The organism is Pseudomonas sp. RIT623 (assembly GCF_004519305.1).
GTDB lineage: Bacteria > Pseudomonadota > Gammaproteobacteria > Pseudomonadales > Pseudomonadaceae > Aquipseudomonas.
In genome coordinates, this window is the sequence record NZ_SOZA01000009.1 from 1 (window position 1) to 56046 (window position 56046).

Consider the following 56046-nt stretch of genomic DNA (forward strand, 5'->3'; position numbering starts at 1 on the left):
CCATGTGTCCGGTCTCTACAGATCCTTCAAAAAGGGACCCGCCGCAAGGGCGGAAAGGTGACTATGCGTCGACATCGCCAATGAATGCGCATACAACTCGCAAAACAACCAACAACCTCAACTATCCCGCCGCAAATCCTCAGGAATCGGCAAATCCTTGTTCAACGGATCAGGCGCCTTACCCCTCCCCGCCCGATACTGCCGAATCTGGAACACATAAGCCAACACCTGCGCCACCGCCAGGTAAAGCCCCGCCGGAATCTCCTGCTCAAGCTCGGTGGAATAGTAGATCGCCCGCGCCAGGGCAGGCGACTCGAGAATCTGTACCTTGTGCTCCACCCCGATCTCGCGAATCTTCAAAGCCATGAAATCCGTGCCCTTGGCCAGCAGCAACGGCGCCGAACCACCCTTCTCGGGGTCGTACTGCAAGGCCACCGCATAGTGGGTCGGGTTGGTGATGATCACGTCCGCATCCGGCACCGCCGCCATCATCCGCCGCTGCGACATCTCACGCTGCAACTGCCGGATCCGCTGCTTGACCTCAGGCTTGCCCTCGCTGTCCTTGTATTCGTCCTTCACTTCCTGCTTGGTCATCTTCATTTTCTTGTTCGTCTGGAACAGCTGGTACGGCACGTCGATCGCCGCGATCAGCAACAACCCAGCCGCCATCCACAAGGCACTCCAACCCACCACCTGGACAGCATGGATGATCGCCTGCTCCATGGGCTCGTTGGCGATTGCCAGCAACGCCTCGCGGTCGCTGGCCAGTACCAGCAACGCCACCATCAAGATCATGATGAACTTGGCCACCGCCTTGAGCAGCTCGGTCAGCGCATTCATCGAGAACATCCGCTTGATCCCCGACAGCGGGTTCATGCGACTGAACTTCGGCTGCAGCAGACTCCCGGAGAACAGGAAGCCACCCAAGGCAATGGGCGCGACGAAAGAGATGACGAACAACAGGATCAGGATCGGCTGCACCGACCAGATCGCCATCTTGCCCGAGGCCAGCAGGAACGCCCCCATGCTCCGCTCATCGACGATCACCTCGCGGGTCAGGCTGAAATTCATGCGCATCAACGTCATCAGCGTCTCGGCCAGGTAGCCGCCGAAGGCCAATAGCCCACCCGCCCCCGCCAAGGTCACCGCGACGGTATTGAGCTCCTTGGACCGGGCAACCTCACCTTTCTCGCGCGAGTCGCGCTTGCGCTTCTCGGTGGGTTCCTCTGTCTTGTCCTGACCGCTCTCGCTTTCTGCCATGCTCAGCGTGCCCGTGCCAGTTCACGCAGCCACTGCAGCGCTTCGCTGGCCAGTGCCTGGTAGTGGGAAAGGATATCGGCCAGGCCAACCCAGAAAATGCCCATGCCCAGCACCAGGGTCAGCGGGAAGCCAATGGAGAAGATGTTCAACTGCGGCGCGGCCCGGGTCATCACGCCGAAGGCGATGTTGACCACCAGCAGCGCGGCGATGGCCGGCAGGATCAGCAGCAACGCCGCCCCCAGCACCCAGCTCAGGCGCCCGGCCATTTCCCAGAAGTGACCCACCACCAAGGCATTGCCCACCGGCAAGGTGGTGAAGCTCTCGGTCAACACCTCGAACACCACCAGGTGGCCGTTCATCAGCAAAAACAGCACGCTGACCAACATGGTCATGAACTGGCTGATTACCGTGACGTTGACACCATTGGCCGGGTCGACCATGGAGGCGAACGCCATGCCCATCTGCACGGCGATGATCTGTCCGGCGATGACGAACGCCTGGAACAGCAACTGGAGGGAGAAACCGAACAACGCACCAACGATGACCTGCTCGGCGCACAGCAACATGCCGCGCAGGCTCAGCGGGTCGACTTCAGGCAACGGCGGCAGGCCCGGCACGATCACCACGGTGATCGCCACGGCGGCATACAGGCGCACCCGCGCCGGCAACATCTTGGTGCCGAAGATCGGCATGGTCATCAACACCGCCATCACCCGGAACAACGGCAGGATGAAGGTGGCGACCCAGGTACCGATCTGTGTGTCGGTCAGCTCCAGCATGGCGGCATCAACCGATCAGCTGCGGAATGCTGGTGTACAGGCCGATGAAGTACTCCATGAACTTCTGCACCAGCCAGGGCCCGGCGACGATCAGGGTGATCAGCATCACCAGCAGGCGCGGCAGGAAGCTCAGGGTCTGTTCGTTGATCTGCGTGGCCGCCTGGAACATCGCCACCACCAGGCCGATAAGCAGGCTCGGCACAACCAGCACGGCCACCATCAAGGTAGTCAGCCACAAGGCGTCGCGGAACAGGTCGACGGCGACTTCAGGTGTCATGCGAAGCTCTCCTTGACGGCGTCAGACACCGCCGAAACTGCCGGCCAGGGTACCCATGATCAGCGCCCAGCCATCGACCAGGACGAACAGCATGATCTTGAACGGCAACGAGATGATCAACGGCGACAGCATCATCATACCCATGGCCATCAGCACACTGGCGACCACCATGTCGATGATCAGGAACGGGATGAAGATCATGAAGCCGATCTGGAACGCGGTCTTGAGCTCCGAAGTGACGAACGCTGGCACCAGGATGGTCAGCGGCACCTGCTCGGGTCCGGCGATGTCGGTGCGCTTGGACAGGCGCATGAACATGTCCAGGTCGCTTTGCCGGGTCTGCGTCAGCATGAACTCCTTCAGCGGCCCCTGAGCTTTGTCGATGGCCTGCTGGGCGGTCATCTGCTCAGCCAGGTATGGCTGCAGCGCGTCCTTGTTCACCCGCTCGAACACCGGCGCCATGATGAACATGGTCAGGAACAGCGCCATGCCGGTGAGCACCTGGTTCGACGGCGTCTGCTGCAGGCCCAGGGCCTGACGCAGGATGGAGAAGACGATGATGATGCGGGTGAAGCTGGTCATCAGGATGACGAACGCCGGAATGAAGCTCAGCGCCGTCATGATCAGCAAGATCTGCAGGCTGACCGAATATTCCTGCTGCCCGTCCGCGCCATTGGACAAGGTGATGGCCGGAATCGACAGCGGGTCGGCGGCCAGGGCCAATGGCGCAGCCAGCAGCAGCGCCAGGGTCAACAACATGCGCAGTGCGCCGCTCATCACTTCTTGTCCTTCTGGTCCTTGCCCATCAGCTCGAGCAGCCGCTGGGCGAATTCCGGCGCGGCCTGGCGGGCGCCGGCGGGCACGTCGACAGGCTCGGCCAGCACATGCAAGGCCTCGATACTACCTGGGGTGTGGCCGATGAGGATCTGCTCCTTGCCCACCTGCACCAGCAGCAAGCGATCACGCGGGCCAATGGCGCGGCTGCCGACGATCTCGATCACCTGGGCGCCACGCTGCACCGAGCTTTGCATGCGTCGCAGCAGCCAGGCCAGGAAGAAGATCAGGCCGACCACCAGCAACAGGCCGAAGACCATCTGCGCCAGTTGCCCGCCCAGCCCGCCAGGCGCGGGCGCCGCGGTCGGCACGGCAGCGACTTCGGCGGCGATCACCACCTCGCTGGACAGCAGCGTAACCAGGGCCGTGAAGGCCCGCACCATGCCCTTCACTCAGCGCAGCTTCTTGATACGTTCGCTGGGGCTGATCACGTCGGTCAGGCGAATGCCGAACTTCTCGTTGACCACCACCACTTCGCCGTGGGCGATCAAGGTTCCGTTGACCAGCACGTCCAGCGGCTCGCCGGCCAGGCGATCGAGCTCGATCACCGACCCCTGGTTGAGCTGCAGCAGGTTGCGGATGCTGATCTCGGTGCTGCCCACTTCCATGGAGATGCTCACCGGGATGTCCAGGATCACGTCCAGGTTCGGGCCTTCGAGGCTGACGTTCTCGTTGGGCTTGGGCGAGCTGGCGAACTCTTCCATCGGCAGGCGGCCGGTACCCGAGGCGTCGGCAGCCAGCAGCGCGTCGATGTCGGACTGACCGGCATCACCGGTCTCTTCCAGGGCCGCGGCCCACTCATCGGCCAGGGCCTGTTCCTCGGGAGAAGTGATCTCGTTTTCGTTAGCCATGATTTCCTCGACAGGCATTCAATACGTTAGAGCGACCGGCACGCCGTCAGCGGCGTTCGATCGGGTCGATGATCTGCAGCGACAAGGTGCCCTTGTGCGAACCCAGCCGCGCCTTGAACGACGGCACGCCATTGGCGCGCAGCACCAGGTGCTCGGGGAGCTCCACCGGGATCACGTCGCCCGGCTGCATGTGCAGGATGTCACGCAGCTTGAGCTGGCGCCGGGCAACCGTGGCCGAGACCGGCACGTTGACGTCCAGCACGTCCTCGCGCAGGGCCTTGACCCAACGCTCGTCCTGGTCGTCCAGGTCGGACTGGAAGCCCGCATCGAGCATTTCACGCACCGGTTCGATCATCGAGTAGGGCATGGTCACGTGCAGGTCGCCGCCGCCGCCGTCCAGCTCGATATGGAAGGTCGAAACCACCACCGCCTCGCTGGGCCCGACGATGTTGGCCATGGCCGGGTTGACCTCGGAGTTGATGTACTCGAAGTTGACCGGCATGATCGCCTGCCAGGCTTCCTTGAGGTCGACGAAGCACTGGTCCAGGACCATGCGCACCACGCGCAGCTCGGTCGGGGTGAACTCACGGCCCTCGATCTTGGCATGACGCCCGTCGCCACCGAAGAAGTTATCCACCAGCTTGAACACCAGCTTGGCATCGAGGATGAACAGCGACGTGCCGCGCAGCGGCTTGATCTTGACCAGGTTCAGGCTGGTCGGCACATACAGCGAATGCACGTACTCGCCGAACTTCATCACCTGCACGCCGCCCACCGCCACGTCGGCGGAGCGCCGCAGCAGGTTGAACATGCTGATGCGCGTATAACGGGCGAACCGCTCGTTGATCATTTCCAGGGTCGGCATGCGCCCCCGGACGATACGATCCTGACTGGTCAGGTCGTAGCTCTTGATGCTGCCGGGTTCGGCGGCACTTTCGGTTTGTACCAGCCCATCGTCCACCCCATGCAACAGGGCGTCGATCTCATCCTGGGACAGCAGGTCCTGCACGGCCATCTATGTGCTCCTACTGCAATACGAAATTGGTGAACAGCAGTTGGTCGACGACCGGCCTGCCGACTTCTTTCTGTGCCACTTCCTGCACCACCGCGGTGGCTTTCTGACGCAGCATCTCTTGGCCGACCGGGCTGCTGGCGAGAGTATCGAAGCCCTGGCCGGAGAACATCATCACCAGGTTGTTGCGGATCACCGGCATGTGCACTTTCAGCGCGTCGAGGTCAGCCTGGCTGCGCCCCTGCATGGTGATGCTCACCTGCATGTAGCGCTGACGGCCATTCTGGTTGAAGTTGACCACGAAGGCCGGTGCCAGGGGCTCGTAGATCGCCGCCGCCTTGACGTTGCTCTGGGCCGCATCTGCCGCGGGCGCCGACTCGCTCTTATGCATGAAGAACCAGGTTGCGCCCACCGACAGACCGACCGCCAGGAGCAGGGCCAGCACCAGCAGCAGGATCAGCTTGAGTTTGCCTTTAGTGGCGGGGTCTTTCACTGCGTCGCTCTTCGCCATGCCAATAATCCGTCGTCCATCGCGGTTTCAAAGAAGGATGACGTGGCTTGAGCAAGTGTTATGCCAGATTTGTCAGAAGCTTACTGCGCGCCCCTGCAGGAGCGGCCTGGTGTCGCGCAAGGCCGCTCCTGCAGGGGCGTGGGCACAAAGACGTGGAACATCAGGCGTAGTAGTCGACCGCGCTGTCGCCTACCACCATCTGTTGCTCTACCGGGCCCGCAGCACCGGCCACTTCGCCGCCCTCGGCACCCGCCTCGGCACGCCGCGCGGCGACGCCCGACAGGTTGCTCGAACCACCCTGCTGCGCCTGCTGTTGCTGCTGGCCGCGAGACTGGTCGGCGACGCTGACATCCGGCTGGGCCAGGCCCTGCTGGGTGAATAACTCGCGCAGACGATGCACCTGGCTGTCGAGCGCATCACGCACACCGGCGTGACCGCTGACGAAGTGAATCTGCGTCGACTGGTCCGCCGCGACATTGACGCGAATGTCCAGGCGCCCCAGCTCAGCAGGCTCAAGCTGGATGTCCGCCGACTTGAGATTCTGGCTGGACAGGTACATCACCCGGTTGACCAGACCCTCGGTCCAGGCCCCCTGGTTCATCGCCAACGGCTGCTGCAGCGGGCTCGGGTTGACCGGTGCGGCGTTGGCGACCTTGGCGGTCACCGCCTGGCTGAGGTTGGCCAGGCGATTGGCGAAGTCATCGACCCGCGTATCGCTGCTGGCTCCCTTGATATCCTTGAGACCGTCGTCGAGCAGGCCGGCGAACGCCTTGTCGCCGTGCTCGGCATGCCCCGCCTCTGCTTCGCCCTTGCCAGCGAGATTCGCCAAGGTATTGACGGCAACGTTGGTCGGGTCGGCGGGTTGCTGACTAGGCTCACTACGCGGGCTTACCGCATGGGCCGAGGTCGTGCCCTTGGCCTGGGCGTCCTGTTCGAGCGCCAGGCGCAGGGTCGGCATGTCGGCCAGCGGGTCGGCATCAGGGTCGAACGCGGTCTTCGCCGCCTCATCCACCGCACCGAGCGCTACCGGCGCAGGTGCCGGCTGCAGCGGTAGCTGCACCGCCGCCTGCAATACCGGCGCCACCGCCTCGGCCTGGGCCTGGAGCAACTGCGCCCCCGGTTGGGCATCGGTTACCTGCCCGGCCACCAGGCTGGCGTCGAGCGGCGCGGTTGCTTCGCCGTCGTCGCTGTCGCTGGCGGGTAGCGGCTTGATAGTGGATGGCAAGCGCTTGCCGTCATCGGCAACCGTCGGCGCACTGCTGCCGCCCGGCTTGCCGTCGGCGGCAGGCTCCGCCGCGTCACGTTTCTTGCCTGGCGCGGCCTTGTCGTCACGCCCCGGCACACTGTCACGCCCCTGATTGGCCATGACCTTGTCGAAGCCGGCCCCCTGCTCGGGCGCCGCCTGCTGCGGCTTGTCCGCAGCGCCGACAGCCGGGCGAGGGGCCTTGCTCAGCAGGCCGGCTTGCAACAATGGATTGGGTGCGACAGGCATTGAAAGGTCTCCGCGCCAGAAACTGAAAAATCACATCTGGAGGAGGGAAAGCAAGACTCGCGCCAAGTTTTCGCTATTGCGCGGAAATTCGTTGTCGCTCGTCACGATAGAAGCGCTGCACCTCAAGGTATTCCTTATCGATGCGATTGATCAGGTCCTCGATGCCGTACAGTGGCTGCTGGCGCACACGCTCTTCAAGCTGCTGGCACAGAGCAGCCAACCCCATGGCACCCATATTGCTGCTGCTACCTTTGAAACTGTGTGCCGCCATCCCGAGCTCACTCGCATCCTTGGCCTCATGCAACTGGCTCAGACGCCGCTCGGAATCCTCCAGAAAGGTTTCCAGCAACTGCGGGTAGCCATCTTCCATGACCTCCTGAAGGTCACTCAGCACCTTGTGATCGATATTCACGTCCACTTGCTCACTCCCTGATCAAGCCTGATTACACCGGAGCCCGCACCCATTCACCATTCAAATTCCACCTGCGCCACCCGCCCACCCTCCAACCAGCGGGCCTGGCTCCCCAGGCGTCGCACCAGGCTCAGCCCTCGACCGCTGAAACCGCGGTCAGCCGGACTATCGGCCAGCACCTGCGCCACATCGAATCCGCTGCCACTGTCCCGGACTTCAATCATCAGACGCCCTCCGCCCCCCTGCGGTTCCACCCGCAAGTCAATGCTGACGAAGCCTGCGAGCGGCCCCGCCAAGCGCTCGGCGCGCTGGCGATAGTACTCCGCGAACCCCTGCGCGTCTCGCTTGAGCCGTGAATTCAGCCCTAGCACACCGTGCTCGAGGGCATTGGAGTACAACTCGCTGAGCACATTGTGCAATCGGCCGCTGCTGGGCCGCAGGCCATGGATCTCCTGCAGCAGTTGCACCAGGTAAGGCACGGGGTTGAAACGCCGCAAACTCTCGCCACGCAACTCGAAACGCAGCGACCAGTCCAGCGGGCTGGAACGCCCGCTGTCGGAGTAGACCACCGCCGGCGCGACCACCTGCCCAGGCCCGAGCATGCGAATATCGCACAGGCTGATGTCATCGCGCGCCTGGCCGCCGAAACACGCCAACGCCTGCATGACCTCGTCGAACAGGCAGGCCGGCTCGCGATTGCTCGCCAACACCTCACGCAAGCGCTGGACGCCGAACAGCCGCTCCCGGGCATCCGCGCTATCGACCACGCCATCGGACAACAGGAACAACCGCTCGCCAGCCGCCAGCGGCATGACCTCGGTGCTGTCGTCGAACTGCTCGGCACTCAGGATGCCCAGCGGCAGATGCCGCGAAGGCAGCACCGCCAGCACCTCACCCGCGGCGGACAAGCGGTAGCCATCGGGCATGCCGCCATTCCAAACCTCGACCGTGGCGCGCTGGAAACTCAAGTTGAGCAACAGCGCGCAACAGAACATGTCCACGGGCAGGATGCGCTTGAGCTTGGCATTCATCTCGCGCAATGTCTCGACCAGGCCGTAGCCCTTGGCGGTCATGCCGTAGAACACCTCGGCCAGCGGCATGGCGCCCACCGCGGCAGGCAGGCCGTGGCCGGTGAAGTCGCCGAGCAGCACATGCATGTCGCCAGACGGCGTGAACGCAGCCAGCAGCAGGTCGCCATTGAACAGCGCATAAGGCGATTGCAGGTAGCGGATGTTCGAGGCATTCAGGCAACCGGCATGGGCGACCTTGTCGAACACCGCCTTGGCCACCCGCTGCTCGTTGAGCAGGTGATGGTGGTGCCGGGTAATCTGGTCGCGCTGCTCGAGCACCGTGGCCTGCAGCCGGCGCAAGCGGTCCATGGCGCGGATCTTGGCGCCGAGGATCACCGCGCTGTAGGGCTTGGCCATGAAGTCATCGCCCCCGGCCTCGAGACAACGCACCAGCGCCTGCTCCTCGTTGAGCGAGGTGAGAAAGATGATCGGCACCAGCGCCTCGCCGGCCAACGCCTTGATCCGCCGCGCCGCCTCGAAACCGTCCATCACCGGCATCAGGGCGTCCAACAACACCAGTTGCGGACGCCGCTCGGCAAACAGCGCAACCGCCTGCTCGCCGTTTTCCGCGGTGAGCACCTCATGGCCTTGACGGCGGACGATCTGCGCAAGCAACAGGCGATCAGCGGCACCGTCCTCGGCCACCAGCACGGTCAACGCCTGTTCGGCAGGCATGATGACACTCAACTGATGTCGAACAGTTTTTCGAAATTGGAAATGGCCAGGATCTTGCGCACATCCGGGCTGGCGTGGACCACGCGGATATCCGGCTCCTCGCCGCCGACATGGTCGCGCAGCAGCAACAACATCCCCAGCGCCGAGCTGTCGAGATAGGTCGCTTCCTTGAGGTCGACCACCACCGAGTCCGGGCGCGGGCGCTGGCGCTCGTAGGCGTCCCGGAACTCCTGATGCTTGCCGAAATCGAAACGACCCTTGACCTTGATCGTCAGTTTTTTCCCGTCCTGTGAGAAATCAGTTTCGACTGCCATACGAGCGATTCCTTCGATAATGGCGAATGCAACTCCTGAAGGTTTAGCAGCCAGCCAAGCACCCCGCAAGCCGTAGCAGCCAGCCTTGCTGGCGAACCGGGCAACACCGTGCCTGGCACCGGCTGCGCCGGTGTTCGCGGCTAAGTCCGCTCCCACAGGGATCGCGCCAGATCGAGAAATATCAGCAAGGCAGTTGCGCCGACAAAGGGCGCCGCTAGATATGCCCTTGGCGCGGCAAGCGCTGGGACAGTTCGTCGAGCAGTTTCTGCTCACGCTTGTCCTCGGCCCGGCGCGCCTCGTCCATATACCGCTGCACCAGCTTGCGCAACCCTTCGACCCGGGCATAGGTCTGCTGCCAGGTATTGCGCGCGTTATTGAGGTTGGTCTGATGCCAGGCCATGCTTTGACGCTGCTGGGTCATCGCTGTTTCCAGCTGCCCGAGGAAGCGCTGGTAGTTGACCAGCCAGTTACCGTCGACCCCTTGCGAGCCTCGGTTGATCCACTGCTGCTGGTAGGCCTCGCGAAAACTCTCGAGCTCGGCCAGCTTGGCCTGGGCATCACCGAGCAACTTCTGGAAATGCCCCAGGCGCTGGGCAGCCTTGCGCTCAGCCTCCTCGGCCATCTCCACCACCGGCGCCAGGCGCGCGGCTCGGCTGGGCTGGGCCATGGCCTATCAGCCCGCCGGCGGCGCGAACACCGCGGCCAGTTCTTCACGGCTCTGCGCCATGCCGACGTTTTCATCCAGGCGCTGACGCAGGAAGTCCACCAGCTTGGGCTGCAGGGCGATGGCCAGGTCGGTTTCCGGATCGCCACCCGCCACATAGGCACCGACGCTGATCAGGTCGCGGCTCTGCGACAGGCGCGACCACAACTGCTTGAACTTCTGCGCCTGGCGCAGATGGTCCGGATCGACCACCTGGGGCATGACCCGGCTGATCGAGGCCTCGATGTCGATGGCGGGGTAATGCCCTTCCTCGGCCAAGCGCCGAGACAGCACGAAGTGACCGTCGAGCACACCCCGCGCCGAGTCGGCGATCGGGTCCTGCTGATCGTCGCCTTCGGACAGCACCGTGTAGAAGGCCGTGATCGAACCGCCCCCCGGCTCGCCGTTGCCGGCACGCTCCACCAGCTTGGGCAGCTTGGCGAACACCGAAGGCGGGTAACCACGGGTGGCCGGCGGCTCGCCGATGGCCAGGGCAATCTCGCGCTGGGCCTGGGCGAAACGGGTCAGCGAATCCATCAGCAACAGGACATTTTTGCCCTTGTCGCGGAAATACTCGGCAATTCGCGTACAGTACATGGCCGCGCGCAACCGCATCAGCGGCGCGTCGTCCGCGGGCGAAGCCACCACCACCGAACGCTTGAGCCCCTCCTCGCCAAGGATGTGCTCGATGAACTCCTTGACCTCGCGGCCCCGTTCACCGATCAGCCCAACCACGATGATCTCAGCCTCGGTAAAGCGGGTCATCATGCCCAGCAGCACCGATTTACCGACACCGGTACCGGCGAACAGGCCCAGGCGCTGGCCACGGCCAACGGTGAGCAGGCCGTTGATGCTGCGGATGCCCACGTCCAGCGGCTGGCTGATCGGGTCGCGATTGAGCGGGTTGATGATTGGCCCATCCATCGGCACCCAATCCTCGGCCTTCATGCCGCCCTTGCCGTCCAGCGCGCGCCCGGCGCCATCGAGCACCCGGCCAAGCATGCTCATGCCCATGGGCAGGCGACCGCTGTCGTCCAGCGGCACCACTCGCGCACCCGGCGCCAGGCCGACGATACTGCCGACCGGCATGAGGAACACCTTGCTACCGGCAAAGCCCATAACCTCGGCCTCGACCTGCACCGGATGGTAGCTGTCGTCGTTGATCACCAGGCAGCGGCTACCCACCGCCGCGCGCAAGCCTTCGGCCTCGAGGGTAAGGCCGACCATGCGCAGCAGGCGACCTTCGACGATCGGCTGCTCGGGCAGCTTCACCGCGTCGGCGTAGCCGTCCAGGCGCTTGCCGAAACTGGTGCGATCAAGGCGCATCGGCTTGATCCTGGGCGGCGTGAAGTTCGACCGAGATGTCCGGCGCCGCCGGGTGCAGCGCCTGGTCATGGGATTGGTCGAACAATTGCGCGATGGCCTTGTCGATCCGCGTTTCCATGGTCGCGTCAATGCGGCTATGGGCGGTTTCGATGCGACAGCCACCTGGCAGCAGCGCCTCGTCCTCGAGCAGCTTCCAGTTTTCCTCGTGACGCTCGCGCAGGGCCTTGGCCAGCTCGAAGTCCTGGGGGTTGAGGTGGATGCGGATATTGTCGGCACCCATCGGCAGCAGTTTCAGCGCTTCACGCAGGACATGGGTGATCTGGCTGGAGTCGCCGCGCAGCTCGCGGCCGATGACCTGGCGAGTCATGCCCGCCACCAGTTGCACCAGCGCCTTTTCGATCTGGGTGTCCTGTTCGGCGATCGGCTCGAGCAAGTGGCCCATGACCTGCTCGAGGCTGGCCAATTGGGCCGCCAAGGCCACTTCGGCCTCCTGGCGAACCTTCAGCTGGGTGCTGTGGAAGCCCTCCCGCTCACCGGTGGCGAAGCCTTCGTTGTAGGCCTCCTGGCGGATGGCCTCGAGCTCCTCGAGGGTCAGTGGCTGGACTTCATCCAGCGGCACCTCTTCGACTTCGTCCTCGATGACTTCCGGCTCGGGCTCAGGCTCAGGTTCTGGCTGCGGATCGAAGCTGGGCAACGCCCACACGTCGACGCCCTCGAGGTCGCGGGCGCGGATCAGGTCGCTAGGATGTTCGGTGGTGGACATGTTTTCAGGTACTCAAAAGCCATCTGCAAGCAACGCGCCCCCTGTAGGAGCGGCCTTGTGTCGCGAAAGGGCTGCAAAGCAGCCCCGGCAATTTTGCGCTGGCATCAAGATCGCGGGGCTGCTGCGCAGCCCTTTCGCGACACAAGGCCGCTCCCACAGCGTCACCAGTCGCAGGCTCAGATCATTTCCTCGGCGCCCTTGCCGCCAAGCACGATCTCGCCGGCCTCGGCCATGCGGCGGGCGATGGTGAGGATTTCCTTCTGCGCCGTTTCCACGTCGCTGACCCGCACCGGCCCCTTGGCCTCCAGGTCGTCGCGCAGCAGCTCGGACGCACGCTTGGACATGTTCTTGAAGATCTTGTCCTTGACCCGCTCGTCGGCCCCCTTGAGCGACACCACCAGCACGTCCGAGGACACCTCGCGCAACAGCGCCTGGATACCACGGTCGTCGACATCGGCCAGGTTGTTGAAGACGAACATCAGGTCTTCGATCTGCTCCGACAGGTCGCTGTCGATCTCGCGGATCGCGTCCATCAGCGCACCTTCCACGGAGCTATCGAGGAAGTTCATGATGTCCGCGGCGCGCTTGATACCACCCAAGGTGGTACGCGCGGCGTTGGAGTTGCCCGAGAACTGCTTCTCGAGGATCTGGTTCAGTTCCTTGAGCGCCGCCGGCTGCACGGTGTTGAGCGACGACACGCGCAAGACGATGTCCAGGCGCACCTTGTGGTCGAAATTACTCAGCACCTCGCCGGCCTGGTCGGGGTCGAGATAGGCGACCACGATGGCCTGGATCTGCGGGTGCTCGTAGCGGATGACGTCGGCCACGGCGCGCGGCTCCATCCACTTGAGGCTGTCCAGGCCGCTGGTGTTGCCACCGAGCAGGATACGGTCGATCAGGCCGTTGGCCTTGTCCTCGCCCAACGCCTGGTTGAGCATCTTGCGGATGTAGCCGTCGGAGCCGACGCCCAGGCTGGTCTGGTCGCCGACGATCTCGACGAACTCGCTCATCACCTGTTCGACCTGCTCGCGATGGACGTTGCCCATCTGCGCCATGGCCACACCGACCCGCTGCACTTCCTTGGGCCCCATGTGGCGCAGCACCTGCGCGGCATCGGTCTCGCCGAGCGAGAGCAGGAGGATGGCCGCCTTGTCGACGCGGCTCAGCTTGGCGGTAATGGCTCGATTGTCACTCATCGGCGTTGATCCACTCTTTCACGACCTGGGCCACGCGGCCCGGGTCTTCGGCCACCAGGCCCTTGATTGCGTTGAGCTGTGCCTCGTAACCCTCGCTCGGGCTTGGCAACAGAATGCTTGTCGGGCCACCCAGGCTGACGCGGTCGTTGGCCAGTTCGCCATCCAGACCGATCATGCCGCCCAGCTCCATGTCGCTATCCGTGGCCGCCTGCTTGCCGCCACCTGTGATGTTGTTGAGCACCGGACGCAGCACGCCGAACACCAGTACCAGGATGAACAGCACGCCCAGCACCTGCTTGACGATGTCCCAGAACCACGGCTGCGAGTAGAACGGAATGTCGCCCAGCTCGTCGCCACGGTCGGCGGCGAACGGCACGTTGATCACGGTCACGCTGTCGCCGCGGCTGGCATCGAAGCCCACCGCGTCCTGCACCAGGCGGGTGAAGCGCGCCAGGTCCTCGGCACCCCATGGGGTGCGGGTGGCTTCGCCGCTGGCGGCGTCCAGCTTGACCTGGTCGTCCACCACCACTGCCACCGACAGGCGGGTCAGGCGACCCTGCTGCTGGCGAGTGTGGCTGATGGAGCGGTCCAGCTCGAAGTTCTTGGTGCTTTGCTGGCGCTTGTCGCTCGGGTACGGAGCCAGCATTGGCTGGCCGGTGGCCGGGTCCATGATCTGCTGGCCGTTGGCATCCACCAGCGGCTGACCAGGCTGGATGGCGCCGGCCGGGGTGGCGCTGGCCTTGGCATTTTCGGGCGCGGAGGCGCCGGCCGGCGGCTGGTTGCTCAGCGCGCCCGGCACACCCTGCGGACCCTGGCTGCTGGCACGCTGTTCGTTGACCGACTGCTCGCTGCGCAGGGCCGGTTGGTCCGGGTTGAACTGCTCGGAGGTGGACTCGACGGCGCTGAAGTCGACATCGGCCGACACCTCGGCCTTATAGCGGTCGTTGCCCAGCACCGGTTGCAGGATGTTGTGCACGCGCTGGGTGAGCAGGCCTTCCATGCGGCGGCTATAGTCGAACTGCTTGCCGGCCATGGTCAGGGCGGTGTCCTGCAACTGGTCGGAGAGCAGATTGCCTTTCTGGTCGACCACGGTCACCTGGGACTTGTCCAGTTCCGGCACGCTGGTCGCCACCAGGTTGACGATGGCCATCACCTGGCCAGCCTCCAGGGCGCGACCCGGATACAGTTCGACCAGCACCGAGGCGCTGGGCTTGCGTTCGTCACGGACGAACACCGAGCTTTTCGGAATCGCCAGGTGCACGCGGGCGGCCTTGACATTGTTCAGGCTCGAAACGGTGCGTGCCAGCTCGCCTTCCAGGCCACGGCGGTAGCGGGTGGCTTCCATGAACTGGCTGGTACCCAGTCCCTGGTCCTTGTCGAGCAGCTCGAAGCCGACGTTGCCGTCGCTGGGGGCCACGCCGGCGGCGGCGAGTTTCAGGCGCGCACGGGAGAGGTCGTCGGCCTTGACCAGCAGCGCGCCGGAGTTGGGCTCCACGCGGTAGGGAATGTCGGCCGAGGCCAGGGTATCGATCACCTGCTTGGTGTCCATGCCCGCCAGGCTGCCGTACAGCGGCCGGTAGTCCGGCTGCTGCGACCAGAGCACCACGGCAAAGCCGATGGCCACGCTCGCGGCCAGGCCGACCAGCAGGCCAACCTGACGCAGCATGGGCATCTGCGAGATGTTTTCCAGGAACGCCATGCCGAACAGCGGCGGCTTGGCGACTGGCGGGCCACTTTTGGCGGGGGCGTTATCGACGACTGCTTCGGCCATGACTCACTCTCGCCCTTATACCGGCATCTGCATGATGTCCTGGTACGCCTGTACCAGCTTGTTGCGCACCTGGGTCAGGGCCTGGAACGACACGGAGGCTTTCTGCGAGGCAATCATCACATCGGTCAGGTCGACACCGCTCTTGCCGATCTCGAAGGCATTGGCCAGTTGGGTGGACGCCTGCTGCGTCTCATGCACCTTGCCAATGGCCTGGCCGAGCATGTCGGCAAAACTGCTCTGCCCTGGCGCCAACTCGGGCGCGGCAGCCACCTTGGGCAGGGACATGGCATCGGCCTGCATGGCACGCATGTCCAACATCAGACGATTGAATTCAACACCTTGGGTCATGGACTTCTCTCTCCGGCGGCCGCATTTTTTTGACACTCATGCAGCGAATGAGCTGGAACTAGCAAGAGGAGTGCCAGCCAGCCCAGGGACTATTCAAAACAGTGGCTCAACCGAACAGGCTGGCCTCGACATCGAAGCCGGCGTCACGCATCTGCGCCAGCTTGTAGCGCAGCGTGCGCGGGCTGATCCCCAGGCGCTCAGCGGCTTCCTTGCGACGCCCGCGCTCGGCGCGCAGGGTGTCGATGATCATCTGGAACTCGTGGCGGCGCATGTCGCCTTCCAAGCCGCCTATCTCTGCCCCCGCCCCGCCAGCCGTATCGACGCATAATGGCTCAATAGTGGCCATTTTCGCCGACGACAATGGAATGGCGCCGGCCAGACAGAAATCCGCCGCCTCGATGACGCCACCCTGCTGCAGGATCAGCGCCCGCTGCAGGGCGTTGTCCAGTTCACGCACGTTGCCCGGCCAGGAGTAGGCTTGCAGGCAGGCACGCGCGTGCGCAGACAGCGTTACCCGGGCATGGCGCATCTTCGCCACATGCCGTGCCAGCAGGCGCTCGGCCAGCGGCAGGATATCGGCAGGCCGCTCGCGCAATGCCCGCCAGGCCATGGGGAACACCGACAGGCGATAGTAGAGGTCTTCGCGGAAACGCCCCGCCGCGACCTCGCCAGCCAAGTCGCGGTTGGTGGTGGCCAGCACCCGGATATCCAGCGCGATCGGCTTGCGCCCGCCGACCCGTTCGACCTCGCGCTCCTGTAACACACGCAGCAACTTGGCCTGCAAGCCCAGCGGCATTTCGGAAATCTCGTCCAGCAGCAAGGTGCCGCCATCGGCCTGCTCGAACTTACCCGCCTGGGCGGCAATGGCCCCGGTGAACGCGCCCTTCTCGTGGCCGAACAACGTGGCCTCGAGCATGTTGTCGGGAATCGCCGCGCAGTTGATCGCGACGAAGGCCTGCCCGGCCCGCGGCGACTGCTGGTGGATATAACGGGCGAGCACCTCCTTGCCCGTGCCCGACTCACCGGAAATCAACACCGTGGAATCGCTACGCGCAACACGCACGGCCAATTCCAGCAATTGCCGGCTGGCCGGCTCGCAGGCCACCGGCCCCTCCTCTTCCGCCGCGCCCACGGCATGCCGCGCCACCAGGCTGAGCAGGGCCTTGGGCTCGAATGGCTTGACCAGGTAATCGGCGGCGCCTTGGCGCATGGCGTCGACCGCCCGCTCCACCGCGGCGTGGGCAGTCATCAGCAATACTGGCAGCTGCGGCTGCTGGCGACGCAATTGCGCGAGCAACTGATGACCGTCCATGCCCGGCATGTTCACATCGCTGACCACCAGGCCGAACGCCTCTTCATCCACCACACGCAACGCCTCTTCGGCGCTGCCAACGGCACGGTGGGCGAACCCGCCGATCTCCAGGGTATCGGCCAGGGCCTGACGCAACACGCGATCATCCTCGACCAGCAGCACCTTGATACTCATCACCCCCTCTCCTCACGCGCCTCGAACAGCGGCAGCACCACCGTCACACAGGTACCGCGCCCAACCTTCGAACGCAGGCGCAACTCGCCACGATGGGCGCGGACCACGGCCTGGACCACCGCCAGGCCCAAGCCGGTGCCAGTGGCCTTGGTGGTCAGGAACGGCTCGCCCAGACGCTCCAGCAACTGCGCATCGATGCCGCTGCCGGCATCGCTGACACACAGCTGCAAGCCACCCTCGCGGCGCATCAGGTGCACCTTCAGCCGCGCCGGCTCGACGCTGGCCTGCAAGGCGTTCTCGATCAGGTTGAGCATGGCGCCGACCAAGGTATCGCGATTGCACAACACCTCACCCAGGTGGCTATCGCACTGCCAACGCACCGCATGCCCCTGCACATGGGCTTGCGCCGCCTGCTGCAAGGCCTGGAACAACGCCTTGGGGCTGACCCGGTCGTTGAGCGGCAGCTCGCCGCGGGCGAACACCAGCATGTCGCGCACCTGGTGCTCCAGTTCGTGCAGGCGCTCCTTGAGGTTACCGGCGAAACGCAGGCGGGTTTCCCCGGGCAGGTCCTGCGCAGGGTCCGCCAGGTGGCTGGCATAGAGCATCGCGGCCGACAGCGGCGTGCGGATCTGGTGGGCCAGCGAAGCCACCATGCGCCCCAGCGACGACAGGCGCTGATGGCGCGCCAATTGATCCTGTAGACGACGGGTTTCGGTCAGGTCGTTGAGCAGCACCAACTGCCCGGGCTCGGCATCCAGCGAGCGCGTGGCGATCGACAGGCGCCGACCGTCACGCAGGGAGACCTCATGGCCATCGTCCTCGCGCGGCGCGAAGCTGCGAGCGATCACTTGCCGCCAGAGCTGCCCCAGCAACGGCTCGCCAAGCAACTCGCAAGCGGCTGGATTGGCCTCGCGCACGTAACCGTCGCCATCGATCACGATCACCCCGCCGGGCAACAGGTCGAGCAGGTTTTGCAGACGATTGGCCAGGCGCTCCTTCTCATCCAGCTCGGCCATGCGCTGACCACTGACCACCGCCAACTCACCCTTGAGTTCACTGACCCGGGCCTCGAGCAGGTTGTAGGACTGACTCAGCTGGCTGGAAACCTGGTCGAACAGGGCGAATGCCTGTTCAAGGCCCTGCCGGCTTTCCTGTTCGAGCGGGGTGTGCCCGCGCGGATCGGGGGCTGGGGAACGGTGGGCGGCCTGGGGCATCGTGCTCTCTCGCATGGCTGACCGTCATAAAAACGGTATGTTGCCTGCGGTGTAGCAATAGCCGTGCCGGAGATGGGGATAAAGGAAGGTTGGCGGGCGGGTTGTTGATCAGGCTCAAGGGGCTGGCCATAAGCCTGACCCGACCTGATTTCTGTGTGAGCGGCCCCTGATTACAGCGCTGAGCCGATGCCGCCAGGGCCGCTGCGCGCCCCTTTCGCGACACAAGGCCGCTCCTACAAGGTACGCGCAAACCTGCCCAGCCGGCAGCCCATCACTCGTCGGCCTGTTCCTCGCCGCCTTGGCGGCTCATGCCGTACTTGCGCATCTTCTCCACCAGCGTGGTGCGGCGAATGCGCAGGCGCTCGGCGGCACGGGCGACGATGCCGTTGGCATCGTCCAGCGCCTGCTGGATCAGCCCCTGCTCCAGGCTGCCAAGGTAGTCCTTGAGGTCCAACCCTTCGGGCGGCAGCATGGCATGGTTGGCGAAGTTCGGCGCGTGGCCATTGATCGCCACGCGCTCCTCGAGATCGGAACGCAGGCTGTCGACCAACTGCTCGTCCTCGTCATCCACATAGCGGAACTTCTTCGGCAGTTCCGCCACGCCAATCACCCCGTACGGATGCATGATCGCCATGCGCTCCACCAGGTTGGCCAGCTCGCGCACATTGCCCGGCCAACCGTGACGGCACAGCGACATGATCGAGGCAGAGTTGAAGCGAATCGAACCGCGCTTCTCGTGCTCCATGCGCGAGATCAGCTCGTTCATCAGCAGAGGGATGTCTTCCACCCGCTCACGCAACGGCGCCATCTCGATGGGGAACACGTTCAACCGGTAATACAAGTCTTCGCGGAAGGTACCGTCCTCGATCATGCTCTCGAGGTTCTTGTGGGTCGCGGCGATGATGCGCACGTCGATGCTCTGGGTCTTGTTGCTGCCCACGCGCTCGAAAGTACGCTCCTGCAACACCCGCAGCAGCTTGACCTGCATCGGCAACGGCATGTCGCCGATCTCGTCGAGGAACAGGGTGCCGCCGTTGGCCAGCTCGAAGCGTCCGGCACGGCTGGTGATCGCCCCGGTGAAGGCGCCCTTCTCGTGACCGAACAGCTCGCTCTCGAGCAGTTCCGCCGGGATCGCCCCGCAATTGACCGGCACGAACGGCGCCTCGCGACGCTTGGAGTGGTAGTGCAGGTTGCGCGCTACCACCTCCTTGCCAGTGCCGGACTCACCGAGGATCAACACGCTGGCGTCGGTGTCGGCCACCTGCTGCATCATCTGCCGCACGTGCTGGATGGCACGGCTGGTGCCCACCAGGCTGCGGAACAGATTCGGCTCGCGCTGACGACCGCGCTCGCGGGCCTGGTCGTACATCTCGCGATAGACCTGGGCACGGTGCAGCGAATCGAGCAACTGGCTGTAGCTGGGCGGCATCTCCAGGTTGGAGAGCACACGACGGCGCAGGTCCTCGGGGAACTCTGCGGAAGAAATTTCACCCAAAAGCAGCACCGGAAGGAACTCATCCCAGCCAGCCACTGTCTTAAGGAGCCCCAGCACACTGGCTGGCGCATTTACGGTCCCGATCAGGACACACAGCACTTCACGACTGGAAGACAAACCTTCGACCACCTGCTGCCAGTCCTGGCTGGAGCAAGAAAGGTTTTCTTCGCCGAGAAAATTCAGGACCACCGCCAGATCGCGGCGGCGTTCGCTGTCGTCATCGATCAGGAGAATCTTGGTTTCACGCCACATGCAATAGCAACTTCCCTAGTCATATCGGCGCCCGAAGGCGTGCACGACATCATTCCGACTGAATGGTCAGTGTTCGGACGTCTGAATTTCGAAAACAGCCACTAGTAAAGTCAAAAAGACCGTAACAGTCAAATTTATGGCGCATCTTACTCAGTTCGGTGCATCTTAACTGAATAAATGGTAAACCTTCGAAGCATTCTTTGCTTGCTTGATCTGGGTCATCTCATCGGCGATTGCCTGGCGCTCGCCGATGGTGGCATCGAGCAGGTCGCGGTAGACCTCCAGCAGCCCCTCCAGACGCTCCTTGACCAGCGCTTCGTCGAGGCTTGGCGCACTGAGCATGTCGTCGATGCAGGTGCGGCAACTCTCGTCGAGCGTGCGAATGGCCTCCCAGTCACGGGCAGCCAGGGCATCGCGCAAGGCGTCCTGGGTTTCTTCGAAACGTTGCAGCGCGCTGCTCATGGTTGACTCCTCAGCCGGCCGGCTGTGCATCGGCAATGGCATCCCAACCGCTCTTGACGGTGATCAGCAGTTGCGCGACCTCGTCGATGATCGCCGGGTCGTTGTCGATGTTAGCCTGCATCAGGCGGTTGGTCATGTAGGCGTACAGGCTCGACAACTGCTCGATATAGGCAGGGTCCGCGCTCTTCTGCGCATCGAGGCCGTCGCTCAGGCCAATGATGATATCGATCGCCTTGCCCAGCATCAGGCCTTTCTCGGCGATGTCGCCACGGGCCAGCGCACCTTTGGCCTGGGCCATGCGATCGAGCCCACCCTCCATCAGCATCTGCACCAGGCGATGGGGCGTGGCTTCGGAAATCTGGGCATGGGAATTGACCTTCTGGTACTGACGAAGGGCTCTCATGGGATTCATCTTGCGACCTCGTGACGGGCAAAAACGACTGGTTCGATAGTCTTTGTATCGGGCCGGCGAAGAAAAACTTTACCGACCGCCGAGCTGAAGCCGGGCATCATGCCCGGACTTCAGCCGACGTTCACGGATTATTTATCGTTCTTGGCGTTGTTCAACGCGTTGAGCGTCCCCAGCACGTTCTGCTGCTGCTGACGCAGCTGCGAGACCAGGGTATCCATGTGGTTGTACTTATCCTGCAAGCTGACCCGCAGGGCTTCCATGCGTGTATCGAGGGTGTCCTGCTCGGTCTTGAGCTTGGTCAGGCTTTCAGACAGCGTCTTGGAACGCTCAGCGAGGGTACCGGTGCTGGCCTTGGCATAAGGCTCGGTGACCTTCTGCAGGCGAGCGAGCATGCCGTCCTTGCCATTGAAGATACTGGTCAGGTCAGCGGCATTGGTGGCCGCGGCCTTGTCCCACTTCTTGTCGTCCAGGCTCAGTAACCCACCATCCTGTGACGAGGTGACGCCAAACGCGGCCAGCGACTTCATCGTGCCGTTGCCGGACAGCGCGTTCATCTCTTCACGGATCGACGATACCAAGGCACGCATGGAGGCATCCCCGGTAAGCGCTGCCGGCGTCATGGTACCATCGGCGTTCTTGGTCACCCGGGTTTCCGCATTGACCACTTTCATCAGTGCGTTATAGCTGTCAATAAAGCCCTTCAGGCCCGACTTCAGCGCAGTGGTGCTGGTGGTCAACGACAGCGTGGTCTTGACCAAGGCTTCGCCTTCCTTTTCCTTGGGAGAGACACCCACCAGCTTGATATTCAGACCGCTCACCGCGTCACTGATATCGTTGGTCTTGGACTCCATGGCAATGCCATCAAGCGTGTACTTGGCGTTCTCAGGCTTATCCACAACGGTGTAGCCAGTATCAAGACCGGAATTGCCCGACAGGGTGATATCGGAGCCAACGCCCATCTTGTTGGAGGTGATCACCAGGCGCGAACCCGAGGCATCGGTCAACACGTTGGCGCTCAAGCCGGCGGTCCCGAACTGACTGTTGATCGCCTCGCGCACCTGTTGCAACGTGGCGCCCGGCGGGATGCTGACGTCGTGATCCTTGCCATTCTGGGTGATCGTCAGCTTGGTGGCGGTGGTCCCGGGGTTGACCACGCTGTTCGCGCCATTGGAGTAAACCTTGGTGGACACCTTGGATGCAGACGCCAACTTTTCCACCTGCAGACTGAACGAGCCATTGGCCGCGCCCGCGCCAGCGGTAATGGTGGCAACCTTCTCATCCGAAGACTTCAATGCCAAACCGCCGAAGCTGTTGTCGTTGGTCATGCTGGTCAACGCGCCACGGAAGGCATCCAGGGCCGCCTGGATCTTGCCGATCGAGGACAATGTGGTGGTTGCCTTCAGTGTCTGGGTATTGATCTGTGCCTGCTTCGGCGCCTTTTGCGCGTCCACCAGGGACTTCACAATCGCCTGGGTATCGATGCCCGAACCGATACCGCTGATTGTTGAACCTGCCATCATTGCTCTCCTTGTACGGTGGCTGCCGGATCCTTGGCGGGAAAATCCCTCGAAAGATCGGCAGCAACAAAAATCATGCCAGCCCGTCGAACAGCAGGCTACTGGCTTCACTGAGGCTTTGCGCCAGCTTCAGCGCGGTTTCCGACGGGAGTTGGCGGATCACGTCACCCGATTCGGTGGCGATCACCTTGACCACGACCCGGCCGGTGGAATCATCGATGGAAAAATCCAGCTTGCGCTGGCTCGACTGGACGAAATCACGAATTTCGCCAACCGCCTTTTCCAGATCCTCGCGGGTATGCGGCTTGTCGTCCGCGGCCGCTGCCTCCTGCACCTTGACAGGCGCCAGTGGCTCCTTGACAGCGGTCACCGCCTGGGGTTGCAGCGAAGGATACACCTGGTTGAGCTTGACACTCATGTCCATGTTTCGAACTCCTCATGTCAAAAAGGCGAAAGGGCACGTAAACGCGCCCTTCCACCTCTTACTCAGACGCCTGAATTACTGAAGCAGTTTCAGGACCGAGGAAGGCAGCTGGTTAGCCTGCGACAGGATCGCAGTCGAAGCCTGCTGCAGGGTCTGCTGCTTGGTCAGCTCTGCAGTTTCCGAAGCGAAGTCCACGTCCTGCACGGTGGAGCGGGCAGCGGTGGAGTTCTTCTGGATGTTCTGCAGGTTGTCGACAGTGGTGGCCAGACGGTTCTGGGTAGCACCCAGGCCCGAACGGACGCTGTCGATCGAACCAATGGCCTTGTCGATAACGGCCAGGGCGTTTTGGGCCTTGGTAGCGTCGGTGACGTCGGTGTTGGAGATGGTGGTTTTAGACGAAGTGGCCGCAGTGGTACCAGCAGCAGCAAACAGACTGTCAACACCAGCACCGTTCAGAGCGTAGCCCTTGGCGGAGTCCAGCGACACAGCACCAGTGGCGATGATGTCGGTGGTAGCCAAAGCGGTACCAGCAGCAGCGTAGGCACCTGCGCCATCACGAGTATTGACCTTGATACCAGCCTGAGCACCGGCATCGCTGGCGCTGAACTTGATGTTCTCACCGGTATCGGACTTGATCGACAGGGCGCCGTTCGACTCGTCGTAGTTGACGCTGATACCCAGCTTGGCGGCGTTGGACTTCAGCTGGTCAGCCAGACCGGCAGTATCGGTGGCGCCAACGATCTTGACCGACTGGCCACCGACGTCCAGGGTGAAGTTAGCCGACTTGGTGGCAGCACCAGCGATGGCGGTGGCGTCCACTTCCAGCTTGACTTCGGTGCTGGCGGTAGCGGTCAGGCCACCGATTGCGCCGTTCATGTTGGCAGCGATCTTCTTGGCCGAATCACCAGCAGCGACGGCTACGTCTTTGGTCTGGCCGTTACCGGTAACGGTGATGGTGCCAGCCTTGACGCCAGTGTCGTTAGGGGTGATAGCAACGCTCTTGATCTGCTGGGAACCGATGTTGCTGGCAGCAACGTTTTCCAGAGTCAGGTTGATGGTTTCGTTGGCGTTGGCGCCGACCTGGATGGCCTTGGTGCCGTAGGAACCGTCCAGCAGCTTCTGGCCACCGAAGGTGGTGGTAGCGGAAATACGGTTCAGCTCGGCGGTCAGAGCCTGGTATTCGTCGTTGTTCGACTTACGGTCGTCGGGGCTCAGGGAGCCAGTGGCCGAGGACAGAGCCAGGGTACGCATTTTTTGCAGGATGTCGGTCGAAGCCTGCATCGCGCCTTCGGCGGTCTGGGCGATCGAGATACCGTCGTTGGCGTTCTTGACTGCTTGGCCCAGGCCGTTGATCTGGCTGGTCAGGCGGTTGGCGATCTGCAGGCCGGCAGCGTCGTCTTTGGCGCTGTTGATGCGCAGGCCGGAAGACAGGCGCTGCATCGAAGTGGTCTGGGCGGTGCTGGCCTTGTTCAGGTTAACCTGAGTAGTAACCGAGGCAATGTTGGTGTTTACAGTTAAAGCCATGACGAAATCCTCGTTGGATGGGTACTGCGGCTTCCGGCCCTGGCATCCGCCGGGTATGGCCTAGAGAACCTTCGTAATGGTTATCGTCGTTTGCGGGGGTTGCTTGAGGGCATTTTCAAAAAAAAAATGCCATCACCCCGCCACCCCTACAAAATCAGGGGGTTAAGGTACCGATAGACGATCAACGGGCAAAAAAAAGCGCCTGGCGGGATACGCCAGGCGCTGCTTCGAGCAAGCGCTGATTCAGCCCCGGTAAAGGATCGCCGAACCCCACGACAGACCGACACCGAAGCCACTGATGGCCACGCGCTTCCAGGTACTGTCGAGCATGTGCTTCTGCAACAGCAACGGCACGCTGGAGGACACGGTATTGCCGGTTTCGAGCATATCCTTGACGAACTTCTCCGGGTGCTGCTCTTCAAAGCGGCGCGCCACGGCATCGACGATGGCCGCACTGCCCTGGTGAATGCAGAACGCGTCGATATCCGCCGACTGCAGGCCACTGGCCTCGAGCAGCTCATGCAGGTGCGCCGGCACCTTGACCAGGGCGAAGTTGAACACCTGGCGGCCATTCATGAAGAAGGTGCCATCGCTGACCTTCAAATGCTCGGCACCCGAGCCGTCGGTGCCGAAACGCGCCTCGCCCAACTGCCACACGGCATTTTCACCCATCCAGGTGGCGGTGGCGGCATCGCCGAACAGCATGGTGGTATTGCGATCTTCCGGATCGACGATCTTCGAATAGGGATCGGCGGTGATCAGCAGGCCGTTCTTCAGCCCCGCCGCCTGCATGAAGCCCTTGATCGCGTACAAACCATAGACATAGCCGGAGCAGCCCAGCGACACGTCGAAGGCGGCGACACGGGTCGAGAGGCCCAGCTTGTCCTGCACGATCGCCGCGGTGTGCGGCAACCCTTCCTCGTCACCGTTCTGGGTGACCACGATCAGCACATCGATCGCCTGCGGATCCAGCTCCGGGTTGTTGGCGAACAACGCGCGGGCGGCCTCGACGCAGAGGTCGGAGGTTTCCTGCTCATCGGCCTTGCGCGGCAGGAACGAGGCACCGATCTTGCCGAACATGAACGCTTCGTCCTTGCCGAACTTCGCACCCTGGACGTAGTTGTCCAGGCCAGCGGTAGGCACGTAACTCGCAATGCTTTTGATGCCAATCATTCTGGCTTCCCAATGAAAACAGCCAAAGACCACCACTCGATGAATTGAGGGCGCCAATACCGGGTCGAAACCACTGCAGCCCGAGACAGGCCGAAACCAGACTGTCGCTCGCACACCGGTAACAAAATGCTGCAGCAGCTGCCGCATAGAATACAGGGAAGATGCGCGTTTTGACTCATTGGTCACACTCATTTATCGGCAAAAGCGCCCCAGCGCCGCGCCACAGACACGAAAAAGCCCCGGCAGCACACAGCTGACCGGGGCTTTTTTAGCGCAGGCGCGATCAGAGCTTGTTGAACAAGCTCAGCTGCGAGATCCGCGAGAACGCCAGTTGCGAGGCCTCGAGCATGGCTTGCTGCAAGGTCAGCATGATCGATGCTTCGGCCATGTCGGTGTTACCGATGGCATCCTGGGTGACCTTGTTGGCCGTGCTCAGGCTGGTGTTTTCCTGACGCTGGATATCCAGCGAGTTGCCACGGGCGCCGATCGAGCCCCGGGTGATATCGACCTGTTCGCGCGCACTGGCCAGGTTGGCCACCGCCGAGGCGACGGCGTTCTTGATGGCGAGGTTGTTGCCCGCGGTGCCGGGCGGCGCGTCCAGCGCCGAGCGCAGCTGGCTGATGGTCTCCAGCACGCTCTGGTTCTGGTGGTTGTTGGCGTTGATGGCGAACTGATCACCCGCCTGCGGCGCGCCGGACACCTGGTAGGTCACGCCAGCGACCGTCAACGACGGCGCGGTGAACGTACCGCTGGCCACCGGCTTGCTGTCGGCGGTCAAGGGCTGGGCGTAGAACTCGTAGGTGTTGGCCCCGGTGAACTTGATCACCGCGCCATTGCTCGGGAAGGTGCTGCGGTAAGCCGCCTGGTCGGTCACGGCGCTGCCGGTCACCTGGGCGCTGGACGGGTTGCCGGCACCGCGCACGCTGGTCAGCGAATCGGGGCGCGCCTGCACGCTGAATTCACGGCCAGCGACGATGGCATCGGCGTCCTCGCCCTCTTTGAGCGACACATTGACTTCGAACTCGACGCCGCGCAGGGCGATGCGGTTGCCACCCTCTGTCTTGCTGTCGAAGGTGCCGTTGGTGGGGGTCTCGGCGGTGATATCGTTGCCCAGGGCATCGGTCACCTTGTACTGGGTGGCACTGGTGAAGGTGATCTTGTACGGCTGGCCTGCGGTGAAGCTGTCGTTGAAGCTATTGTTCGAGGTCAGCAGGCCCGGCGACAGCGCGACCTTGCCATCGTCGACCGGCGGCGCCACCAGGGTGGACTCGGTACGGCTCTTGTTCTTGGCCGAATCGAAAATACTGAAACCGGTGTCGTTGGTCGCCAGGCTCAGGGTGTCGGACACCTGCAGGCTCAGCTGGGTCTGGTCGCCCTGGTAGCTGTAGGTGCCGTCGGCATTGCGCACATAGGGCGGCGACGAGGTCTTGGTGCCACCGAACATGTAGTCGCCGTTGGCGTCGCGGGAATTGAGCAGGCCGAAAATGTTGGCCTCGATCTCTTTCAGCTCGCCACTGATGGACACGCGGTCGGCATCGGTCACGCCAGCCCCGCCAGCGCGCAGGGCCAGTTCACTGGCACGCTGCATGGCTTCGTTGATGGTGGCCAGCACGCTCTCTTCCTGCAGCAGCGAGTTGTTCACCGTGGTCATGTTGCCATCGTACTGCTTGAGCAACGCCTGCTGCTGCTGCAGCAACAGCAGGCGCGCGGCACCGACCGGATCGTCGGCGGCGGTCTGGATACGCACGCCGCTGTCGATCTGAGTCTTGCTCTTCATCAGGTCGGCGAAGTTCTTGGTGTAGCTACTGGCGCTCGCCTCATAGAACTGAGCGGTGGAAATACGCACGATGGCTACTCCTTACAAAGCGTTGATCAGGATGCTGAAGGTTTCTTGCGCCGCCTTGATGATCTGCGACGACGCGGTGTAGTAATGCTGGAACTTGATGAGGTTGGCCGCCTCATCGTCCAGGTTGACACCGGAAACCCCGTTGCGGCTTTCCTTGGCCGAGTCGAGCACGGCCTTGGTCGCAACGGTATCGATTTTGGCCTGGTTGGCCTTGGCGCCGACGCGCTCGACCAGCGAGGCATAGGCCGAGGTAAAGCTGGAGCCGGTACCGGAGTTCAGGCCCACCGTGGACTTGGTCTGCAACCCGAGCAGCGCCTGGGCGTTGCGGTTGTCGGACTTGCCGTCGGCATTGAAGCCGAAGGTAAAGCTGTCGTTGGTCGCCGGGCTGCCGCCAACAGTGGTCTCGACGCTGAAGGTCCGCGGATTGCCGCTGCCATCAAGGATCGGCGCTCCCGCGGCATCGCGCATCGGCACATTGATGGTCAGCTTGTTGTCCTGGCCCGGCACGATGGTACCGGTGCCGATGGCCACACCCTTGGAGTCGTACAGGGTGTAGCCCTGGGTGCCGCCGCTGGCGCCCTGGAACACCATGCGCACTGGCATCGAGTGCTTGATCGAGTCCTGGATCAGCGCGGTATCGGCACCGCCGTAGATATCCAGCTTGGCCCCCAGGTTCGGCTGGGTGATGGTGCCACTGCCGGTGTTGCCGCTACCGACCACGCCATTGATCGGCCCGGCGAAAGCCAACTTATTGGCATCGGTCAGCACGGTATTGATCGAGCCTGCCGCCGAACGGGTCGGGCTGACCTTGAAGCTGTCGCCAGCAGCCAGAGCGCCCCCTTGGAGCTTGAGGGTGAAGCCGTCGATCACCGGCGGTGGCGTGGTGGTCAGGTCGAAGCTGCCCATGTCGGTGCCGTCGGAGCGACGCACGCTGTACTGGTTGGGGCCGGTGAACTTGACTTCGTAGTCGTAGGTGGTGAGCGCACCGCTGTTGGCGATGGTCACGTCCAGGTTACCGGAGCCGGCGCTGTTGTTCGACGAGGCCAGGCTGCGCTGGCTGATTGCCGCGGCGCTGTTGATGCTGGAGAACAGCGCACTGCCGAACTGCCCATTGGCGTCCAGGCCCTGCCCCAACTGGCTGTTGATACTGTCGGCCACCACCAGGGCGACACGCCCCAGCTCGTTCATCGACGGGTTGAGCACGTCGTTGCGATAGCGCAGCAGGCCGCCGATCTGCCCACCACTGACCACCGAAGTGACGTCCGAGGAGAAGTTCGGGTAGTTGATCTGCAGGCTGTACTGGCTCTTGTCGGCGGCACTCGGCACGGCGCTCAGGGTGTTGGCGCGATTACCGGTGACCAGCGACTGGCCATTGCCCATGTACACATCGTAATTGCCGTCGCGCTCCTGCACGGTAACGCCGACCAGCTCGTTGAGCTGGCGCACCGCTTCGCTGCGCGCATCCAGCAGGTTGTTCGGCGAAGCGCCGGACGCCGACAACTGGGTAATCTGCTTGTTGAGATCGGCGATGCTCGAGGTCAACTTGTTGACCTGGCCGGACAGCGTATCCAATTGGCTGTTGATGCTGTCGTTCTGCTTGCTCATCTGGCTGGAGATGGCATTGAAGCGGTTGCTCAAGGTCTGCGCCTGGGTCAGCAGCAGTTGCCGCGACGCCACATCGCTGGGCTTGGCCGACGCGGTCTGCAAGGCCGAGAAGAAGGCGGTCAGTACCGAGCTGATGCCGGTGTCGCTTTCGGCCAGCAACTTGTCGATACCCGTGATCTGATCCTGGAACGCCGCCGCATCGGTATTGAGCGAAGTCGCGGTCTGCAGCTGGTTGTCCAGGTAGGCGTTATAGATGCGACGCACATCCGACAACGTAGTGCCCGTGCCCACGAAACCCGCGCCGATGTTGTGCGACGGCCCCGTAGTCTGGATGGTTTGCTGCCGCGAATAGCCGGAAACCGCCGCGTTGGCGATGTTGTTACCGGTGATGGCCAACGCGGTCTGGCTGGCATTCAGGCCCGACAGCCCGATCGAGATCAGGTTAGACATGGTTCAATCCTTATAGATTCGTGGTAGTGCCAGCCATGGCGTATTCCTGGATCGGCTGCAGTTGCCGGGCAATGCTGATGATCTTGCGGGCGTAGTCCGGGTCGGTGGCGTAGCCAGCCTTCTGCAGCTCTCTTGCAAACTGTTCCGGTTTATCGGCCGAGCCGACCGCATCTTTATAGCGACTGTTGTTCTGCAACAGGCTGACCAGGTCGTGGAAGCTGTCCTGGTACGAATCGTAGGAACGGAACGCCGCCGTCTCCTTGACGAACTGGCCACCGCGGAATTCGCTGGTGATCGCCCTCGCCTCGCCACCCTGCCAGTTGCCGGTGGCCTTGATGCCGAACAGGTTGTGGCTGCTGCTGCCATCGGGGTTGCGCATCACCGACTTGCCCCAACCGGTTTCCAGCGCGGCCTGGGCCACCAGGTAACGCGGGTCGATGCCAATGCGCTTGGCCGCTTGCTCGGCCATAGGCAGCATGGTGGCAACGAACGCGTCGCTGTCGCTGAAGGCCTTGTTCGGCGCCAGCGGCGGCTGGGCCACGGCGCGGCCGAGGATGCGCATGCCCTCGCGCTCACGCGGCGCGGCGAAGCTCTGCGCTGGTTGCCAGTCGCCGCGGGCGACACCGGCCAGCGATGGTCCGCTGCGCTGTGGCAGGGCCGTGTTGCCTGCCGCGGCGGCCGACGGCACGATGCCGGCCAGCAGGCGATCGGTAAGCTTGCCCGGCAGCGCCAGGCGCCGTGAATTGAGCGCCGCCACATCGTTGCGCCCGGCCGCGGCCTGCTCGCCACGCACCGGCTGGGCGACACGACCGCCGCCCCACAGCGCTGGCGCCGGGCCGTCGATACGCGGGAACGGGCTGCTGTTGGGCGCAGCGCCCTTGTTCTTGCTCAACTGGCGCACCAGCACGTCCTGCAGGCCGATACCACCACCTTCGCGGGACATGCTGACCGCCAACTGCTGGTCGTACATGTCGCGGTACTGCTTGGTGGTGTCGCTGTTCATCGGGTTTTCTTCGTCGGCCAGCACATCGCTGGCCTTGCGCGAGGCCTTGAGCATCTCGCTGACGAACAAGGATTCGAACTCCTGGGCCACCTTGCGGATGTTGCCCTCGCTGTCGCGATCACCGTGCTTGAGCGAACTCAGGCGATTGAGGTCGGTGAAGGCACCGCTGTCGGCCGGGCTGGAAATCAGGCTCTTCGGGTTCATCCCAGGCGTCCTCAGATCACGATCAGGTCGGCTTGCAACGCGCCGGCCTGCTTCAGGGCTTCGAGGATCGCCATCAGGTCGCTGGGCGCCGCACCGACCTGGTTCACCGCGCGGACTATCTCATCCAGCGTGGTACCCGGGCCGAACTTGAACATCGGCTTGGCTTCCTGCTCGGCATTCACCCGCGAGCGCGGCACCACCGCGGTCTGGCCGTTGGAGAACGGCCCCGGCTGGCTGACGATCGGGTCTTCGGTGATGGTCACGGTCAGGCTGCCGTGGGTCACCGCCGCCGGCGACACCTTGACGTTCTGGCCGATGACGATGGTACCAGTGCGCGAATTGATGATGACCTTGGCCACTGCCTGGCCCGGATCGATCTCGAGGTTCTCCAGGATCGACAGGTAGTCGACACGCTGGCTCGGGTCCATCGGCGCGGTCACCCGCACCGAACCACCATCGATGGCCTGGGCGACACCCGGGCCGAGCAACTCGTTGACCTTGTCGACGATGCGCTTGGCGGTGGTGAAGTCCGGGCGATTGAGGTTCAGGGTCAGGCTGTTGCCCTGGTTGAAACCACTCGGCACCGCACGCTCGACGGACGCGCCGCCAGGGATCCGCCCGGCCGACGGAACGTTGACGGTGATCTTCGAGCCGTCGCGACCCTCAGCATCGAAACCACCCACCACCAGGTTGCCCTGGGCGATGGCGTAGACGTTGCCGTCGATACCCTTGAGCGGCGTCATCAACAGGCTGCCGCCGCGCAGGCTCTTGGAGTTACCGATGGACGACACGGTGATGTCGACCACCTGGCCCGGCTTGGCGAACGCCGGCAGATCGGCATGCACCGATACCGCGGCGACGTTCTTCAACTGCACGTTGCCCGACCCCGGCGGCACCTTGATGCCGAACTGCGAGAGCATGTTGTTGAAGGTCTGCAGGGTGAATGGCGTCTGGGTGGTCTGGTCACCCGTGCCATTGAGCCCCACGACCAGGCCGTAGCCGATCAATTGGTTGGCGCGCACGCCAGAAATGCTGGCGATATCCTTCAGACGCTCGGCGTGGGCACCGAACGCGCAGGACAGGAGCAAGGTCGCGGCAATCAACCGCCTAGCGTTGAACATGGTCATCCGTACTCAGAAAGGCCAGAGCGGGCTGATGAAGAAACGGTCCAGCCAACCCGGCTGGCTGGCATCGGCGAACGAGCCGGTGCCCGAATAGGTGATGCGCGCGTCGGCCACGCGGGTGGACGGCACGGTGTTGTCGGTGGCGATGTCGTCGGCGCGCACCAGGCCAGCGATGCGTACCAGTTCTTCACCGGTGTTCAAGGTCATCCACTTCTCGCCACGCACGGCGATGATGCCGTTGGGCAGCACCTCGGCCACGGTGACGGTGATCGAACCAGTCAGGGTGTTGCCCTGGGTGGCCTTGCTGTCGCCCTTGGTGCTGCGGTCACCGCTGTAGCCGGCTTCCAGGCTCAAGTCGCCGCCACCCAACGGGTTGTTGGTGTTGGGCACGGTACCGAACAGCGAGGTCAGGCCAAGGTTGGCCTTGCTGTTCTTCTGGATCTGCGAACCTGCGTTCTTGCTCGCCGAGGTGCGCTCGTTGAGGGTGATGGTAATGATGTCGCCGACCCGGAACGCCTTGCGATCGGTATACAGGCCCTGCTCGAAGCCGGCCTGGTAGATCGAGCCGTTGTTGGCCGCCGCCGGCAGCGGGGTGCGCGGCAGCACCGGCGCATAGTACGGGTCGTTGGGCTTGGGCGTCGGCGCGACGCAACCGGCCAACAACACCACCCCCCCCAGGGCGAATACGGACAACGAACGCATCATGACACTTACCTCACGGTGAAACAGGCGCTGCAACAACGAGCGCAGAGTCAACGGCCCACGCCAGGCGGGCCGCCAGGGCTTACAACTGCTGGGTGACGAACGACAGCATCTTGTCGGCGGTGGAGATGACCTTGGAGTTCATCTCGTAGGCGCGCTGGGTGGTGATCATGTTCACCAGTTCCTCGACGGTGCTGACGTTGGAGGCTTCCAGGGTCTGCTGCTCGGTGGTGCCGAAGCCGTTCAGGCCTGGGGTGCCGACCTGCGGCGCGCCGCTGGCGGCGGTCTCCAGGAACAGGTTGCCGCCGATGGCCTGCAGGCCGGCCGGGTTGATGAAATCGGCGGTCTGGATGTTGCCGATGACCTGCGCGGCCGGGTTGCCCACGGTAGTGATCGAGACGGTACCGTCCTTGCCGACGGTGAAGGTCTGCGCATCTGGCGGCACGACGATGGCCGGCTCCAGGGCAAAGCCGTTGGCGGTGACGATCTGACCGTCGGAGTTCAGGTGGAAGGTACCGTCACGGGTGTAGCTCACGGTGCCGTCCGGCTGCAGGATCTGGAAGAAGCCACGGCCGTTGACCGCCATGTCCAGCGGGTTCTCGGTGGTCTGCAGGCTGCCGGCGATGAAGCTCTTCTGGGTGCCGACGATGCGCACACCGGTACCGACCTGCAGGCCCGAAGGCAGTTCGCTGTCCTGGGTCGACTGAGCGCCAGGCTGACGCTTGATCTGGTACAAAAGGTCCTGGAACTCGGCGCGATCACGCTTGAAGCCGGTGGTCGAGACGTTCGCCAGGTTGTTGGAGATGACCGCCAGGTTGGTGTCCTGGGCGGACAGGCCGGTTTTCGCGACCCAAAGAGCTGGAAGCATTTAGTGTTCTCCTCGTGCGCCTGATTTTCGGCACCCGTTCAAATGTGATTAGCCGATTTGCAAGACGCGGGCCATGGCTTCATCGCCTTCCTTGGCCGCGTTCATCATCTTGACGTGCAGTTCGAACTGGCGGGACAACGCCAGCACCGAGGTCATTTCCTCGACGGCGTTGACGTTGCTCGACTCCAGGAAGCCCGAGACCACGCGGACATTTACGTCGGCGTCGGCAGGCTGGCCATTGCTGGTGTGGATCATGCCGTCCAGGCCCTTGGTCAGGCCCTTGATGTCGGGGTTGACCAGCTTGATGCGGTCGACCTCGGCCATCACCCGCGGATCCTCGCCCATGGCGCGGATGCTGATGGTGCCGTCGTCACCCACCTCGACCTGCTGCTCCGGCGGAATGGCGATCGGGCCGCCATTGCCAATCACCGGCATGCCGTTGCCGGCACGCAGCACGCCCAGGGCGTCGATGTTCAGGCTGCCGGTGCGCACGTAGGCCTCGCTGCCATCGGGCGCCTGCACGGCGATGAAGCCCTTGCCGGCCACGGCCACGTCCAAAGGACGGCCGGTCTCGACCAGGGCACCTTCGCTGAAGTCGGTGGCCGGACGCTCGGTCATGGCGAAGGCGCGCGCCGGAAAGCTGTCGCCGAACACCGGCATCGAACGCGCCTGCTCCAGGTCACGCTGGAAGCCATTGGTGGAAACGTTCGCCAGGTTGTTGGCATGGGCCTTCTGCGCCAGCGCGTTCTGGCTGGCGCCGGTCATGGCCACATAAAGCATCTTGTCCACAGCATCTCCTCTACGCGAACCTTGCCGCGCTGTCGTTGGCAAGGATGAAGCAATTATCGAACCAAACTGACAAAGCCCTTTAACACGGGGCTTTCAGCGGCCCGCGCCAAGGCAAGCGTCAGTTTGTCGGCGAATCGTTGCCGCTGGCGGCAACGCCCGCGTCAGTCGGCGCGACACGCACCATTGGTGTAGGGGCCGGAATGACGCTTCCAGCCCTCCCCCGGGTCGTTGGCCGAGCACATGTAGCGCCCGGTCGCCAGGCTCTGCCACTGGTACCAGGGCGCCGGCGCGGCCTGCAGCGACAGCGCCAGCAACAAGGCGCCGGCAGCCACCAGCATCGACTTGTTCATGGCATCAATCTCCTCTGCCAGACGTGAAAAAGCCCCTGCAAGCAGGGGCTCGATCACGCCACGCTCATCAGGTCATCTGGATGATGGTCTGCATGATGGTGCTTTCGGTGGAAATGGTCTTGGCGTTGGCCTGGTAGTTGCTCTGCGCCTTGATCAAGTTGACCAGCTCGCCGGTCAAGTCGACGTTGGAGTCTTCCAGGGAGCTGCCGGCAATGCGGCCCAAGGTGCCGGTGTCTGGCTCACCAATGATCGGCACGCCCGAGGCGTAGGACTCTTTCCAGGCAGTGGCGCCGACCGGGGTCAGGCCTTGCAGGTTGGCGAAGTTGGCGATCACTACCTGGCCGATCACCTTGTTCTGGCCGTTGGTGAAGTTGGCGAACATGTTGCCGCTCTGGTCGACGGTCAGGCCGGCGAGCTCACCGGTGGCGTAGCCATCCTGGTCCTTGGCGGTGGTGGCCGAGGCCGCGTTGAACTGAGTGGTGGCCAGCATGTCCAGGACAACACCACCAGGACGCATGACAGCACCGTTACCAACCCAGGCACCGGCCGCATTCTTCTCGGCAGGCACCCAGTTATCGAGCTTGAAGGTCTTGTCGGCTGCGATGGTCAGACCACCTGTGACAGCACCAACAGGCATGGCCGCCGTATCCAGCTTACCCGCCGACGTAAAGGGCAAAGTGTTTTTCAGTGGCGTAGGCAGGGTCGGGTCGGCCGGGTTACGACCATCGATGGTGGTGTACATGGTCCAGGAGTTGGTGCCGGCATCCTTGACGAAGTACTGGTTCATCTGGTGCTCGTTACCCTGGCTGTCGTACACCGGGGTGTTGAAGGTGTAGTTGTAGCTGTTGACATTGGTCGGGTCGAACGGCGAAACCGAAGGCGCTTTGGCGCTGGAGTTCAGGTTGACGGTCTCGGAAATGCGCCCGGTCGGCTTCGGCGCCAGGTTCGAGGTGTCGATCTTCAGGTCGGTCAGCACGCCCGGGATGACCTTGCCGTTTTCATCCACCGGATAGCCCTGCAGGTTGGCGCCACTGGCGTTGACCACGTAGCCTTCCTTGTCGCTGTAGAAGGCGCCGGCACGGGTATAGATGCGCGAACCGTTGTCGTTCAGGGCAAAGAAGCCGTTGCCATCGATGGCCATGTCCAGCGCCTGGCCAGTACCGTTGATGTTGCCGGGGTTGAACATCTGCGAGACCGCCATGGTCTTCACGCCGCTGCCGACCTGGGTCTTGCCGCCGGCAGTGCCGCGGATCGATTGCGAATATTGGTCGCCGAACTCGGCGCGCGACGATTTGAAACCGGTGGTGGCGACGTTGGCAATGTTGTTGCCGGTAACGTTCAGGGATTTGTTCGCCGCATAGAGACCGCTAAGGCCGATATTGAAAGACATGTACTCGCTCCTTGTGCCGATTCTGCGGCGTTAAATTCCGATGGTGGTGACTTTGGAGATACCGACTTTGCCGATACCGGCCAGGTCGAGCATCATCTCGCTGCCATTCTGGAAGCTGACACTGTTGACCTTGGCCGGCAGCAGCGTGGCCAGCGTCTTGGCCTTGCCGTCGACCTTGGTCTCGGCGCTGAAGGTGTAGGTGCCCGGCTCGACCACCTCGCCCTTGTCGTTCTTGCCGTCCCAGATGAAGTCGGCGGTACCAGCCTTGCGCGCACCCAGGTCAATGGCCTTGACCACGTTGCCATCCTTGTCCTTGATGGTGACCTTGCCCTCGGTGATGTTCGAGGGCACCACGACCTGGCCGTTGAAGCTCTTGGAGGTGTCGACCACTGCCTTGTCGCTTGCCACGATCACCGAGCGACCGACCAGCGAGGTGGCCTGCAGCGCCTGGGACGAACCGATGCCGGTGAGGATGCCGTCAACCGACTCCTTGAGCGACTGGATACCTTCGAGGCTGCTGAATTGCGCCAGCTGCGCGACGAACTCGCCGTTGTCCTGAGGATCGAGCGGGTTCTGGTTCTTCATCTGCGTCACCAGCAACTGCAGGAACGCATCCTTGCCCAGCGCGCTGCCGGCCTGGCCGGTGCTGGAGTCGGTCTTGCTCTTCTGCTTCTGCAGCGACTCCAGGTAACCACTGCCGACTTGTGTATTGGTATTGGTGGTAGTCATTGCGGCTCCCTGCTTACTGACCCAGGGTCAGCACTTTCTGCATCATGTTCTTGGCGGTGTTCATCAGCTCGGCGTTGGTCTGGAACGCACGGCTGGCGGAGATCATGTCGGCCATCTCCTCGACCACGTTGACGTTCGGGTAGTAGACGTAGCCGTCCTTGTTCGCCGCCGGATGGTTCGGCTCGTAACGCGCCTCGAGGTTGCTCTGGTCCTCGATGATGCCCTTGACCTGCACGCCCTGCCCCGCCTCGCCCTGGTCCTCGAACAGCGACTGGCCGGCGCCGGCCTGGGCCTGCTGGAAGGTGGTGGCGAACACCGGGTGACGGGCGCGGTAGGTCTGGTCGATGCTCGACGAGACGGTCTCGGCGTTGGCGATGTTCGAGGCGACGGTGTTCAGGCGCGTGTTCTGCGCGCTCATGCCGCTACCGGCGATATTGAAGACACTGGCAAGGGACATGGTCACTCTCCGCGCAGGGCCGATACCAGCCCTTTGAATTTACTGTTGAGCAGGGTGAAGCTGGCCTGGAAGCCAACGGCGTTTTCCGTGTAGTTCGATTGTTCGATCTGCGCGTCCACGGTGTTCTGGTCGATCGACGGCTGCATCGGCGTGCGGTACTTCAGGGTGTCATCCATCATCGCCAGGCCTTCGGCCTCGATATGGCGATTGTTGGTGCGATCCAGGGCAATGCGGCCTTTCTGCTGCTTGTCGGACTCGGCGGCGAGCACCGACGAGAAGTCCATGTCGCGCGCCTTGTAGTTCGGCGTGTCGGCGTTGGCGATGTTGTTGGCCAGCACCTCGGCACGCTGGGCACGGAAGCCCAGTGCCTTTTCGTGGATGCCAAGCGCCTTGTCGAAGCTGATGCTCATGTCGGGGAACCTTCGAAGGTTGACCAGAGTTTCGTTGACTAACGCTAAAGCAAGGGCTGTGCCAACCAACAAAACCCCCATGAACACGGGGCCGCGCCCAGCAGCTCTACGCCCTCCTGCCAGAAAAGCGGCAAAGTGCTTCCGCCTGATAGCGACCAAGCGGCAATCGGCAGGCGGCAAAAGCGGCAATCCAAAAAATTGACGTCAATCATGCATGCCATATAGCCATCATTGGCGATAGCATTCGCACCCTCGCGCATCCGCTCAAACCAACACTGCATGTCGTCGCACGGATGCGCGCCGCTTTCACAACGTTTTCAAGACCAACCGCGGCAAGATGATCACTACCAGCCTCGACGGCGGCGCCCTCAAAGGCGATCAGCAAACCTACACAGACGATCTCGAGTTCGCCGGACGCTTCACTGGCCGTAGTCGCCAATCTTGGTGCCGGTGATGTGAATGCCGTCGCCGTGATGAATCATGGCGGACCCCAACGGCAGGCAAATCAGGCTTCGATGCCGATGTATTCTCGGCCCACGTACAGTACGCTTTCTGATTACTCGCGCGGTACCGCACAAATGAAAAGGCCGGTATCTCGCGATACCGGCCTTTTTGTCTTCACTTGGCCTGGTAGATGATCCCCGGGCTGCACTGCACCATCTGGTAGTGGTCCGGCAGGCCATTGAGCGCCTCGGACGCCCCCAGGAACAGGTAGCCGCCCGGCTTGAGCGTGCCATGGATACGCATGAGGATGTCCTTCTTGACCTGGGCCGAGAAGTAGATCAGCACGTTGCGACAGAACACGATGTCGAACTTGCCCAGCGGCGCGTAGCTGTCGAGCAGGTTGTACGAGCGAAACTCGACGCGGCTGCGAATCGGCGGCTTGACCGCCCAACGCCCAGGCCCCTTGGTGTCGAAGTAGCGCTGCAGGCGCTCCTGCGACAAGCCGCGGGCGATGGCCAGGCTGTCGTACTCACCGGTCTTGCAGTTGTTGAGCATGGCGCCCGACAGGTCAGTGGCGACGATCTGCGCGCCCATCTTCAACTGGCCCAGATTGGTGCGCTCGAACTCGTCGATGGCCATGGAGATGGAATACGGTTCCTGCCCCGACGAACAGGCCGCCGACCAGATACGCAGACGCTGGCCGGGATTACCCTTGATGAACTCCGGGATCACCTTGTTCTTGAGCACTTCGAACGGATAGGTGTCGCGAAACCACAGCGTCTCGTTAGTGGTCATGGCATCGACCACCTGCTCGCGCAGGCCACCGCGTGGCTGGGTCTGGATACGCTGCACCAGCTCGCCCAGCGACTTGATGCCCTGCTGCTCCATCAGCTTGTTGAGACGGCTAGAGACCAGGTACTGCTTATTCTCGCCCAGCAGGATGCCACAGGCTTTCTCCAGGAAGACCCGGAACTGTTCGAAATCCAAATTACCCGTAGACAATGCTGCCGCCTCTTCTTATATGTCGCGTGCGCCGGAGCCAGGCCCCGGCCGTTTCAATGTGCCGCCTTGATCCGGTCGACCACGCGCTGGGCGAGGTCGTCCGGCTTGAACTTGGCCAGGAAGTCGTCGGCGCCGACCTTCTTGACCATTGCCTGGTTGAATACCCCAGATAGCGAAGTATGCAGGCAGATGTGTAGTTTTTGCATGCGCGGATCGCTGCGGATCTCCGCCGTGAGGGTATAGCCGTCCATTTCCGGCATTTCAATATCGGAAATCATCATGAGGAACTCCTCCTCCGGACGCTTGCCCTCGTCCACCAGCTTGCGCAGGTAATCCAGGGCCTGACGACCGTCATTGAGCGCCACGACCTCGACCCCCACCGTCTGCAGGCAGCGGCTGACCTGCTTGCGCGCCACCGACGAGTCATCGACCGTCAGCACCCGCAACAACACCGCCTTGTCCTGCACCTCGGCATCGATCACCCCTTCGGACACCGACTCGGACGACGGCGCCACTTCGGCCAGCACCTTCTCCACATCGATGATCTCGACCATGCGGTTGTCGACCCGGGTGACCGCGGTCAGGTAGTGATCGCGCCCGGTACCCTTGGGTGGCGGATGGATCTCTTCCCAGTTCATGTTGACGATGCGCTCCACCGAGTGCACCAGGAACCCTTGGGTCTTGGTGTTGTACTCGGTGATGATGACGAAGCTCTTGCGCGTCTCTTCCTGAAGGCCCGGCAAGCCGGTGGCCATCGACAGGTCGAGGATCGGGATGGTCGCCCCGCGAATGTTGGCCACGCCGCGCACCACCGGATGGGACTTGGGCAGCAGGGTCAGATCCGGGCACTGCAGCACCTCGCGGACCTTGAACACATTGATGCCATAGAGCTGGTCGCCATTGAGGCGAAACAGCAGCAGCTCCAGGCGATTCTGCCCCACCAGCTGCGTGCGCTGGTTGACCGAATCCATCACTCCAGCCATGCCGGACTCCTTCAATGATTGCCTAAGTACCAAGTCGGCACGGGCTTTGCTTTTTTGAGCGCCATGTACACGAAAACGACATTTTTCCGACGACTGACGCGCCTGCTGACCGGTTCCCTGGCCGCATTGTGCCTGTTGGTACCCGGCACCCAGGCGCTGGCGGACGCTTTTACCTTGCCTGAACAGCTTATCGGTGTCACTCAAGGGTTTCTTGAATTCACCGTGGAGGATTATCTGGCGACCACCCAGACCCAGGGTCGCTACGAGATCCAGGTGAACAAACTCGATCCGCGCCTGCGCATGCCGCAGTGCAGCCAGCAACTGGACGCCTCGCTGGAGGGTTCCACGCCGCTGGGGCGGGTGACGGTGAGGGTGCGCTGCGACGGCGCGGCGCCCTGGACAGTGTTCGTGCCGGCCCAGGTGCGCCTGCTGCGCGACGTGGTGGTCATGACCCGCCCGCTCAAGCGCGACAGCGTCATCGGCGAAGGCGACGTGGCCCTGCGCGAGCGCGATGTCGGCAGCCTCGGCCAAGGCTACCTGACCCAACTGGACCAGGCCGTGGGCCTGAAATTGCTGCGCCCGACGGTGGTCGACCAGTTGCTCACCCAGCAACATCTGGAGCAGGCCGAGGTGGTGCGCAAGGGCGATCACGTGGTGATCGTCGCCCGCAGCGGCAGCCTCAGCGTACGCATGCCCGGCGAAGCACTGGACAAAGGCGGGCTGCAAACCCAGATCCGGGTGCGCAACCTCAATTCCAAACGAGTGGTCAAGGCCAGGGTGACCGGGCCAGGACAGGTCGAGGTGGCCATGTAGCCCAGGCTGCAGGACGATGACGGAAAGCTGGCGGTAAGGAACCGCGGGCCCTAAACTGTGTCTGAAATCGGGTTGCGCGGGCCGGCTTTGAGGCAGTGATGCATTCCTGTCTAAAGTTTCTTTCGGGTTGGCCGAAAACAAGGCATGCGTCCTAATACCCAGGGGTTCTGATCATGGTCATCGACTTCAGTCGTTTGAATAATTCTCCGTCCATCACGGGCGGCGTTCGCGGCAATGCCGCGCCAGGCACCGCCGAAAAAGCCGGCGAGGCCAGCGAGGCGCCCAAGCACGCCAGCGCCAGCGGAGAAGCGGTACATCTGAGCCCTGAGGCCCAGCAATTGCAGAAGATCAGCGACAAGCTGCGCGATCAGCCAAGCGTCAACAGCGCCCGTGTGGCCGAGTTGAAACAGGCTATCGCCGACGGCAGCTACAAGGTCGATGCCGACCGGGTCGCCAGCAAACTGCTTGATTTCGAAGCCCAGCGCTAACCTTCAGGCGCGCTGACTTCAAGGACGCAACACGCCAAGAGTTAGCCATGCACGACATCACTCTGCTGCAACTGATCGAAAACGACATCGCGCCCACGCAGGAACTGCTCGAGCTTCTGCAAAACGAAGCGATAGCCCTGCACGGCCGCGACATGGGGGTGCTGGAACAGATCCTGGCCCGCAAGCAGTCGTTGATCATCTTGCTCGAGCAGCAGGGTCGGCGCCGCAGCCAACTGCTCGCCAGCCTCGGCCTCAGTGCCGATCGTGCTGGCGCAGAAACCCTGGCGGCCCAGTCGAGCAATGGCCCGGCGATCCTCGCCCGGCTCGACGAACTGAGCCAACTGATGGATGCCTGCCAGCAGGTCAACGCCACCAACGGCCAGATCATCCAGGTGCAGCAGCACGTCACGGCCAACCAGGTCAGAATCCTTCAGGGTGGCGATTCTCCGTCGCTCTACGACAGCCGTGGCGGCACCTCGCCGATGGCCAAGCCCCGGGCGATCAGCCAAGTGTGATTAGTGGTATCAAGGCACGGAACATACTGGCAAAATGCCGTTAATTGCGTGTGTCGTTTTTGCCTGGAGATTGAAAACCCGTGTTCAATGAATCCGATGCTCCCCAGCCACCAAAGGTGCTGAGCACTCCTTTGGAGATTGCGGCCAACCTGCGCCAGCTGCTGGAGAGCCACGACCCGCTGATCATCAGCTTCCACGAACGCAGCCAGCGCTTCCAAAGCTACGTGGTGCATGTCGACCGCGAGGCCGGGGTACTGGCGCTGGACGAGATGATCCCGCGCGACGGCGAAAAATATATCGAGAACGGCGAGCCGTTTCGCATCGAAGGTTTCCATGACGGCGTGCGCATCGCCTGGGAAAGCGACATCCCACTGACCATCAGCGAGATCGACGGCCACCGCTGCTACCGCGGCCCACTGCCCACGGAAGTCACCTACCATCAGCGGCGCAATGCCTTCCGCGCCGCGCTGAAGCTGTCGCAACTGGTCGACGTGACCCTCGACGGCACCCACCTCAAGGGCAACGGCGCCCTGCGCGGTAAGCTGCTGGACATCTCCGCCACCGGCTGCAAGCTGCGCTTCGAAGGCAATGTCGAAGAGCGCCTGCAACTGGGCCAGGTCTATGAGCGCTTCAAGGCTGGCAACCCGCTGGGGCTAGCCGACACCATGGTCGAGCTGCGCCATCTGCATTTCGAGGAGCGCATCAATACCACCTTCGCCGGCGTGCGCTTCCATAATCTCAACGGCCAGGCGCAGCGCAAGATCGAAAGCTTCGTCTACCAGCTACAGCGCGAAGCGCGCCGGTTCGACAAGGACGACTACTAAGCAAAACGCCACCCTCGGGTGGCGTTTTCGCTCATGGGGCAATAGCAGGTGCCGGCCTTGCCGGCGAACCAGCAAGGCTCGCTCCTACAGTTTCGGGAACGCGCCCTGCTCGGCCTCAGCCGCCGTTGCGCAAGCGCCCTTGTCCTCATCCTCGGTATCTTCCGCCGCCACCGGCGCCTGCATCACCTCCTGCACCGTTTGCTCATCGACCCGCGGGTCGAGCGCCGCCGACAGCGGCGAACCCGCCGCCGGCATCGCCACGTGGCCGAGCGGAGCATCCTGGACCTGGTGCAAGCCGGTCACCGCTTTCGGCCGGATTCGCCAGACCAGTACCAACGCGAAGAACAGGAAGAAGGCATACAACATTTGTGCGCCGAACAGCTTCATCAACACACCGGCAGCCAATGGCCCGATGCAGGCGCCAACGCCGTAGGTCACCAACAGCATGGCCGTCAGCGACACCCGCCGTTCGCTCTCCACATGGTCATTGGAGAACGCCACCGCCAACGGATACAGGCAAAACTGCAACAACGAAATGACAAAGCCGATGCCGAACAGCAGCGCCAGCGGCACGCTCGGCAGGATGGCCAAGGGCGCCGACGCCAGCGCCAGGCCACTTGCCACGCTGCGGATCAGCACCGCGCGATCGTAGCGGTCGGAGAGCCAACCCAACGGCCATTGCACCACCAAGCCGGCGAAAATACAGCTGCCCATGAACAAGCCGACCTGCTCGGTGGACAGCCCCTGGTTGGCCGCGTACAGCGGCGCCAGGCCATAGAAGGAGCCGACGATCAAACCCGAACCCAACACCGTGGACAATGACTGCGGCACCCGCTTGATGAAGAACTTCGGCTCCATCGGCGCCGGCCGCAAGGGCGCAGGGTGAATACGCCGGGTCATGGCCACTGGCACCAGGCACAAGGCGAAGCACATGGCCACCAGCATCAGCAGCTCCGGCCCCAACTGCGGGTGCACCACCAGGATCAATTGGCCGAGCACCAGGCCCAGGTAGGACGCGATCATGTAGCCGCTGAACACCGCCCCGCGGTGCTTGGCATCGGCCTGTTCGTTGAGCCAGCTCTCGATGACCATGTATTGGCACATCATGCCCAGGCCAACGATCATCCGCAGCCCGACCCAGGCCGGTAGCCAACTGGTCAAGCCATGGCCGAGCACCGCCGCGCCGACGATGCCGGCACAGGTCGCGTAAGCCCTGATGTGCCCCACCCTGCCAATCAACCGGTGGCCAATCTTGCCGCCCAGGGCCAGGCCGAAATAGTTGGCGGCCATAAGCGCACCGACCCACAAGCTGTCGACATGCTCGGCGGCCAGGCGCAATGCCAGGTAGGTACTGAGCAAGCCTGAACCGATCAACATCATCAAGGCAGCGAAATACAGCGACTGAAACGGCTTCCAGATATTGCGCATACGTCCCGTCGGGCTCCTTCGTCAGGTGGCGTGGGGTGCAGAGCTAGCATAAGAGCAAATCATCCAACGCGCAGGCCCCAAACCGCGAAATGCGCCGCCGACGGCGCGCCCGCTACAGGTAGTGTCGCGCTCAGGCCTGCGCCGCCAGTACGCGCCGCTCCCACGGCGTGATCTCGTCGAGGAAGTCGCTCAGCTCGAGGGTCTTGGTGGCGATGTAGCCTTCGATGAACTCATGGCCGAACAGTTCCCGCGCCAGGGCACTGTGCTTGAGGCGCTGCAGGGCCGCATGCAGGGTGCAGGGCAGGCTCAGGTGCTCAGGCACCTCGAACTCGCCCTGGATGGCCGCGGCCGGCACGATCTGCCGCTCGATGCCATGCAGGCCGGCAGCCAGGCTCGCGGCGATCGCCAGGTAGGGGTTGGCATCGGCGCCCGGCAAGCGGTTCTCCACCCGCCGCGCCACTGGCGCGCTGGCGGGGATACGCAAGCCGGCGGCGCGGTTGTCCTCTGACCAGCAGGCGTTGTTCGGCGAAGCGTATGGATGGCACAAACGCTGGTAGGAATTGACGTTGGGCGCGAACAGCGCGGTGAAGTCGGCCAGGCAAGCCTGCAAGCCACCGATGAAATGGTGGAAGGTATCGGTCGGGGCGCCGTGTTCGTCGCTGAACAGGTTACGCCCGCTGGCGTTGTCGACCAGGCTCTGGTGAATATGCATCGAGCTGCCGGGGGTGCGCGCCAGCGGCTTGGCCATGCACACCACGGTCAGGCCGTGCTTGAGCGCGACCTCCTTGAGCAAGTGCTTGAACAGGAAGGTCTGGTCGGCCAACAGTAGCGGGTCGCCGTGCAGCAGGTTGATCTCGAACTGGCTGACGCCCATCTCGTGCATGAAAGTGTCGCGCGGCAGGCCCAGCGCCGCCATGCAGCGGTACACCTCATGGAAGAACGGGCGCAGGCCGTTGTTGGAGCTGACGCTGAACGCCGAATGGCCCATTTCCCGACGCCCATCCTTGCCCTGCGGAGGCAAGAACGGCTGGGTCGGGTCGGCGTTGGCCGCAAAGACGAAGAACTCCAGTTCGGTGGCCACCACCGGCGCCAGGCCGCGTTCGGCATAGCGGGCGATTACCGCCTTCAACTGGCCGCGACTGGACAACCCCGACGGCCTGCCATCGAGCTCGACCGCGTCGCAAATGGCCAGGGCACGGGGCTCGTCGCTCCAGGGCAGGCGGTGAATCTGCGCCGGGTCAGCCACCAGCGCCAGGTCGCCATCGTCGCTGCCGTAGAACTTCGCCGGCGGATACCCCCCCATGATGCATTGCAGCAATACCCCGCGCGCCATCTGCAAGCGCCGGCCTTCGAGGAAGCCCTCGGCAGTCATCACCTTGCCGCGGGCGACGCCGTTGAGGTCGGGGGTGACGCATTCGATTTCATCGATGCCCTGCAGCTGTTGTGCCTGGTGATGCGGGCCTGCGGTCGTCATGACGCTGTCCTTATTGTTGTGCTGGCATGCCGGAGTGGCGATGAACACAACATAGGCCTGGGGTGTTTAAAATATCAAGCACCTGCCCTTTACCTGTAGGAGCCGGCTTGCCGGCGAACCTCCTTCACTGCTCGCGCAAGGTCATACCATTGGCCGGCAGCGGCAACGCGGTCTTGTAACGCACCTGTTTCAAGGCAAAGCTGGAGCGAATGTTCGCCACCCCCGGCAACCGCGTCAGGTAATCGAGAAACCGCTCCAGCGCCTGGATGCTCGGCAGCAGCACCCGCAGCAGGTAATCCGGGTCGCCCGTCATCAGGTAGCACTCCATCACTTCCGGGCGCTCGGCGATCTCCTCCTCGAAGCGATGCAGCGACTGCTCCACCTGCTTCTCCAGGCTGACATGGATGAACACATTGACGTCCAGCCCCAATGCCTCGGGCGACAACAAGGTGACCTGCTGACGAATCACCCCCAGCTCCTCCATGGCCTTGACCCGGTTGAAGCACGGCGTGGGCGACAGGTTGACCGAGCGTGCCAGCTCCGCGTTGGTGATGCGGGCGTTTTCCTGCAGGCTGTTGAGAATGCCGATATCCGTACGATCCAACTTACGCATGAGACAAATTCACCTGGTTTTTGTGTTTGTGCGGAATGTTTATCTTCCTCGCTCGGCAAAGGCAACGAACTTGAGAGAAAAATTCTCCGGCCATCCCCCTATGATGTAAAAGACGCTGACTTGCCAGTCACGAGCCGGTACTCAGCGGCGACCGCTTCAAAGCTCACAAAAACAACATTCGAGCGAGCGTAAAAAGCAATGAACGAGTACGCCCCCCTGCGTCTGCATGTGCCCGAGCCTACAGGCCGGCCAGGCTGCCAGACCGATTTCTCCTACCTGCGCCTGAACGACGCCGGTTCTGTGCGTAAACCGCCCATCGATGTCGAAGCCGCCGATACCGCGGACCTCTCCTACAGCCTCGTGCGTGTGCTCAACGAACACGGCGACGCCGTTGGCCCCTGGGCCGAGGACATCGATCCGCAGGTGCTGCGCCAGGGCATGCGCGCCATGCTCAAGACGCGCATCTTCGACAGCCGCATGGTGGTCGCCCAGCGCCAGAAGAAGATGTCCTTCTACATGCAGAGCCTGGGCGAGGAAGCCATCGGCAGCGGTCAGGCCCTGGCCCTGAACCGCAGCGACATGTGCTTCCCCACCTACCGCCAGCAGAGCATCCTCATGGCCCGCGACGTGTCGCTGGTGGACATGATCTGCCAGCTGCTGTCCAACACCCGCGACCCGCTCAAGGGCCGCCAGTTGCCGATCATGTACTCGGTGCGCGAAGCCGGCTTCTTCACCATCAGCGGCAACCTCGCCACCCAATTCGTCCAGGCGGTCGGCTGGGCCATGGCCTCGGCGATCAAGGGCGACACGAAAATCGCCTCGGCCTGGATCGGCGATGGCGCCACCGCCGAGTCCGACTTCCACACCGCGCTGACCTTCGCCCACGTGTACCGCGCCCCGGTGATCCTCAACGTGGTCAACAACCAATGGGCGATCTCCACCTTCCAGGCCATCGCCGGGGGCGAGTCGACCACCTTCGCCGGCCGTGGCGTGGGCTGCGGCATCGCCTCGCTGCGGGTTGACGGTAACGATTTCATCGCGGTCTACGCCGCCTCGCGCTGGGCCGCCGAACGCGCCCGCCGCGGCCTTGGCCCGACGCTGATCGAATGGGTCACCTACCGCGCCGGCCCACACTCCACTTCGGACGACCCGTCCAAGTACCGCCCTGCCGACGACTGGAGCCACTTCCCGCTGGGCGACCCGATCGCCCGTCTCAAGCAGCACCTGATCAAGGCCGGCCATTGGTCCGAGGACGAGCACCAGGCGGTCAGCGCCGAGCTCGAGGCCGAGGTGATCAAGGCGCAGAAGGACGCCGAGCAGTTCGGCACCCTGAGCAACGGCCATATCCCCAGCGCCGCCTCGATGTTCGAGGATGTGTACAAGGAAATGCCCGATCACCTGCGCCGTCAGCGCCAGGAACTGGGGGTCTGAGATGAACGATCACAACAACAGCATCCATCTGGAAAACGCCATGTCGACCACCACCATGACCATGATCCAGGCCCTGCGCTCGGCCATGGATGTCATGCTCGAGCGCGATGACAACGTGGTGGTCTATGGCCAGGACGTTGGCTACTTCGGCGGCGTGTTCCGCTGCACCGAAGGCCTGCAGACCAAGTACGGCAAATCTCGCGTGTTCGACGCGCCGATCTCCGAAAGCGGCATCGTCGGCACCGCCGTGGGCATGGGCGCCTACGGCCTGCGCCCGGTGGTCGAGATCCAGTTCGCCGACTACTTCTACCCCGCCTCCGACCAGATCGTCTCGGAGATGGCCCGCCTGCGCTATCGCTCGGCCGGCGAGTTCATCTCGCCGCTGACCCTGCGCATGCCTTGCGGCGGCGGCATCTACGGCGGCCAGACCCACAGCCAGAGCCCCGAGGCGATGTTCACCCAGGTCTGCGGCCTGCGCACCGTGATGCCATCGAACCCCTACGACGCCAAGGGTCTGCTGATCGCCTCGATCGAATGCGACGATCCGGTGATTTTCCTCGAGCCCAAGCGCCTGTACAACGGCCCGTTCGACGGCCATCACGACCGCCCGGTGACGCCGTGGTCCAAGCACCCACACAGCGCGGTGCCGGACGGCTACTACAACGTGCCGCTGGACAAGGCGGCGATCACCCGCCCGGGCAACGACGTCACCGTGCTGACCTATGGCACCACCGTGTATGTATCGCAAGTGGCGGCCGAAGAAAGCGGCGTCGACGCCGAGGTCATCGACCTGCGCAGCCTGTGGCCGCTGGACCTGGAGACCATCGTCGCGTCGGTGAAGAAAACCGGCCGCTGCGTGGTCGTGCACGAAGCCACCCGCACCTGCGGCTTCGGCGCGGAACTGGTATCGCTGGTCCAGGAGCACTGCTTCCATCACCTCGAAGCGCCGATCGAGCGCGTCACCGGCTGGGATACCCCCTACCCCCACGCACAGGAATGGGCGTATTTCCCAGGCCCTTCGCGGGTAGGCGCGGCACTGAAACGGGTCATGGAGGTCTGAATGGGCACGCACGTCATCAAGATGCCGGACATTGGCGAAGGCATCGCGCAGGTCGAGTTGGTGGAATGGTTCGTCAAGGTCGGCGACCTGATCGCCGAGGACCAGGTGGTGGCCGATGTCATGACCGACAAGGCCACCGTGGAAATACCTTCGCCGGTCAGCGGCAAGGTGCTGGCCCTGGGCGGCCAGCCAGGTGAAGTGATGGCGGTCGGCAGCGAGCTGATCCGCATCGAGGTCGAAGGCAGCGGCAACCATGTCGACACGCCTCAGGCCAAGCCGGCCGAGCCTGCACCCGCACCTGCAGCGGTGCAGGCCGCGGCCCGCCCCGAGCCACGCGTCGAGCCCCAGCCGCAGGTTGCCGCAACCCACGCGACCGCGCCCATCGTGCCGCGCGAGGCCCATGACAAGCCACTGGCCTCCCCGGCGGTACGCAAGCGTGCCCTGGATGCCGGTATCGAGCTGCGCTACGTGCACGGTAGCGGCCCGGCTGGGCGCATCCTGCACGAAGACCTCGACGCCTTCATCAGCAAGCCGCAGAGCAGTGCCGGGCAGGCACCCGGAGGCTACGGCAAACGCACCGACAGCGAGCAGGTACCGGTGATCGGCCTGCGTCGCAAGATCGCCCAGCGCATGCAGGACGCCAAACGCCGCGTCGCCCACTTCAGCTACGTCGAGGAAATCGACGTCACCAACCTGGAAGCCCTGCGCCAGCAGCTCAACGCCAAGCATGGTGACAGCCGCGGCAAGCTGACCTTGCTGCCGTTCCTGGTGCGCGCCATGGTCGTCGCCCTGCGCGACTTCCCGCAGATCAACGCCACCTACGACGACGAAGCCCAGGTCATCACCCGCCACGGCGCGGTGCACGTCGGCATCGCCACCCAGGGTGACAACGGCCTGATGGTGCCCGTGCTGCGCCACGCCGAAGCCGGCAGCCTGTGGAGCAACGCCAGTGAGATCGCCCGTGTCGCTCACGCGGCGCGCAACAACAAGGCCAGCCGTGAAGAACTGTCCGGCTCGACCATCACCCTCACCAGCCTCGGCGCCCTTGGCGGCATCGTCAGCACACCGGTGGTCAACACCCCGGAAGTGGCGATCGTCGGCGTCAATCGCATGGTCGAGCGGCCAATGGTGATCGACGGCCAGATCGTCGTGCGCAAGATGATGAACCTGTCCAGCTCTTTCGACCACCGCGTGGTCGATGGCATGGATGCCGCACTGTTCATCCAGGCCGTGCGCGGCCTGCTGGAACAGCCCGCCTGCTTGTTCGTGGAGTGATCATGCAAGAGCTCATCAACACCACCCTGCTGATCATCGGTGGCGGCCCCGGCGGCTATGTGGCCGCCATCCGCGCCGGGCAACTGGGCATCCCCACCGTGCTGGTCGAAGGCCAGGCCCTGGGCGGCACCTGCCTGAACATCGGCTGCATTCCGTCCAAGGCGCTGATCCATGTGGCCGAGCAATTCCACCAGGCCAGCCGCTACACCGAACCTTCGCCGCTGGGCATCAGCGTGTCCTCGCCGCGCCTGGACATCAGCCGCAGCGTCGAGTGGAAGGATGGCATCGTCGACCGCCTGACCAGCGGCGTCGCCGCACTGCTGAAGAAACATGGCGTGAAGGTGATCCACGGTTGGGCGAAGATCCTCGACGGCAAGAGCGTCGAAGTCGATGGCCAACGCATCCAGTGCGAACACCTGCTACTGGCCACTGGTTCCAACAGCGTCGAACTGCCGATGCTGCCGATCGGTGGGCCGATCATCTCATCCACCGAGGCCTTGGCACCCAAGGCACTGCCCCAGCACCTGGTGGTGGTCGGCGGCGGCTACATCGGCCTGGAACTGGGCATCGCCTACCGCAAGCTCGGTGCCAAGGTCAGCGTGGTCGAAGCACGCGAGCGCATCCTGCCGACCTATGATGCCGAGTTGACCGCGCCGGTGGCTGAGTCGATCAAGAAACTGGGCATCGCCTTGTACCTGGGCCATGGCGTCGAAGGCTATGCCGACGGCTGCCTGCTGGCCAGCGATGGCCAGGGCGGTCAACTGCGCCTGGAAGCCGACCAGGTATTGGTTGCCGTGGGCCGCCGTCCACGCACCAAAGGTTTCGGCCTGGAAAGCCTGGACCTGCAGATGAACGGCGCGGCCATTGCCATCGATGAGCGCTGCCAGACCAGCATGCGCAATGTCTGGGCCATAGGCGACGTGGCCGGCGAGCCGATGCTGGCGCACCGGGCCATGGCCCAGGGCGAGATGGTCGCCGAAATCATCGCCGGCAAATCCCGGCGCTTCGAACCCAGCGCCATCGCTGCGGTGTGCTTCACCGACCCGGAGGTCGTGGTCGTCGGCAAGACCCCGGAGCAGGCCAACCAGCAGGGCCTGGACTGCATCGTCGCGCAGTTCCCCTTCGCCGCCAACGGCCGGGCCATGAGCCTGGAATCCAAAACCGGCTTCGTGCGGGTGGTGGCGCGTCGCGACAACCACCTGATCCTTGGCTGGCAGGCCGTGGGGGTGGCGGTGTCCGAGCTGTCCAGCGCCTTCGCCCAATCACTGGAGATGGGCGCGCGCCTGGAAGACATCGCCGGCACCATCCATGCTCACCCGACCCTCGGCGAGGCGGTACAGGAAGCAGCACTACGGGCCCTGGGGCACGCACTGCATATCTGAGTCACTGAAGCGGTAATTTGGCCCGCTGCGCCTCCGGCGCCGCGGGTCCTTTTTTATCATCGTCCAGCGCGTCGCCAGCAAGGCTGGGTCCTACGCTGAGATATGCCACAAACATTGTAGGAGCCGGCCTTGCCGGCGAACACCGGCATAGCCGGTGCCATTCATAGTGTCACTCAGCCATGGCGTTCTTGCCATCGGCCTTGGCCCGGTACAACGCCTGGTCGGCGCGTTCGAGCAAGCGCGCGGCGTCGTCGCCTTCCTGCCATTGCACCACGCCATAGCTCATGGTCAGCTGGCAATCATCAATCGCCACCATCGGCCCCATCGCCTGGCGAATAGCCACGGCCAGCGCACGGGCCTCGTCAAGACCGCCACCCGGCAGCACCACCGCGAACTCATCCCCGCCCCACCGGGCCAGCAGGTCCTGAGGCCGCAGACAGGTGCGGATGCGCTCGGTTACCTCGATCAACGCAGCATCGCCCCGGGCATGACCATGGCGATCATTGATCGGCTTGAAGTCATCCAGGTCCATGGCGATCAACGCCAGCGGCTCACGGAAGCGGGCGGCGCGCTCGCATTCGCGCTGCAGGGTCTTTTCCAGGCAATAGCGGTTGGCGGTGCGGGTCAGCGCATCGCGTTCGGCTAGTTCACGGTTCTCGTCCAACTGCCGCTGCAATTGCTGGTTGACCCACGACAGCTCGCGGGTGCGTTCGGCGACCTGGGTCTCCAGCGACTGGTTGCGTTGCTCCAGGCCCGCCACCAGGCGCTTGCCAGCATCGATATTGCGGTGCGCGCCCAGCATTCGGGCCACCGAACCATCGGCGTTACGGGCAATGATGTGGCCGCTGTCCTCGATCCACAGGTAGCTGCCATCCTGGCAGCGGCAGCGGTATTCGATGCGGTAACGCTCGTTACGCTGGTTGATGTAGGCCTCGAAGTGCGCCATCACCCGTGGATAATCCTGCGGGTGGATCACGCTTTCCCAGCTCAGCACCGAGTTGGCCATGGAGTGGCTGGCGTAACCCAGCATCGCGTACCAGCCCGGGTTACGGTAGACATAACCGCTGTTGGCATCCCAGTCCCAGATACCATCGCTGATCAGGTCGAACAGGGTGTGCAGTTGCTGCTCGGTAAAGCCCGCCGGAACCGGATGGGGTGGCTGACTCATGGACGCTCTCCTTGGTATCCAGCAACTGCGCCCCGATTACGGTGCTGCCGATATTCATGACAATTGCCGCAGGCGGCAAGCCTGCGCCTCTTGCAGGCAAGCATATGCCGAGCGCATAGCGCCAGGAATAGCCCGAAGGGGCTATTTCACGACAGATTACGCCCTGGCACAGCTTTTGCCCCTTTCGCCGGGTCCTACGCAGCAGTCCATGGAGGAAACCATGCTTATCGGCGCAACCGGCCTGAATTGGCAAACCGTGCAACAACCCCAACACAACGGCAACGAACCAGTGACCAACCCCGCCCCTGGGTTCCCGGCCATCACCGCGACCGGCAAGGCCCAGACGCAGCAGCACAGCCAAGGCGGCACATCGCAACAGCACGCCGAGGATAATCGCAAGGAGGCCTTTGCCAAGATGCGGGTCTCGCTGGACAACCCGCAGACCGACACGGCCTCGCAAACTCGCGCAGGCAAGCAGAAGGCATCCGACGCCGCGCAGGAATTTCACGACTACATGGCCAAGTCACCGGCGCAGAAGATCAAGGAAAAGATGCTTCAGGAGTTGGGTCTGACGCCGGAGGAATACGATGCGCTGCCACCTGAGCGGAAAATGCGCATCGACGAGAAGATCGCCCGGCGCGTCCAGGAAGAAGCCGAATTGAAGACCCAAGCCAAGATCGAACAGGAACAGCATCGCGTGCAGGCTGCCAACCTGGTGGGTGACGAGCCAGAGAAAGCCACTGTTCAGGACATCGAGCAGCGATATTCCGCCAACCTTTGAGCATTGACGGCGCGATTGCACTGGGAGGGGAAATGAGAATGGCGTCCCAGGCAGGATTTGAACCTGCAACCTTCCCCTTAGGAGGGGGATGCTCTATCCAATTGAGCTACTGAGACATGCAAGCCGCCAGCGAAGGCTGTACGACGCAACGGCAAGCATGTTAACCAGCATGCCGCCGTTTGTCATGCCTCAATCGGGCAAATTGCATGTCGGTTTTTTCACCTGGCTCGAGCGGATTACCCCCTGCTCGCCCAGCAAGCAGAGCAAGGCGCGCAACGCTTGTGCCAATGTAGCCGAATTGTCGAGCACATGGACGTCGGCATCATAGGCTTGCAGGCTGGTATTGCGGGCCAGTCGCTGCTCGATGTCCTGCAGGCTTTCTCGCCCCCTGGCCAGCAAACGCTCGCGCAAGGCCCCTGGCGATACCGCCAGGCCCACCGCCAGCAGGTCGGGATACCGGCGCCGGGCGGCGGCCAAGTGACCACGAGAACCGTTTATCAGCACCGACTTGCCGGCATCAAGCCAACTGTCGATCTGTATAGGAATGCCATAGCACAAGCCATTGGCCTGCCAATCCAGGGCGAACGCCCCGGCTTCGCGCATGGCCTGGAACTGCGCCTCGCTCACACCGTGGGCGTCTTCGCCCTTGGCCTCGGCCGAGCGGGTGATGACCCTGCGGGCCACTTCCACCCCATACGCGCGCAATGGCTCACGCGCCGCGTCTATCAGGGAATCTTTTCCCGAGCCAGACGGTCCTATGAGCAATATCACACGCGCCCTTGAGATCGCCCCACTGCTTGCGTCATATTGCATAGCCACTATGCTCAATGTGAAGGAAACCAGCAAATTGTAAGCTTTTCCCTTGGATTTTGTTGCCTTTTACCAGATTTTGACGACAAACGTCTGACACTACCGAACACGGATGTATGTGAAACTTTTCAAACCAGTGCTCATTTCTGATAATTGGTACTGGCAAAAAGCCTTTATCCGGCTCACTATTTGTCACAGAATTGACGCCAAGGAAACGGCGACCATGAGGCAAGATGAACATCCAAAATCACATCACGGTTGAACATTTTGTCGTCGCCGCGGTCGTACTTCCACCGTGCGGCCAATTTGAGAACCGCTTCCCCTGAACCAGAACAACCGGTCAATTTATATGCGCCCAATGAAACAGGCTATCTATTCGAGCCGCACCGCTGACAAGTTCGTCGTTCGCCTGCCAGACGGGATGCGTGAGCGCATTGCCGAGGTAGCGCGCAACCATCACCGCAGCATGAACTCCGAGATCATCGCACGCCTGGAACAGAGCCTTATCCAGGAAGGTGCGCTGGGCGACGAGCTGAGCATGCGCCTGGACAGCCCAGAGCTCAGCCTGCATGAACGCGAGCTGCTGCAGCGCTTCCGTCAACTGTCTCACCGCCAGCAGAATGCCCTGGTCGCCCTCATCGCTCACGATGTGGAAATGGCGGCCGACGCCTCCTGACTCAGGCACGCAACAGTCGCACACAAAAAAGCCAGCGCAAGCTGGCTTTTTTGCATCTGGTGATTGCGGGGTTCACGGCGGGGTAACGCACGCTCTTTGTAGGAGCGGCCTTGTGTCGCGAAAGGGCCGCGCAGCGGCCCCAGCGATCTTTGCGTCAACGCTGAAATCCCGGGGCCGCCTTGCGGCCCTTTCGCGACACAAGGCCGCTCCTACAACAGGAACAGCGTAGCCAGGCCGAGGAAGATAAAGAATCCGCCACTGTCGGTCACGGCGGTGATCATCACGCTCGAGCCCATGGCCGGATCGCGCCCCAGGCGCGTCAGGGTCATCGGGATCAACACCCCCATCAAGGCGGCGAGCAGTAGGTTCAAGGTCATCGCCGCGGTCATCACCAGGCCCAATGACCAACTGCCATACAACCAGAACGCCACGACGCCAATCACCCCACCCCAGATCAGGCCATTGAGCAGCGAAACCGCCAGCTCCTTGCGCATCAGGCGACTGGTATTGCCCGGCGATACTTGGTCCAGGGCCATGGCACGGACGATCATGGTGATGGTCTGGTTACCCGAATTGCCACCGATGCCCGCCACGATCGGCATCAGCGCGGCAAGGGCGACCAACTTTTCGATGGAGCCTTCGAACAGGCCGATTACCCGCGACGCCACGAAGGCGGTGATCAGGTTGATGGCCAGCCAGGCCCAACGGTTGCGCAGCGATCGCCAGACCGAGGCGAAGATATCTTCCTCTTCGCGCAGACCAGCCATGTTGAGCACTTCGCTTTCGCTCTCCTCACGAATCAGGTCGACCATCTCGTCGATGGTCAAACGGCCGATGAGGCGGTCGCTCTTGTCCACCACTGGCGCGGAAACCAGGTCGTAACGCTCGAACGCCTGGGCGGCATCGTAGGCATCTTCCTCGGGATGGAAAGTCACCGGGTCATTGGCCATGACCTCCGCGACTTTCTTGTCCGGGTCGTTGACCAGCAACCGCTTGATCGGCAGCACGCCCTTGAGCTTGCCATCGTAGTCGACCACGAACAGCTTGTCGGTATGCCCCGGCAACTCCTTGAGTCGACGCAGGTAGCGCAACACCACTTCGAGGCTGACGTCCTCACGGATGGTCACCATCTCGAAGTCCATCAGTGCACCGACCTGCTCCTCGTCATAGCTCAGGGCCGAACGCACGCGCTCGCGCTGCTGCGCATCGAGGCTTTCCATCAGCTCATGAACAACGTCGCGCGGCAGCTCCGGCGCCAGGTCGGCGAGTTCGTCGGCGTCCATTTCCTTGGCGGCGGCCAGCAACTCGTGATCGTCCATGTCGGCGATCAGGGTCTGGCGAACGGCGTCGGAAACTTCGAGCAGAATGTCGCCATCACGATCCGAGCGCACCAACTGCC

General features: G+C 63.1%; 57 protein-coding genes and 1 tRNA gene (1 of these 58 only partly in view). 10 read left to right on the top strand and 48 right to left on the bottom strand.

Features of this window, described 5'->3' with window-relative positions; all coding sequences use genetic code 11:
• Window positions 1-117: 117 nt before the first annotated feature.
• From flhB to E3U47_RS08860, 41 genes are all read right to left on the bottom strand, one after another.
• The gene (flhB, locus tag E3U47_RS08660) at window positions 118-1260 is read right to left on the bottom strand and encodes a flagellar biosynthesis protein FlhB (protein ID WP_134690814.1); all 1143 of its coding nucleotides are present in this window, start codon (window positions 1258-1260) and stop codon (window positions 118-120) included.
• A 2-nt stretch (window positions 1261-1262) separates the two neighbouring features.
• Window positions 1263-2039 carry a flagellar biosynthetic protein FliR gene (gene fliR / locus E3U47_RS08665; protein WP_134690816.1) on the bottom strand — a complete coding sequence of 259 codons (777 nt, stop codon included), beginning with the start codon at window positions 2037-2039 and terminating at the stop codon, window positions 1263-1265.
• Window positions 2040-2046: 7 nt separating this feature from the next.
• Window positions 2047-2316 carry a flagellar biosynthesis protein FliQ gene (fliQ, locus tag E3U47_RS08670; RefSeq protein WP_023630488.1) on the bottom strand — a complete coding sequence of 90 codons (270 nt, stop codon included), beginning with the start codon at window positions 2314-2316 and terminating at the stop codon, window positions 2047-2049.
• Between the two features lie 21 nt (window positions 2317-2337).
• A complete protein-coding gene (gene fliP / locus E3U47_RS08675) occupies window positions 2338-3093 on the bottom strand; it encodes a flagellar type III secretion system pore protein FliP (RefSeq protein ID WP_134690818.1) in 756 nt (251 codons plus the stop codon).
• A complete protein-coding gene (gene fliO / locus E3U47_RS08680) occupies window positions 3093-3542 on the bottom strand; it encodes a flagellar biosynthetic protein FliO (RefSeq protein WP_372239495.1) in 450 nt (149 codons plus the stop codon). The genes fliP and fliO overlap by 1 nt, the downstream gene beginning before the upstream one ends.
• Window positions 3543-4001 (bottom strand): flagellar motor switch protein FliN, encoded by a 459-nt coding sequence (fliN, locus tag E3U47_RS08685; protein ID WP_134690820.1) that lies wholly within the window; start codon window positions 3999-4001, stop codon window positions 3543-3545.
• A gap of 46 nt (window positions 4002-4047) precedes the next feature.
• A complete protein-coding gene (gene fliM, locus E3U47_RS08690) occupies window positions 4048-5016 on the bottom strand; it encodes a flagellar motor switch protein FliM (RefSeq protein ID WP_134690822.1) in 969 nt (322 codons plus the stop codon).
• Window positions 5017-5026: 10 nt separating this feature from the next.
• Window positions 5027-5524 carry a flagellar basal body-associated protein FliL gene (gene fliL / locus E3U47_RS08695; RefSeq protein WP_134690824.1) on the bottom strand — a complete coding sequence of 166 codons (498 nt, stop codon included), beginning with the start codon at window positions 5522-5524 and terminating at the stop codon, window positions 5027-5029.
• 160 nt (window positions 5525-5684) lie between these two features.
• Entirely contained in the window at window positions 5685-7016 is a 1332-nt protein-coding gene (locus tag E3U47_RS08700) for a flagellar hook-length control protein FliK (protein ID WP_134690826.1), read from the bottom strand.
• A 73-nt stretch (window positions 7017-7089) separates the two neighbouring features.
• Entirely contained in the window at window positions 7090-7386 is a 297-nt protein-coding gene (locus tag E3U47_RS08705; RefSeq protein WP_134691036.1) for an Hpt domain-containing protein, read from the bottom strand.
• Window positions 7387-7481: 95 nt separating this feature from the next.
• Window positions 7482-9173, bottom strand: a complete 1692-nt coding sequence (locus tag E3U47_RS08710) for a fused response regulator/phosphatase (protein ID WP_134690828.1) — start codon at window positions 9171-9173, stop codon at window positions 7482-7484.
• An 8-nt stretch (window positions 9174-9181) separates the two neighbouring features.
• Window positions 9182-9487: an STAS domain-containing protein gene (locus E3U47_RS08715; RefSeq protein ID WP_023631003.1), complete on the bottom strand. Its 306-nt coding sequence runs from the start codon at window positions 9485-9487 to the stop codon at window positions 9182-9184.
• A gap of 214 nt (window positions 9488-9701) precedes the next feature.
• Window positions 9702-10154 (bottom strand): flagellar export protein FliJ, encoded by a 453-nt coding sequence (gene fliJ, locus E3U47_RS08720; RefSeq protein WP_104445087.1) that lies wholly within the window; start codon window positions 10152-10154, stop codon window positions 9702-9704.
• A 6-nt stretch (window positions 10155-10160) separates the two neighbouring features.
• Window positions 10161-11516, bottom strand: coding sequence for a flagellar protein export ATPase FliI (fliI, locus tag E3U47_RS08725; RefSeq protein ID WP_134690830.1), 1356 nt, complete (start codon window positions 11514-11516; stop codon window positions 10161-10163).
• The gene (fliH, locus tag E3U47_RS08730) at window positions 11506-12279 is read right to left on the bottom strand and encodes a flagellar assembly protein FliH (RefSeq protein ID WP_134690832.1); all 774 of its coding nucleotides are present in this window, start codon (window positions 12277-12279) and stop codon (window positions 11506-11508) included. Before fliH ends, fliI begins: the two co-directional genes overlap by 11 nt.
• Before the next feature lie 176 nt (window positions 12280-12455).
• Window positions 12456-13475 carry a flagellar motor switch protein FliG gene (fliG, locus tag E3U47_RS08735; protein WP_028692791.1) on the bottom strand — a complete coding sequence of 340 codons (1020 nt, stop codon included), beginning with the start codon at window positions 13473-13475 and terminating at the stop codon, window positions 12456-12458.
• Complete coding sequence (gene fliF / locus E3U47_RS08740; protein WP_134690834.1) at window positions 13468-15246, bottom strand: flagellar basal-body MS-ring/collar protein FliF; 1779 nt, start codon at window positions 15244-15246, stop codon at window positions 13468-13470. Before fliF ends, fliG begins: the two co-directional genes overlap by 8 nt.
• A 15-nt stretch (window positions 15247-15261) precedes the next feature.
• Complete coding sequence (gene fliE, locus E3U47_RS08745) at window positions 15262-15594, bottom strand: flagellar hook-basal body complex protein FliE (RefSeq protein WP_104445083.1); 333 nt, start codon at window positions 15592-15594, stop codon at window positions 15262-15264.
• 106 nt (window positions 15595-15700) lie between these two features.
• Window positions 15701-17080: a sigma-54 dependent transcriptional regulator gene (locus E3U47_RS08750; RefSeq protein WP_134690836.1), complete on the bottom strand. Its 1380-nt coding sequence runs from the start codon at window positions 17078-17080 to the stop codon at window positions 15701-15703.
• On the bottom strand, window positions 17080-18294 hold the full coding sequence (locus E3U47_RS08755; RefSeq protein ID WP_134691038.1) for a PAS domain-containing sensor histidine kinase: 1215 nt from the start codon (window positions 18292-18294) through the stop codon (window positions 17080-17082). The genes E3U47_RS08750 and E3U47_RS08755 overlap by 1 nt, the downstream gene beginning before the upstream one ends.
• 271 nt (window positions 18295-18565) lie before the next feature.
• On the bottom strand, window positions 18566-20041 hold the full coding sequence (fleQ, locus tag E3U47_RS08760; RefSeq protein WP_134690838.1) for a transcriptional regulator FleQ: 1476 nt from the start codon (window positions 20039-20041) through the stop codon (window positions 18566-18568).
• Between the two features lie 165 nt (window positions 20042-20206).
• A complete protein-coding gene (locus E3U47_RS08765) occupies window positions 20207-20503 on the bottom strand; it encodes a flagellar protein FliT (protein ID WP_104445079.1) in 297 nt (98 codons plus the stop codon).
• 10 nt (window positions 20504-20513) lie between these two features.
• Window positions 20514-20915 (bottom strand): flagellar export chaperone FliS, encoded by a 402-nt coding sequence (gene fliS, locus E3U47_RS08770; protein ID WP_104445078.1) that lies wholly within the window; start codon window positions 20913-20915, stop codon window positions 20514-20516.
• Window positions 20916-21043: 128 nt separating this feature from the next.
• Window positions 21044-22432, bottom strand: a complete 1389-nt coding sequence (gene fliD / locus E3U47_RS08775; RefSeq protein ID WP_134690840.1) for a flagellar filament capping protein FliD — start codon at window positions 22430-22432, stop codon at window positions 21044-21046.
• Between the two features lie 73 nt (window positions 22433-22505).
• The gene (locus tag E3U47_RS08780) at window positions 22506-22856 is read right to left on the bottom strand and encodes a flagellar protein FlaG (protein WP_104445076.1); all 351 of its coding nucleotides are present in this window, start codon (window positions 22854-22856) and stop codon (window positions 22506-22508) included.
• A 75-nt stretch (window positions 22857-22931) separates the two neighbouring features.
• Window positions 22932-24380: a flagellin gene (locus tag E3U47_RS08785; protein WP_134690842.1), complete on the bottom strand. Its 1449-nt coding sequence runs from the start codon at window positions 24378-24380 to the stop codon at window positions 22932-22934.
• Window positions 24381-24623: 243 nt separating this feature from the next.
• The gene (locus E3U47_RS08790; RefSeq protein ID WP_134690844.1) at window positions 24624-25553 is read right to left on the bottom strand and encodes a ketoacyl-ACP synthase III; all 930 of its coding nucleotides are present in this window, start codon (window positions 25551-25553) and stop codon (window positions 24624-24626) included.
• Between the two features lie 283 nt (window positions 25554-25836).
• Window positions 25837-27399, bottom strand: coding sequence for a flagellar hook-associated protein 3 (locus E3U47_RS08795; RefSeq protein ID WP_134690845.1), 1563 nt, complete (start codon window positions 27397-27399; stop codon window positions 25837-25839).
• Between the two features lie 12 nt (window positions 27400-27411).
• A complete protein-coding gene (flgK, locus tag E3U47_RS08800; protein ID WP_134690847.1) occupies window positions 27412-29454 on the bottom strand; it encodes a flagellar hook-associated protein FlgK in 2043 nt (680 codons plus the stop codon).
• A gap of 10 nt (window positions 29455-29464) precedes the next feature.
• On the bottom strand, window positions 29465-30661 hold the full coding sequence (gene flgJ, locus E3U47_RS08805; protein WP_134690849.1) for a flagellar assembly peptidoglycan hydrolase FlgJ: 1197 nt from the start codon (window positions 30659-30661) through the stop codon (window positions 29465-29467).
• Window positions 30662-30672: 11 nt separating this feature from the next.
• Window positions 30673-31782 (bottom strand): flagellar basal body P-ring protein FlgI, encoded by a 1110-nt coding sequence (locus E3U47_RS08810; protein WP_104445339.1) that lies wholly within the window; start codon window positions 31780-31782, stop codon window positions 30673-30675.
• A gap of 12 nt (window positions 31783-31794) precedes the next feature.
• On the bottom strand, window positions 31795-32490 hold the full coding sequence (gene flgH / locus E3U47_RS08815) for a flagellar basal body L-ring protein FlgH (protein WP_104445070.1): 696 nt from the start codon (window positions 32488-32490) through the stop codon (window positions 31795-31797).
• Between the two features lie 79 nt (window positions 32491-32569).
• A complete protein-coding gene (gene flgG, locus E3U47_RS08820; RefSeq protein WP_134690851.1) occupies window positions 32570-33355 on the bottom strand; it encodes a flagellar basal-body rod protein FlgG in 786 nt (261 codons plus the stop codon).
• 48 nt (window positions 33356-33403) lie between these two features.
• A complete protein-coding gene (flgF, locus tag E3U47_RS08825; protein WP_104445068.1) occupies window positions 33404-34144 on the bottom strand; it encodes a flagellar basal-body rod protein FlgF in 741 nt (246 codons plus the stop codon).
• A gap of 161 nt (window positions 34145-34305) precedes the next feature.
• Entirely contained in the window at window positions 34306-34494 is a 189-nt protein-coding gene (locus tag E3U47_RS08830; protein ID WP_134690853.1) for a hypothetical protein, read from the bottom strand.
• A gap of 67 nt (window positions 34495-34561) precedes the next feature.
• Window positions 34562-35884 carry a flagellar hook protein FlgE gene (gene flgE, locus E3U47_RS08835; protein ID WP_134690855.1) on the bottom strand — a complete coding sequence of 441 codons (1323 nt, stop codon included), beginning with the start codon at window positions 35882-35884 and terminating at the stop codon, window positions 34562-34564.
• A gap of 30 nt (window positions 35885-35914) precedes the next feature.
• Window positions 35915-36613 (bottom strand): flagellar hook assembly protein FlgD, encoded by a 699-nt coding sequence (flgD, locus tag E3U47_RS08840; RefSeq protein WP_134690857.1) that lies wholly within the window; start codon window positions 36611-36613, stop codon window positions 35915-35917.
• Window positions 36614-36626: 13 nt separating this feature from the next.
• Window positions 36627-37070 carry a flagellar basal body rod protein FlgC gene (gene flgC, locus E3U47_RS08845; RefSeq protein WP_104445064.1) on the bottom strand — a complete coding sequence of 148 codons (444 nt, stop codon included), beginning with the start codon at window positions 37068-37070 and terminating at the stop codon, window positions 36627-36629.
• A gap of 2 nt (window positions 37071-37072) precedes the next feature.
• Window positions 37073-37480, bottom strand: a complete 408-nt coding sequence (flgB, locus tag E3U47_RS08850; RefSeq protein ID WP_104445063.1) for a flagellar basal body rod protein FlgB — start codon at window positions 37478-37480, stop codon at window positions 37073-37075.
• A 618-nt stretch (window positions 37481-38098) separates the two neighbouring features.
• On the bottom strand, window positions 38099-38926 hold the full coding sequence (cheR, locus tag E3U47_RS08855) for a protein-glutamate O-methyltransferase CheR (RefSeq protein WP_104445062.1): 828 nt from the start codon (window positions 38924-38926) through the stop codon (window positions 38099-38101).
• 53 nt (window positions 38927-38979) lie between these two features.
• Window positions 38980-39909 (bottom strand): chemotaxis protein CheV, encoded by a 930-nt coding sequence (locus E3U47_RS08860; RefSeq protein ID WP_104445061.1) that lies wholly within the window; start codon window positions 39907-39909, stop codon window positions 38980-38982.
• Between the two features lie 63 nt (window positions 39910-39972).
• Between E3U47_RS08860 and flgA the strand changes: the two genes are divergently transcribed.
• The 4 genes from flgA (at window position 39973) to E3U47_RS08880 (ending at window position 42549) form a co-directional block, all read left to right on the top strand.
• Complete coding sequence (flgA, locus tag E3U47_RS08865; protein WP_134690859.1) at window positions 39973-40722, top strand: flagellar basal body P-ring formation chaperone FlgA; 750 nt, start codon at window positions 39973-39975, stop codon at window positions 40720-40722.
• Window positions 40723-40895: 173 nt separating this feature from the next.
• On the top strand, window positions 40896-41210 hold the full coding sequence (gene flgM / locus E3U47_RS08870) for a flagellar biosynthesis anti-sigma factor FlgM (RefSeq protein WP_134690861.1): 315 nt from the start codon (window positions 40896-40898) through the stop codon (window positions 41208-41210).
• 47 nt (window positions 41211-41257) lie between these two features.
• A complete protein-coding gene (locus tag E3U47_RS08875) occupies window positions 41258-41725 on the top strand; it encodes a flagella synthesis protein FlgN (RefSeq protein WP_104445058.1) in 468 nt (155 codons plus the stop codon).
• An 80-nt stretch (window positions 41726-41805) separates the two neighbouring features.
• A complete protein-coding gene (locus E3U47_RS08880; protein WP_134690863.1) occupies window positions 41806-42549 on the top strand; it encodes a flagellar brake protein in 744 nt (247 codons plus the stop codon).
• Between the two features lie 84 nt (window positions 42550-42633).
• Here the strand turns inward: E3U47_RS08880 and E3U47_RS08885 are convergent, their stop codons facing one another.
• The 3 genes from E3U47_RS08885 to bkdR form a co-directional block, all read right to left on the bottom strand.
• Entirely contained in the window at window positions 42634-43977 is a 1344-nt protein-coding gene (locus tag E3U47_RS08885; protein ID WP_104445056.1) for an MFS transporter, read from the bottom strand.
• 130 nt (window positions 43978-44107) lie between these two features.
• On the bottom strand, window positions 44108-45349 hold the full coding sequence (locus tag E3U47_RS08890) for a glutamine synthetase family protein (RefSeq protein WP_167659461.1): 1242 nt from the start codon (window positions 45347-45349) through the stop codon (window positions 44108-44110).
• A 226-nt stretch (window positions 45350-45575) separates the two neighbouring features.
• Entirely contained in the window at window positions 45576-46064 is a 489-nt protein-coding gene (gene bkdR, locus E3U47_RS08895; RefSeq protein WP_028691050.1) for a Bkd operon transcriptional regulator BkdR, read from the bottom strand.
• Between the two features lie 198 nt (window positions 46065-46262).
• Between bkdR and E3U47_RS08900 the strand changes: the two genes are divergently transcribed.
• From E3U47_RS08900 to lpdA, 4 genes are read left to right on the top strand one after another with little or no spacing between them, the layout of a single operon-like run.
• Window positions 46263-47495, top strand: coding sequence for a 3-methyl-2-oxobutanoate dehydrogenase (2-methylpropanoyl-transferring) subunit alpha (locus E3U47_RS08900; protein ID WP_134690867.1), 1233 nt, complete (start codon window positions 46263-46265; stop codon window positions 47493-47495).
• A gap of 1 nt (window position 47496) precedes the next feature.
• The gene (locus E3U47_RS08905) at window positions 47497-48555 is read left to right on the top strand and encodes an alpha-ketoacid dehydrogenase subunit beta (RefSeq protein WP_104445054.1); all 1059 of its coding nucleotides are present in this window, start codon (window positions 47497-47499) and stop codon (window positions 48553-48555) included.
• The gene (locus E3U47_RS08910) at window positions 48556-49830 is read left to right on the top strand and encodes a dihydrolipoamide acetyltransferase family protein (protein WP_134690869.1); all 1275 of its coding nucleotides are present in this window, start codon (window positions 48556-48558) and stop codon (window positions 49828-49830) included.
• 2 nt (window positions 49831-49832) lie between these two features.
• Window positions 49833-51212 carry a dihydrolipoyl dehydrogenase gene (gene lpdA, locus E3U47_RS08915; RefSeq protein ID WP_134690871.1) on the top strand — a complete coding sequence of 460 codons (1380 nt, stop codon included), beginning with the start codon at window positions 49833-49835 and terminating at the stop codon, window positions 51210-51212.
• 169 nt (window positions 51213-51381) lie between these two features.
• On the opposite strand, the gene E3U47_RS08920 is transcribed toward lpdA, so the two are convergent.
• Window positions 51382-52380: a diguanylate cyclase domain-containing protein gene (locus E3U47_RS08920; protein WP_134690873.1), complete on the bottom strand. Its 999-nt coding sequence runs from the start codon at window positions 52378-52380 to the stop codon at window positions 51382-51384.
• A gap of 220 nt (window positions 52381-52600) precedes the next feature.
• Between E3U47_RS08920 and E3U47_RS08925 the strand changes: the two genes are divergently transcribed.
• A complete protein-coding gene (locus tag E3U47_RS08925) occupies window positions 52601-53161 on the top strand; it encodes a hypothetical protein (RefSeq protein ID WP_134690875.1) in 561 nt (186 codons plus the stop codon).
• Window positions 53162-53200: 39 nt separating this feature from the next.
• Here the strand turns inward: E3U47_RS08925 and E3U47_RS08930 are convergent.
• Window positions 53201-53277, bottom strand: a tRNA-Arg gene (locus E3U47_RS08930).
• Between the two features lie 73 nt (window positions 53278-53350).
• Complete coding sequence (gene phnN / locus E3U47_RS08935; protein WP_134691040.1) at window positions 53351-53974, bottom strand: phosphonate metabolism protein/1,5-bisphosphokinase (PRPP-forming) PhnN; 624 nt, start codon at window positions 53972-53974, stop codon at window positions 53351-53353.
• A 346-nt stretch (window positions 53975-54320) separates the two neighbouring features.
• Between phnN and E3U47_RS08945 the strand changes: the two genes are divergently transcribed.
• Entirely contained in the window at window positions 54321-54647 is a 327-nt protein-coding gene (locus E3U47_RS08945) for an Arc family DNA-binding protein (protein ID WP_003254499.1), read from the top strand.
• 209 nt (window positions 54648-54856) lie between these two features.
• Here the strand turns inward: E3U47_RS08945 and mgtE are convergent, their stop codons facing one another.
• On the bottom strand, window positions 54857-56046 hold the 3' portion of the coding sequence (gene mgtE, locus E3U47_RS08955; protein ID WP_104445047.1) for a magnesium transporter. Its footprint extends 253 nt past the window's final position; only the last 1190 of its 1443 coding nucleotides appear in the window; its start codon lies off the right edge, out of view; the stop codon is at window positions 54857-54859.

Bases quoted from the DNA above. Each gene is read 5' to 3' on its own strand.
- flhB (WP_134690814.1), bottom strand. From the start codon at position 1,260: ATGGCAGAAAGCGAGAGCGGTCAGGACAAGACAGAGGAACCCACCGAG.
- fliR (WP_134690816.1), bottom strand. From the start codon at position 2,039: ATGCTGGAGCTGACCGACACACAGATCGGTACCTGGGTCGCCACCTTC.
- fliQ (WP_023630488.1), bottom strand. From the start codon at position 2,316: ATGACACCTGAAGTCGCCGTCGACCTGTTCCGCGACGCCTTGTGGCTG.
- fliP (WP_134690818.1), bottom strand. From the start codon at position 3,093: ATGAGCGGCGCACTGCGCATGTTGTTGACCCTGGCGCTGCTGCTGGCT.
- fliN (WP_134690820.1), bottom strand. From the start codon at position 4,001: ATGGCTAACGAAAACGAGATCACTTCTCCCGAGGAACAGGCCCTGGCC.
- fliM (WP_134690822.1), bottom strand. From the start codon at position 5,016: ATGGCCGTGCAGGACCTGCTGTCCCAGGATGAGATCGACGCCCTGTTG.
- fliL (WP_134690824.1), bottom strand. From the start codon at position 5,524: ATGGCGAAGAGCGACGCAGTGAAAGACCCCGCCACTAAAGGCAAACTC.
- E3U47_RS08700 (WP_134690826.1), bottom strand. From the start codon at position 7,016: ATGCCTGTCGCACCCAATCCATTGTTGCAAGCCGGCCTGCTGAGCAAG.
- E3U47_RS08705 (WP_134691036.1), bottom strand. From the start codon at position 7,386: ATGGAAGATGGCTACCCGCAGTTGCTGGAAACCTTTCTGGAGGATTCC.
- E3U47_RS08710 (WP_134690828.1), bottom strand. From the start codon at position 9,173: ATGCCTGCCGAACAGGCGTTGACCGTGCTGGTGGCCGAGGACGGTGCC.
- E3U47_RS08715 (WP_023631003.1), bottom strand. From the start codon at position 9,487: ATGGCAGTCGAAACTGATTTCTCACAGGACGGGAAAAAACTGACGATC.
- fliJ (WP_104445087.1), bottom strand. From the start codon at position 10,154: ATGGCCCAGCCCAGCCGAGCCGCGCGCCTGGCGCCGGTGGTGGAGATG.
- fliI (WP_134690830.1), bottom strand. From the start codon at position 11,516: ATGCGCCTTGATCGCACCAGTTTCGGCAAGCGCCTGGACGGCTACGCC.
- fliH (WP_134690832.1), bottom strand. From the start codon at position 12,279: ATGTCCACCACCGAACATCCTAGCGACCTGATCCGCGCCCGCGACCTC.
- fliG (WP_028692791.1), bottom strand. From the start codon at position 13,475: ATGAGTGACAATCGAGCCATTACCGCCAAGCTGAGCCGCGTCGACAAG.
- fliF (WP_134690834.1), bottom strand. From the start codon at position 15,246: ATGGCCGAAGCAGTCGTCGATAACGCCCCCGCCAAAAGTGGCCCGCCA.
- fliE (WP_104445083.1), bottom strand. From the start codon at position 15,594: ATGACCCAAGGTGTTGAATTCAATCGTCTGATGTTGGACATGCGTGCC.
- E3U47_RS08750 (WP_134690836.1), bottom strand. From the start codon at position 17,080: ATGAGTATCAAGGTGCTGCTGGTCGAGGATGATCGCGTGTTGCGTCAG.
- E3U47_RS08755 (WP_134691038.1), bottom strand. From the start codon at position 18,294: ATGCCCCAGGCCGCCCACCGTTCCCCAGCCCCCGATCCGCGCGGGCAC.
- fleQ (WP_134690838.1), bottom strand. From the start codon at position 20,041: ATGTGGCGTGAAACCAAGATTCTCCTGATCGATGACGACAGCGAACGC.
- E3U47_RS08765 (WP_104445079.1), bottom strand. From the start codon at position 20,503: ATGAGCAGCGCGCTGCAACGTTTCGAAGAAACCCAGGACGCCTTGCGC.
- fliS (WP_104445078.1), bottom strand. From the start codon at position 20,915: ATGAATCCCATGAGAGCCCTTCGTCAGTACCAGAAGGTCAATTCCCAT.
- fliD (WP_134690840.1), bottom strand. From the start codon at position 22,432: ATGGCAGGTTCAACAATCAGCGGTATCGGTTCGGGCATCGATACCCAG.
- E3U47_RS08780 (WP_104445076.1), bottom strand. From the start codon at position 22,856: ATGGACATGAGTGTCAAGCTCAACCAGGTGTATCCTTCGCTGCAACCC.
- E3U47_RS08785 (WP_134690842.1), bottom strand. From the start codon at position 24,380: ATGGCTTTAACTGTAAACACCAACATTGCCTCGGTTACTACTCAGGTT.
- E3U47_RS08790 (WP_134690844.1), bottom strand. From the start codon at position 25,553: ATGATTGGCATCAAAAGCATTGCGAGTTACGTGCCTACCGCTGGCCTG.
- flgK (WP_134690847.1), bottom strand. From the start codon at position 29,454: ATGTCTAACCTGATCTCGATCGGGCTGTCGGGCCTGAATGCCAGCCAG.
- flgJ (WP_134690849.1), bottom strand. From the start codon at position 30,661: ATGAACCCGAAGAGCCTGATTTCCAGCCCGGCCGACAGCGGTGCCTTC.
- E3U47_RS08810 (WP_104445339.1), bottom strand. From the start codon at position 31,782: ATGTTCAACGCTAGGCGGTTGATTGCCGCGACCTTGCTCCTGTCCTGC.
- flgH (WP_104445070.1), bottom strand. From the start codon at position 32,490: ATGATGCGTTCGTTGTCCGTATTCGCCCTGGGGGGGGTGGTGTTGTTG.
- flgG (WP_134690851.1), bottom strand. From the start codon at position 33,355: ATGCTTCCAGCTCTTTGGGTCGCGAAAACCGGCCTGTCCGCCCAGGAC.
- E3U47_RS08830 (WP_134690853.1), bottom strand. From the start codon at position 34,494: ATGAACAAGTCGATGCTGGTGGCTGCCGGCGCCTTGTTGCTGGCGCTG.
- flgE (WP_134690855.1), bottom strand. From the start codon at position 35,884: ATGTCTTTCAATATCGGCCTTAGCGGTCTCTATGCGGCGAACAAATCC.
- flgD (WP_134690857.1), bottom strand. From the start codon at position 36,613: ATGACTACCACCAATACCAATACACAAGTCGGCAGTGGTTACCTGGAG.
- flgC (WP_104445064.1), bottom strand. From the start codon at position 37,070: ATGTCCCTTGCCAGTGTCTTCAATATCGCCGGTAGCGGCATGAGCGCG.
- flgB (WP_104445063.1), bottom strand. From the start codon at position 37,480: ATGAGCATCAGCTTCGACAAGGCGCTTGGCATCCACGAAAAGGCACTG.
- E3U47_RS08860 (WP_104445061.1), bottom strand. From the start codon at position 39,909: ATGGCTGGAGTGATGGATTCGGTCAACCAGCGCACGCAGCTGGTGGGG.
- flgA (WP_134690859.1), top strand. From the start codon at position 39,973: ATGTACACGAAAACGACATTTTTCCGACGACTGACGCGCCTGCTGACC.
- flgM (WP_134690861.1), top strand. From the start codon at position 40,896: ATGGTCATCGACTTCAGTCGTTTGAATAATTCTCCGTCCATCACGGGC.
- E3U47_RS08875 (WP_104445058.1), top strand. From the start codon at position 41,258: ATGCACGACATCACTCTGCTGCAACTGATCGAAAACGACATCGCGCCC.
- E3U47_RS08885 (WP_104445056.1), bottom strand. From the start codon at position 43,977: ATGCGCAATATCTGGAAGCCGTTTCAGTCGCTGTATTTCGCTGCCTTG.
- E3U47_RS08890 (WP_167659461.1), bottom strand. From the start codon at position 45,349: ATGACTGCCGAGGGCTTCCTCGAAGGCCGGCGCTTGCAGATGGCGCGC.
- bkdR (WP_028691050.1), bottom strand. From the start codon at position 46,064: ATGCGTAAGTTGGATCGTACGGATATCGGCATTCTCAACAGCCTGCAG.
- E3U47_RS08900 (WP_134690867.1), top strand. From the start codon at position 46,263: ATGAACGAGTACGCCCCCCTGCGTCTGCATGTGCCCGAGCCTACAGGC.
- E3U47_RS08905 (WP_104445054.1), top strand. From the start codon at position 47,497: ATGAACGATCACAACAACAGCATCCATCTGGAAAACGCCATGTCGACC.
- E3U47_RS08910 (WP_134690869.1), top strand. From the start codon at position 48,556: ATGGGCACGCACGTCATCAAGATGCCGGACATTGGCGAAGGCATCGCG.
- lpdA (WP_134690871.1), top strand. From the start codon at position 49,833: ATGCAAGAGCTCATCAACACCACCCTGCTGATCATCGGTGGCGGCCCC.
- E3U47_RS08920 (WP_134690873.1), bottom strand. From the start codon at position 52,380: ATGAGTCAGCCACCCCATCCGGTTCCGGCGGGCTTTACCGAGCAGCAA.
- E3U47_RS08925 (WP_134690875.1), top strand. From the start codon at position 52,601: ATGCTTATCGGCGCAACCGGCCTGAATTGGCAAACCGTGCAACAACCC.
- phnN (WP_134691040.1), bottom strand. From the start codon at position 53,974: ATGCAATATGACGCAAGCAGTGGGGCGATCTCAAGGGCGCGTGTGATA.
- E3U47_RS08945 (WP_003254499.1), top strand. From the start codon at position 54,321: ATGCGCCCAATGAAACAGGCTATCTATTCGAGCCGCACCGCTGACAAG.